Annotated in this window: 52 protein-coding genes, 1 tRNA gene and 1 riboswitch (2 of these 54 running past the window's edge); of the genes, 21 read left to right on the forward strand and 32 right to left on the reverse strand. The window is 45.4% G+C overall.

Annotated features, from left to right (window positions below; genetic code table 11):
• Both rne and KIT90_RS08760 read left to right on the forward strand, forming a co-directional pair.
• A protein-coding gene (gene rne, locus KIT90_RS08755; protein WP_285376295.1) for a ribonuclease E crosses the window boundary here: on the forward strand, window positions 1-54 show its 3' portion. Its footprint begins 3,036 nt before the window's first position; 54 of the gene's 3,090 nt are visible here — the last part of the coding sequence; its start codon lies beyond the left edge, outside the window; its stop codon occupies window positions 52-54.
• A gap of 325 nt (window positions 55-379) precedes the next feature.
• Complete coding sequence (locus tag KIT90_RS08760; RefSeq protein ID WP_285376296.1) at window positions 380-1,939, forward strand: SulP family inorganic anion transporter; 1,560 nt, start codon at window positions 380-382, stop codon at window positions 1,937-1,939.
• Between the two features lie 80 nt (window positions 1,940-2,019).
• Here the strand turns inward: KIT90_RS08760 and KIT90_RS08765 are convergent, their stop codons facing one another.
• Window positions 2,020-2,469 carry a low molecular weight protein-tyrosine-phosphatase gene (locus KIT90_RS08765; RefSeq protein WP_039987834.1) on the reverse strand — a complete coding sequence of 150 codons (450 nt, stop codon included), beginning with the start codon at window positions 2,467-2,469 and terminating at the stop codon, window positions 2,020-2,022.
• Window positions 2,470-2,586: 117 nt separating this feature from the next.
• Here KIT90_RS08765 and cobO point away from each other — a divergent pair, with 117 nt between their 5' ends.
• A complete protein-coding gene (cobO, locus tag KIT90_RS08770; protein WP_285376299.1) occupies window positions 2,587-3,192 on the forward strand; it encodes a cob(I)yrinic acid a,c-diamide adenosyltransferase in 606 nt (201 codons plus the stop codon).
• Between the two features lie 75 nt (window positions 3,193-3,267).
• Here cobO and KIT90_RS08775 read toward each other — a convergent pair whose 3' ends face one another.
• The 3 genes from KIT90_RS08775 to apbC form a co-directional block, all read right to left on the reverse strand.
• The gene (locus KIT90_RS08775; protein ID WP_285376301.1) at window positions 3,268-5,358 is read right to left on the reverse strand and encodes an AsmA family protein; all 2,091 of its coding nucleotides are present in this window, start codon (window positions 5,356-5,358) and stop codon (window positions 3,268-3,270) included.
• 189 nt (window positions 5,359-5,547) lie between these two features.
• Entirely contained in the window at window positions 5,548-6,189 is a 642-nt protein-coding gene (udk, locus tag KIT90_RS08780; protein ID WP_005439612.1) for a uridine kinase, read from the reverse strand.
• A gap of 181 nt (window positions 6,190-6,370) precedes the next feature.
• Entirely contained in the window at window positions 6,371-7,447 is a 1,077-nt protein-coding gene (gene apbC / locus KIT90_RS08785; RefSeq protein ID WP_285376302.1) for an iron-sulfur cluster carrier protein ApbC, read from the reverse strand.
• Window positions 7,448-7,604: 157 nt separating this feature from the next.
• Between apbC and metG the strand changes: the two genes are divergently transcribed.
• Window positions 7,605-9,665 (forward strand): methionine--tRNA ligase, encoded by a 2,061-nt coding sequence (gene metG, locus KIT90_RS08790; RefSeq protein WP_208444857.1) that lies wholly within the window; start codon window positions 7,605-7,607, stop codon window positions 9,663-9,665.
• Between the two features lie 67 nt (window positions 9,666-9,732).
• Here metG and KIT90_RS08795 read toward each other — a convergent pair whose 3' ends face one another.
• From KIT90_RS08795 to KIT90_RS08810, 4 genes are all read right to left on the reverse strand, one after another.
• Window positions 9,733-9,918: a hypothetical protein gene (locus KIT90_RS08795; RefSeq protein ID WP_240694500.1), complete on the reverse strand. Its 186-nt coding sequence runs from the start codon at window positions 9,916-9,918 to the stop codon at window positions 9,733-9,735.
• Between the two features lie 229 nt (window positions 9,919-10,147).
• Window positions 10,148-10,501 (reverse strand): hypothetical protein, encoded by a 354-nt coding sequence (locus KIT90_RS08800; RefSeq protein WP_285376308.1) that lies wholly within the window; start codon window positions 10,499-10,501, stop codon window positions 10,148-10,150.
• Window positions 10,502-10,511: 10 nt separating this feature from the next.
• Entirely contained in the window at window positions 10,512-10,739 is a 228-nt protein-coding gene (locus tag KIT90_RS08805; RefSeq protein WP_285376311.1) for a hypothetical protein, read from the reverse strand.
• A 21-nt stretch (window positions 10,740-10,760) separates the two neighbouring features.
• Window positions 10,761-11,585: a hypothetical protein gene (locus tag KIT90_RS08810; RefSeq protein ID WP_285376312.1), complete on the reverse strand. Its 825-nt coding sequence runs from the start codon at window positions 11,583-11,585 to the stop codon at window positions 10,761-10,763.
• 344 nt (window positions 11,586-11,929) lie between these two features.
• Here KIT90_RS08810 and KIT90_RS08815 point away from each other — a divergent pair, with 344 nt between their 5' ends.
• On the forward strand, window positions 11,930-12,736 hold the full coding sequence (locus tag KIT90_RS08815) for a hypothetical protein (RefSeq protein ID WP_285376313.1): 807 nt from the start codon (window positions 11,930-11,932) through the stop codon (window positions 12,734-12,736).
• Between the two features lie 85 nt (window positions 12,737-12,821).
• On the opposite strand, the gene fadR is transcribed toward KIT90_RS08815, so the two are convergent.
• Window positions 12,822-13,661 carry a fatty acid metabolism transcriptional regulator FadR gene (gene fadR / locus KIT90_RS08820; protein ID WP_005439619.1) on the reverse strand — a complete coding sequence of 280 codons (840 nt, stop codon included), beginning with the start codon at window positions 13,659-13,661 and terminating at the stop codon, window positions 12,822-12,824.
• Window positions 13,662-14,300: 639 nt separating this feature from the next.
• Between fadR and nhaB the strand changes: the two genes are divergently transcribed.
• Both nhaB and dsbB read left to right on the forward strand, forming a co-directional pair.
• Window positions 14,301-15,887, forward strand: coding sequence for a Na(+)/H(+) antiporter NhaB (gene nhaB, locus KIT90_RS08825; protein ID WP_005439621.1), 1,587 nt, complete (start codon window positions 14,301-14,303; stop codon window positions 15,885-15,887).
• Window positions 15,888-15,973: 86 nt separating this feature from the next.
• Window positions 15,974-16,510 (forward strand): disulfide bond formation protein DsbB, encoded by a 537-nt coding sequence (gene dsbB, locus KIT90_RS08830; protein WP_285376315.1) that lies wholly within the window; start codon window positions 15,974-15,976, stop codon window positions 16,508-16,510.
• A gap of 83 nt (window positions 16,511-16,593) precedes the next feature.
• On the opposite strand, the gene KIT90_RS08835 is transcribed toward dsbB, so the two are convergent.
• The gene (locus KIT90_RS08835; protein WP_285376317.1) at window positions 16,594-17,202 is read right to left on the reverse strand and encodes an SEC-C metal-binding domain-containing protein; all 609 of its coding nucleotides are present in this window, start codon (window positions 17,200-17,202) and stop codon (window positions 16,594-16,596) included.
• Between the two features lie 156 nt (window positions 17,203-17,358).
• On the opposite strand from KIT90_RS08835, the gene dusC reads away from it, so the two are divergent.
• The gene (dusC, locus tag KIT90_RS08840; RefSeq protein ID WP_285376318.1) at window positions 17,359-18,318 is read left to right on the forward strand and encodes a tRNA dihydrouridine(16) synthase DusC; all 960 of its coding nucleotides are present in this window, start codon (window positions 17,359-17,361) and stop codon (window positions 18,316-18,318) included.
• 67 nt (window positions 18,319-18,385) lie between these two features.
• On the opposite strand, the gene KIT90_RS08845 is transcribed toward dusC, so the two are convergent.
• From KIT90_RS08845 to yfbV, 6 genes are all read right to left on the reverse strand, one after another.
• The gene (locus KIT90_RS08845; protein WP_285376321.1) at window positions 18,386-19,846 is read right to left on the reverse strand and encodes a GGDEF domain-containing protein; all 1,461 of its coding nucleotides are present in this window, start codon (window positions 19,844-19,846) and stop codon (window positions 18,386-18,388) included.
• Window positions 19,847-19,960: 114 nt separating this feature from the next.
• Entirely contained in the window at window positions 19,961-21,787 is a 1,827-nt protein-coding gene (gene malZ, locus KIT90_RS08850) for a maltodextrin glucosidase (protein ID WP_285376322.1), read from the reverse strand.
• Window positions 21,788-21,928: 141 nt separating this feature from the next.
• Entirely contained in the window at window positions 21,929-22,723 is a 795-nt protein-coding gene (locus tag KIT90_RS08855) for an ABC transporter ATP-binding protein (RefSeq protein WP_285376324.1), read from the reverse strand.
• The gene (locus KIT90_RS08860) at window positions 22,720-23,655 is read right to left on the reverse strand and encodes an ABC transporter permease (RefSeq protein ID WP_285376325.1); all 936 of its coding nucleotides are present in this window, start codon (window positions 23,653-23,655) and stop codon (window positions 22,720-22,722) included. Before KIT90_RS08860 ends, KIT90_RS08855 begins: the two co-directional genes overlap by 4 nt.
• Window positions 23,656-23,710: 55 nt before the next feature.
• The gene (locus KIT90_RS08865; protein ID WP_285376479.1) at window positions 23,711-24,676 is read right to left on the reverse strand and encodes an ABC transporter substrate-binding protein; all 966 of its coding nucleotides are present in this window, start codon (window positions 24,674-24,676) and stop codon (window positions 23,711-23,713) included.
• 316 nt (window positions 24,677-24,992) lie between these two features.
• A complete protein-coding gene (gene yfbV / locus KIT90_RS08870) occupies window positions 24,993-25,445 on the reverse strand; it encodes a terminus macrodomain insulation protein YfbV (RefSeq protein ID WP_005439638.1) in 453 nt (150 codons plus the stop codon).
• A 345-nt stretch (window positions 25,446-25,790) separates the two neighbouring features.
• On the opposite strand from yfbV, the gene KIT90_RS08875 reads away from it, so the two are divergent.
• Together KIT90_RS08875 and pta are read left to right on the forward strand one after the other, a co-directional pair.
• Complete coding sequence (locus KIT90_RS08875; RefSeq protein WP_005439639.1) at window positions 25,791-26,987, forward strand: acetate kinase; 1,197 nt, start codon at window positions 25,791-25,793, stop codon at window positions 26,985-26,987.
• 138 nt (window positions 26,988-27,125) lie between these two features.
• A complete protein-coding gene (pta, locus tag KIT90_RS08880; RefSeq protein ID WP_005439640.1) occupies window positions 27,126-29,291 on the forward strand; it encodes a phosphate acetyltransferase in 2,166 nt (721 codons plus the stop codon).
• A gap of 60 nt (window positions 29,292-29,351) precedes the next feature.
• On the opposite strand, the gene KIT90_RS08885 is transcribed toward pta, so the two are convergent.
• From KIT90_RS08885 to moaA, 13 genes are all read right to left on the reverse strand, one after another.
• Window positions 29,352-29,972 (reverse strand): hypothetical protein, encoded by a 621-nt coding sequence (locus tag KIT90_RS08885; protein WP_005439641.1) that lies wholly within the window; start codon window positions 29,970-29,972, stop codon window positions 29,352-29,354.
• Between the two features lie 160 nt (window positions 29,973-30,132).
• The gene (locus KIT90_RS08890; protein WP_285376328.1) at window positions 30,133-31,404 is read right to left on the reverse strand and encodes an MgtC/SapB family protein; all 1,272 of its coding nucleotides are present in this window, start codon (window positions 31,402-31,404) and stop codon (window positions 30,133-30,135) included.
• Window positions 31,405-31,539: 135 nt separating this feature from the next.
• The gene (locus tag KIT90_RS08895; RefSeq protein ID WP_132698027.1) at window positions 31,540-32,484 is read right to left on the reverse strand and encodes a glutathione S-transferase family protein; all 945 of its coding nucleotides are present in this window, start codon (window positions 32,482-32,484) and stop codon (window positions 31,540-31,542) included.
• Window positions 32,485-32,668: 184 nt separating this feature from the next.
• Window positions 32,669-33,661, reverse strand: coding sequence for a murein tripeptide/oligopeptide ABC transporter ATP binding protein OppF (gene oppF / locus KIT90_RS08900; protein ID WP_005439644.1), 993 nt, complete (start codon window positions 33,659-33,661; stop codon window positions 32,669-32,671).
• Complete coding sequence (locus KIT90_RS08905; protein ID WP_005444728.1) at window positions 33,658-34,629, reverse strand: ABC transporter ATP-binding protein; 972 nt, start codon at window positions 34,627-34,629, stop codon at window positions 33,658-33,660. Before KIT90_RS08905 ends, oppF begins: the two co-directional genes overlap by 4 nt.
• 30 nt (window positions 34,630-34,659) lie before the next feature.
• Complete coding sequence (gene oppC / locus KIT90_RS08910) at window positions 34,660-35,562, reverse strand: oligopeptide ABC transporter permease OppC (protein ID WP_009707276.1); 903 nt, start codon at window positions 35,560-35,562, stop codon at window positions 34,660-34,662.
• A gap of 15 nt (window positions 35,563-35,577) precedes the next feature.
• Window positions 35,578-36,498 (reverse strand): oligopeptide ABC transporter permease OppB, encoded by a 921-nt coding sequence (gene oppB / locus KIT90_RS08915; protein WP_005433208.1) that lies wholly within the window; start codon window positions 36,496-36,498, stop codon window positions 35,578-35,580.
• A 108-nt stretch (window positions 36,499-36,606) separates the two neighbouring features.
• Window positions 36,607-38,238 carry an ABC transporter substrate-binding protein gene (locus KIT90_RS08920; protein WP_009707278.1) on the reverse strand — a complete coding sequence of 544 codons (1,632 nt, stop codon included), beginning with the start codon at window positions 38,236-38,238 and terminating at the stop codon, window positions 36,607-36,609.
• 561 nt (window positions 38,239-38,799) lie between these two features.
• On the reverse strand, window positions 38,800-39,255 hold the full coding sequence (gene moaE, locus KIT90_RS08925; protein ID WP_009707279.1) for a molybdopterin synthase catalytic subunit MoaE: 456 nt from the start codon (window positions 39,253-39,255) through the stop codon (window positions 38,800-38,802).
• Window position 39,256: 1 nt separating this feature from the next.
• A complete protein-coding gene (gene moaD / locus KIT90_RS08930) occupies window positions 39,257-39,514 on the reverse strand; it encodes a molybdopterin synthase sulfur carrier subunit (protein WP_009707280.1) in 258 nt (85 codons plus the stop codon).
• On the reverse strand, window positions 39,514-39,990 hold the full coding sequence (moaC, locus tag KIT90_RS08935) for a cyclic pyranopterin monophosphate synthase MoaC (protein ID WP_005439664.1): 477 nt from the start codon (window positions 39,988-39,990) through the stop codon (window positions 39,514-39,516). The genes moaD and moaC overlap by 1 nt, the downstream gene beginning before the upstream one ends.
• A gap of 26 nt (window positions 39,991-40,016) precedes the next feature.
• A complete protein-coding gene (gene moaB, locus KIT90_RS08940) occupies window positions 40,017-40,529 on the reverse strand; it encodes a molybdenum cofactor biosynthesis protein B (RefSeq protein ID WP_005433210.1) in 513 nt (170 codons plus the stop codon).
• Window positions 40,530-40,630: 101 nt separating this feature from the next.
• The gene (gene moaA / locus KIT90_RS08945; protein WP_005439665.1) at window positions 40,631-41,620 is read right to left on the reverse strand and encodes a GTP 3',8-cyclase MoaA; all 990 of its coding nucleotides are present in this window, start codon (window positions 41,618-41,620) and stop codon (window positions 40,631-40,633) included.
• Window positions 41,609-41,742, reverse strand: a riboswitch (molybdenum cofactor riboswitch). It overlaps the preceding gene by 12 nt.
• Window positions 41,743-41,917: 175 nt before the next feature.
• On the opposite strand from moaA, the gene KIT90_RS08950 reads away from it, so the two are divergent.
• Entirely contained in the window at window positions 41,918-42,811 is an 894-nt protein-coding gene (locus KIT90_RS08950; protein ID WP_005439666.1) for a YvcK family protein, read from the forward strand.
• Between the two features lie 97 nt (window positions 42,812-42,908).
• Here the strand turns inward: KIT90_RS08950 and luxU are convergent, their stop codons facing one another.
• From luxU to uvrB, 3 genes are all read right to left on the reverse strand, one after another.
• Window positions 42,909-43,253 (reverse strand): quorum-sensing phosphorelay protein LuxU, encoded by a 345-nt coding sequence (gene luxU / locus KIT90_RS08955; protein ID WP_285376334.1) that lies wholly within the window; start codon window positions 43,251-43,253, stop codon window positions 42,909-42,911.
• Window positions 43,250-44,653, reverse strand: a complete 1,404-nt coding sequence (gene luxO / locus KIT90_RS08960; RefSeq protein WP_005439670.1) for a quorum-sensing sigma-54 dependent transcriptional regulator LuxO — start codon at window positions 44,651-44,653, stop codon at window positions 43,250-43,252. Before luxO ends, luxU begins: the two co-directional genes overlap by 4 nt.
• A gap of 325 nt (window positions 44,654-44,978) precedes the next feature.
• Entirely contained in the window at window positions 44,979-47,009 is a 2,031-nt protein-coding gene (gene uvrB, locus KIT90_RS08965; RefSeq protein WP_005439672.1) for an excinuclease ABC subunit UvrB, read from the reverse strand.
• Between the two features lie 559 nt (window positions 47,010-47,568).
• On the opposite strand from uvrB, the gene KIT90_RS08970 reads away from it, so the two are divergent.
• The 10 genes from KIT90_RS08970 to gloA form a co-directional block, all read left to right on the forward strand.
• A tRNA-Asn gene (locus KIT90_RS08970) sits at window positions 47,569-47,644 on the forward strand.
• A gap of 374 nt (window positions 47,645-48,018) precedes the next feature.
• Complete coding sequence (gene pflB, locus KIT90_RS08975; protein WP_285376336.1) at window positions 48,019-50,316, forward strand: formate C-acetyltransferase; 2,298 nt, start codon at window positions 48,019-48,021, stop codon at window positions 50,314-50,316.
• A 312-nt stretch (window positions 50,317-50,628) separates the two neighbouring features.
• On the forward strand, window positions 50,629-51,207 hold the full coding sequence (rsxA, locus tag KIT90_RS08980; protein ID WP_005425202.1) for an electron transport complex subunit RsxA: 579 nt from the start codon (window positions 50,629-50,631) through the stop codon (window positions 51,205-51,207).
• A 3-nt stretch (window positions 51,208-51,210) separates the two neighbouring features.
• Window positions 51,211-51,804 carry an electron transport complex subunit RsxB gene (gene rsxB / locus KIT90_RS08985; RefSeq protein ID WP_005439677.1) on the forward strand — a complete coding sequence of 198 codons (594 nt, stop codon included), beginning with the start codon at window positions 51,211-51,213 and terminating at the stop codon, window positions 51,802-51,804.
• 8 nt (window positions 51,805-51,812) lie between these two features.
• Window positions 51,813-54,224: an electron transport complex subunit RsxC gene (gene rsxC, locus KIT90_RS08990; protein WP_285376337.1), complete on the forward strand. Its 2,412-nt coding sequence runs from the start codon at window positions 51,813-51,815 to the stop codon at window positions 54,222-54,224.
• Window positions 54,224-55,270, forward strand: a complete 1,047-nt coding sequence (gene rsxD / locus KIT90_RS08995; protein ID WP_009707287.1) for an electron transport complex subunit RsxD — start codon at window positions 54,224-54,226, stop codon at window positions 55,268-55,270. Before rsxC ends, rsxD begins: the two co-directional genes overlap by 1 nt.
• A gap of 7 nt (window positions 55,271-55,277) precedes the next feature.
• Entirely contained in the window at window positions 55,278-55,916 is a 639-nt protein-coding gene (gene rsxG / locus KIT90_RS09000) for an electron transport complex subunit RsxG (protein ID WP_005536427.1), read from the forward strand.
• Entirely contained in the window at window positions 55,909-56,601 is a 693-nt protein-coding gene (locus tag KIT90_RS09005; RefSeq protein WP_005439683.1) for an electron transport complex subunit E, read from the forward strand. The genes rsxG and KIT90_RS09005 overlap by 8 nt, the downstream gene beginning before the upstream one ends.
• Before the next feature lie 79 nt (window positions 56,602-56,680).
• Complete coding sequence (gene nth, locus KIT90_RS09010; RefSeq protein ID WP_005536424.1) at window positions 56,681-57,322, forward strand: endonuclease III; 642 nt, start codon at window positions 56,681-56,683, stop codon at window positions 57,320-57,322.
• A 31-nt stretch (window positions 57,323-57,353) separates the two neighbouring features.
• Window positions 57,354-57,671, forward strand: partial view of a lactoylglutathione lyase gene (gloA, locus tag KIT90_RS09015; RefSeq protein ID WP_020196364.1) — the 5' portion only. It continues 99 nt past the right edge of the window; the window shows 318 of its 417 coding nt (coding positions 1-318); its start codon is at window positions 57,354-57,356; its stop codon lies off the right edge, out of view.

The raw sequence follows: 57,671 nt of genomic DNA on the forward strand, positions 1-57,671 counted from the left end.
CAAGTTGCAACAAACCGTGCATCAGCACAGATGACAAAACCAAACTTTAGCTAAGCTAGAATTTGTCCTCGCAAACGCGAGAGTGAAACGAAAGGCTGCCAATTGGCAGCCTTTTTTGTTGCTGTGAGTGTTAACTATAATTGTTCATATTAATATCAACGACTGATCACATTTGTGCGTCAATATCCCCTTCATTGTTGAACTTAATCACACTTTTCGGTAGCATTCGCCGACTTAAGTTTTCGACACCATTCTGCTGCTGCTCTTTTTTTACTACTGTTTGTGCTGATAAAAGTGAAGACACTTTACCCATCAGCGCTCGTGCAAATACGAATATGTGTCGGGAGAAATTCATCGCCAAGAGAACTCAATACAAAACATGTTCGAATTTCCTCAATTTTCTAAGCACTCCGTAAAAAACGATGTGCTATCAGGTCTTACGGTTGCGCTAGCACTGGTTCCTGAAGCTGTAGCGTTTGCATTCGTTGCTGGTGTAGACCCTATGGTTGGTCTGTACGCAGCCTTTATCGTCGGTCTTATCACCTCTATCTTCGGTGGCCGTCCAGGTATGATTTCTGGAGCAACGGGCGCTATGGCTGTTGTAATGGTGTCGCTAGTTGCGACTCACGGCGTTCAGTACCTATTCGCGGCAATCATGTTAGCCGGTATTCTTCAGGTCTCAGCGGGGCTATTCAAGCTGGGTAAATTCATTCGAATCGTACCTCATCCAGTAATGATCGGTTTTGTAAACGGTCTGGCTATCGTTATCTTCCTAGCTCAGTTAGGTCAGTTTAAAGCGCCAGACATCAACGGCATGCTGACTTGGCTACCACAAGACCAAATGCTATTAATGCTTGGCCTAGTTGCGCTAACAATGGGTATCATTCACTTCTTACCAAAAATCACCACAGCTGTACCTTCTTCATTGGTTGCAATCGTAACAGTAACAGCTCTAGTGGTTGGTTTAGATCTAGAAACACGTACGGTAGTCGACTTCCTACGTACTATGTCTGGTGACGAAGCAGCGACTTTGGCGGGCTCTCTTCCGACCTTCTCAATTCCAGCGGTTCCTTTCACTCTTGAAACACTGCAGATCATCTTGCCTTACGCAATCATTCTTGCAGCTATCGGTCTGATTGAGTCTCTACTGACGCTAACGGTACTAGATGAAATGACCAACACTCGTGGTCAATCAAACCGTGAATGTATTGGTCAAGGTATGGCAAACATGACATGTTCAGTGTTTGGTGCAATGGGTGGTTGTGCGATGATTGGTCAGTCAATGATCAACGTAAACTCAGGTGGTCGTGGCCGTCTATCAGGTATCGTTGCAGCTATTGCACTTCTGATGTTCATCCTGTTTGCATCTTCTTTGATTGAGATGATTCCACTTGCTGCGCTTGTTGGTGTGATGTTCATGGTGGTTATCGGTACGTTCGAATGGGCAACGTTCAAACTTGCACGTCGTGTACCTAAACAAGATTTCTTCGTAATCGTTCTAGTTACGGTAGTGACGGTTCTGACTGACCTAGCGGTTGCTGTAGCGGTTGGTGTTATTGCCTCGGCACTTATGTTCGCATGGCAACACGCTAAACACATCTACGCTGACACACGCCTAAATGAAGAAGGCTCAAAAGAGTACAAGATCCACGGTCCTATCTTCTTTGGTTCTGCGGCTAACTTCTTAGAATTGTTCAACGCACACGACGATCCAAAAGACATTATCGTCGATTTCGCGGACTCTCGTGTAACAGACCACTCTGCAATCGAAGCGATCGAAACTCTGGCTGAACGTTACGCAGCACTAGGTAAAACGCTTCACCTACGTCACTTGAGCCCAGACTGCCGTAAGCTACTAGACAAAGCAGGCAGTTTGGTTGAAATCAACGTGAAAGAAGACCCAAGCTACAAGGTTGCGACGGACATACTTGCTGGCTAATAAAACTAAAAAGGGATGAGCATGACTCATCCCTTTTACTATCCAGCTTTCGGGCTCATCGCCCTACCCAAACTATTTGATCAAAGCTTCTTTAGAATCGTCTCTGACGCGTCTTCAATCAAATCCAATACCAATTCAAAACCTGCATCACCGCCATAGTATGGGTCTGGGATCTCGTCATAGTCGGAATCACCGTGACTTAAAAATAACGATACTTTATGGCGATGTTCTACCGGGCAAATATCCAATAGATCGGCAAGATTCGCTTTATCTGCCGCTAACACCATATCAAATTCATCGAAGTCCCCTATCGTTACCTTACGAGAGCGCATCCCTTTGAACGAATAACCTCGTTGCTTTCCTGCTTGCATGGAGCGTGCATCAGGCGGATTTCCGGCGTGGTAACCAATCGTTCCTGCCGAGTCCACTTCCACTGAAATACCCAACTCTTTAGCTTTTGCTCTTAATACCGCTTCACCAGTTGGCGAACGGCAAATATTTCCCATACAAACAACGAGTAGTTTCTTCATTTTATTCCCTGAATTATCGATGGTTTTTCTTCACGACATGTTGGTCTATCATAGCGAGATAATTCGATGAACCCAAGTTAGCACGGGCAAAGCACACAACGGAATTGAGGAAGTACTATGTCTATCGAGGAAAACAAAGAAGCACGCCATAAGGCTCGCCAACAAAAAGTAAAGGAACAGGTAGACGCAAAAATCGCGGCCGCCCAAGAAGAGAAGGGCCTACTGCTGATCATAACCGGCAATGGTAAAGGCAAATCGACTTCAGGTTTCGGCACGATTACTCGCGCAGTGGGTCATGGATTGAAGTGTTCCGTTGCTCAATTTATCAAAGGCACATGGGATAATGGTGAGCGCAACCTACTCGAAAAACTCGGCGTTGAGTTTCAAGTAATGGCAACAGGCTTTACTTGGGAAACGCAAAATAAAAGCGCAGATACCGAAGCAGCACAGTTGGTATGGCAGGAATGTAAACGCATGCTTGGCGATGAATCAATTGATGTCGTCTTGTTTGATGAACTGACGTACATGGTGAGCTATGGTTACATCGACTTGGATGAGGTCGTAGAAGCCCTAAACAACCGTCCTAAAATGCAGTCTGTTGTGATCACTGGCCGCGGAGCACATCGCACTCTGATTGAAATGGCCGATACCGTATCGGAAGTAAAGAACGTCAAACACGCTTTTGAATCTGGCGTAAAAGCGTTAAAAGGTGTGGATTGGTAATCTATTCATCGTGTAATAAGTAATAAAAAGGGTTGGCACATTGCCAACCCTTTCTCTTTTGCATTTAGACCGCTGTTAATTGAACAAGCCTTTCAATAGACCATCAACGGCCTCTTTGGTCTTCTCATCTTTGATCTTGTCCGTTAGCTTCTCTACGCCACGATCAATTTCTTTCTGTGCTTTTTGCTTCAACACATCGTCAAAGACCAACTTAAATTTAGGTTCCGCCCATTTGCCAGAAACGTTGATAGGAATAGTGATGTCTTTAAGCTCATCGATATTCTTACCGCCCTGACCTTCCAGTGAACCTACAATCGAGGTGCTGATGGTAAAGTCGACCGTTTCGTTTAGGTAGTTCGCTTGACCTTTACCACGAATGCGAAGAAGTGGAGACTGCGCTTTCATGTTATCGGTAGAAACCACACCTTTGTTCAACTTCAAGGTCGCTGTCATCGCGCTGAAGTCCGTTTTCTTGACTTCATCAGTGCCATCTACGCTCTGGCCTTTGAATCGCGCGTAGTTTTCACGGATAAGCTGAGCGACGTTAATGCCATTAACAGCGCCATCCGCAAAGTTAATCACAACCGTGCCTGTTAGATTTTTCTTGATGCCTGTTGGCGTTAGGCTCTTACCACTGATGTTCACATCAATGTTACCTGTGCCCTCTAGCATGTCGTTATTTGCTACATCAACAAGTAACGGTTGGACTTGCACGCCTTTGATAGATTTCTTCGCAGAGTAAGTGGCTGGCGATTTACGCGCATCCAGTTTGGCTGTTGCGGTGATCGTGCCTTGGTACAACTTAGAGCTGAATGAAGTAAGATCAAATATACCACGATTAACAGAGAAGCTTGCTTTTACCGCTTCCATTTTCGCGTTCGCTGCTTTGAACTTATCAATCGTAATATCACCCTTCACATCAAGCGTTTTTAGTGCCGATAAGTCTGGTTCAACTTCTGGCCCTGCTGCTGGTGCTTTGCTACCACCTGATGCTGGTTTATCACCCGCTTGAGCTTGCTTATTCAAGCCTAGGAATTCATCCAAATCGATATTAGGACTATGCACTACAAAACGTACTTTCGGAATATCACCTAAAGTCACATCCGCTTTACCGTCCAATGAAATAGCGTTCGCCGTTAGCTTCTCCAACACAAAGCTCAGGTGGCTCTTAGTTAGGTCGAACGAAAGGTCCGAAGCCATATCCACTTTCATTGGTGATTGAGGCAGCGCATCCCCCTCAAAAGTTGAGTTGAGCGTCAACTTGTTCAACTGCACTTTGCTGATGGCTTTATCGACCGTTAATTCGCCGCCACCCTGCATATCCAGCTTCATACCACCAGCTTCACCTTTCAATGCATAGCTTAGGTTGTTTACTTTATCGAATTCAAACGTTTCCAAACCAATCGTTGCTGATTCAATCTTGTTTGTCGCATCTGAATAGGTTGCATCGAAGTTGATGTTTTTCAAAGCGTAGCTTGCAAGGCCTTTTGCCAATTTAAACTCCGCTTTACCTTGCGCGGTGAAGGTTTGCTCATTCATCTCACCTTTCACGCCAAAGTCTGCGGTTGTCCAGTTATCGAAAGCAAACTGAGAAAGGTTTAGTGAGATATCAGAAAGCTTAGTGTAGCTTCCGGCTTGTTTATCTTGGATTTCAACATAGCCATTTGAGATGCTGACACCGGCAAGATTGATCGTCCAATCAGAAGCGGCGCTTTGTGAGTCTGCGGCTTGCTCTGGTGCTGCATCAGCCGTTTGTTCTGCTTGTTGAGTTTGTGCTTTGGTTAATGCATCAATATTCTTCGTGCCATCTTTCAGTGTTTCAAGATAGAACTCTGCACCATCAAGGGTAACGTTACCAATTTCTAGCTGTTTGCTTAATAGCGGGGTAACCGAGACATCAACACCGACCGTTTCAACTTTAAATAGATTTGGCTGACTAAAACCTTGTGGGTTTCTTAGCTCAGTGCGACCCAATTCGAAACCAATCGATGGGAAAAACTGCCAACTAATGTCCCCTTCAATGACTAATTCCAAACCGGTTTGCTTTTGCGCTTGCTCCACAATAAGTGGTTTAAACTGGTTTGGATTGACAAAAATCACTAACCCTAAAATAACAGCCAAAATTGCCACAATTGGGATGGCAATGATTAAGAGCAGTTTCTTCATTCGCTTTTTCCTTGCTCGAGTGTTTTTACAATTATAAGCGCAGACTTGTTTTATCGCCGACAGTTCCACAAAAGCGTGAAAAATGTCCGGTTTTCCGTTGCAACTGACTAATTTAAAAACAAAAAAAGAAGTGGCACCTAAGGTGCCACTTCTTCATACAAAAATAAAGCGATATAGCCGTCTAAAGGCTTAAGCTTTCAGAAGTTTTGCAATGTGCGCTTTAAGAACGTCGATTGCGATACGGTTTTTACCACCGCGAGGAACGATGATATCCGCGTATTGCTTAGAAGGTTCGATAAACTGCATAAACATCGGACGAACAGTCTGTTGGTATTGCTTAAGAACAGACTCCATAGTACGACCACGTTCTTCAACGTCACGTTTAACACGGCGTAGTAGACAGATATCAAGTGGCGTATCCATAAATACTGTCGCGTGCATTAGGTCACGTAGACGAGGGTCGGTTAACAGCAAGATACCTTCAAGAATGATTACCTTTTTAGGGGTCATTGGAGTGGTGTTGCTTGTACGAGTGTGCTCTGTGTAGCTGTATTCTGGAACTTCTACAGCTTCTCCACGCACCAATTTCTCTAGGTGTTCACAGAGTAGGTCGTGGTCCAACGCGCTCGGGTGATCGTAGTTAGTCTTTACACGCTCTTCCATGCTTAGGTTGCTTTGGTCGTTGTAGTAGCAATCTTCCGTGATGACACCGATTTGATGATCGCCCACTTTCTCGCGAAGCTCATTGTAAATTGTGCTCGCGATCAGACTTTTTCCCGAAGCAGAAGCGCCAGCAATACCGACGATGACGCATTGATTATTATCAGACATTAATTTGCACCCGATGATGATTTTCTAGTCACATAAAAAGATAAACTGCCTGATTATAGGGAGTTCACCCCCTCGTGACTAGCTGGAATTAGGGTTTCGTTATAAGTTTCTGTCAGCTCAGAGGATTAACCTCCGAGCAAACGTTTAAATGTGCAATATTCAACCAGCGTTGATATTAAACTCAGTTCACCATAGTAAAACTGATTGCATCCGGTTTGGCTTTACCCTGCCAATACATGGTGCCACAAACTCGGTCAGCAAGCTGTTTGTAGTAGCCCGCATGCTCACTATCAGGGCGTCTCGCCACTGTTGGGATACCGGCATCGATATCTTCTCGCATAGAGATATGAAGCGGAATTTGCCCAAGCAGCGCCAAGCCAAATTCTTGTGACATTTTCTCTGCACCACCAGTACCGAAAATATGCTCAACAGCCCCACACTGACTACAAATGTGGTAACTCATGTTCTCAACGACGCCAACAACTGGCACGTTGACTTTATGGAACATAGCCGCGCCTTTACGTGCATCCGCTAACGCAAGATCTTGTGGTGTAGTAACAAGGACCGTACCTGTTACTGGAATCTGCTGTGAAAGCGTTAACTGAATATCACCCGTACCCGGCGGCATATCGATAACAAGATAATCAAGCTTCGGCCAATCCGTTTCGGTTAGCAGTTGTGATAGCGCTTTGGAAGCCATAGGGCCACGCCAAATAGCCGCTTCCGATTTATCCACCAAGTAACCGATAGAATGAGTATAGATGCCATGAGCAAAAATTGGCTCCATCCATTTAGCGTCACGAACTTCAGGCTTTGCGTCTTCTTGACCTAACATCATAGGAACCGATGGGCCATAAATGTCAGCATCTAACAAGCCAACTTTTGCACCCGACTGTGCAATGGCTAAAGCAAGGTTAACCGCGGTTGTCGATTTACCCACACCTCCCTTTGCTGAGCTAACTGCGATAATGTTTTTCACGCCTTTGACAGCATTGGTAACTTGCGTCTCGAGCGCTTTGATATTCTGTTCGATGTGAAAATCAAACGCTGGAACATCACCCGATGACTGCTGCCCTTTAATCCAACTGCTCAACGCAACTTGGAGTTCGTTGCTCGCAAACGGTAAGGTAATTTGAATGCCACCTTGTGCGGGGATCGTAACCATACCATTAATATCTGCCCAGTTTTCCACCAACTGTGGATGTTGAAACTGGTTAAGCCAATGACAAAAATCTTGTTTTGAAGTGAACTGATGCATGAGGCCTCCTTTATGCATCTAATCGTAGCACCCAGCGGCGAGATTCAGAACCCCAAAAAAACTAAGGCAATCCATGGTTTGATGCCTTGGCGTTAGGGAACTCATGGGGTAGTATTAGTCTCTATTTTTTATACCTATCAAAAAGCGATTATTAAGTATGGCAAACGATCCAAGAAAACTGCTGGTAACTTGTGCCCTTCCGTACGCTAATGGTTCGATTCACCTAGGTCACATGCTTGAGCACATTCAAGCTGACATCTGGGTTCGCTACCAACGCCTACGTGGCAACACTGTAAACTTCATCTGTGCTGACGATGCTCACGGCACGCCAATCATGCTAAAAGCACAACAGATGGGTATTACGCCAGAAGAGATGATCGCTGCAGTGAGCGAAGAGCATCAAAAAGACTTCGCTGGCTTTGATATTAGCTTTGATAACTACCACAGCACACACTCAGAAGAGAACCGTGAACTGGCTTCTCACATCTACCTTGAGCTGAAGAAAAACGGTTTTATCTCTAGCCGCACGATTTCTCAACTGTTCGACCCTGAGAAAGAAATGTTCCTACCGGATCGTTTCGTAAAAGGTACTTGTCCTAAGTGTAAGTCGGAAGATCAATACGGCGACAACTGTGATAACTGTGGTGAGACGTACAGCCCAACTGAACTGATTAACCCGAAATCAGCAGTATCTGGCGCAACTCCAGTAATGAAAGACTCTGAGCACTTCTTCTTCGACCTACCTCAGTTCGAAAGCATGCTAAAAGAGTGGACTCGTTCAGGTTCTCTACAATCTGAAACGGCTAACAAGATGCAAGAGTGGTTCGAATCAGGTTTGCAACAGTGGGATATCTCACGCGATGCACCTTACTTCGGCTTCGAAATCCCAGGCGAGAAGAACAAATTCTTCTACGTATGGCTAGATGCACCGGTTGGCTACATGGCTTCTTTCAAGAACCTATGTGACAAGACTGAAGGTCTAGATTTCGACGAATACTGGAAGAAAGACAGCACAACTGAGCTTTACCACTTCATCGGTAAAGACATCGTTTACTTCCACTCTCTATTCTGGCCAGCAATGCTAGAAGGCAGCGGTTTCCGTAAGCCAAACAACGTATTCGTACACGGCTACGTAACGGTAAACGGCGCGAAGATGTCTAAGTCTAAAGGTACGTTTGTTAAAGCAAGCACTTACCTGAATCACCTAGATCCAGAGTGTCTGCGTTACTACTACGCGGCAAAACTAAACAGCCGTATCGACGACCTAGACCTTAACCTTGAAGACTTCACTCAACGTGTTAACGCTGACGTAGTAAACAAGATTGTTAACCTAGCTTCTCGTAACGCTGGCTTCATCTCTAAACGTTTTGAAGGCAAGCTTGCTGAAAATTTTGCAGAGCCTGAGCTATACAACGAATTCGTTGCAGCAGCAGACCGTATCGCAGAGCTTTACGAGACTCGTGAGTTCGGCCGTGCGATCCGTGAAATCACAGCACTAGCAGACAAAGCAAACCAATACGTTGACGAAAAAGCACCTTGGGTTGTTGCAAAAGAAGAAGGTAAAGATCAGGAACTACAAGAAATTTGTTCTGTAGGTATTAACCTGTTCCGCGTTCTAATGACTTACCTGAAACCAGTTATGCCTGCACTAGCAGCGCGTACTGAAGCATTCCTAAACGAAGAGCTAACTTGGGAAGGCATTGCTGCACCACTGACCGGTCACGAGATCACTAAGTTCAAAGCACTGTTCAACCGTATCGATCCTAAGAACATCGAAGCGATGATCGAAGCATCGAAAGAAGACGCAGCGGCAGAAATGGCAGCAAAAGAGAAAGCGGAAGCAGAAAAGAACAAAGCTAGCCAAACTGAGCTAGATAAAGATCCAATCGCTGAAGAGATTGAGTTCGATGCTTTCGCAGCGGTTGATATGCGTATTGCTCGCATCATCTCTTGTGAAGAAGTACCAAAAGCAAACAAACTGCTTAAGTTCCAACTAGACATCGGCGGTGAAACTCGTCAGGTGTTCTCTGGCATCAAGTCAGCGTACAAACCTGAAGAGCTAGAAGGCAAGCTAACTGTAATGGTAGCGAACCTAAAACCTCGTAAGATGAAGTTTGGTATGTCTGAAGGCATGATCCTAGCCGCTGGCCCTGGTGGTAGCGAACTATGGATTCTTGAGCCACACGAAGGTGCTCAACCAGGTATGCGTGTAATGTAATCCTCTTCGCATAATAGAAAGGCTTAACTAGTTCAGTTAAGCCTTTTTTACAACGAGAGAAAATTACTTAGTGCAACCTATACTCTTCCGGTCCCCAAGTAATGATCGCACCACACACAAGGAAAAGCACAAAGCTGATGCTTACAACATACGCAAGTACTCTATCAAACGTTGTTGCGTATTTTAGTATTAGTTGGTCATCCACAAGTGATACTTTAGCTGGCTTTCCTCGCATCAATACCGATGTGTACATGGGAAATCTAAACCCCCACCCATTTCTGTCCCAACCAATAGGGTCATGACCATCTCGCAACATTTTTTCTCAATCCGCTCTACCGATATACGAATAAAAAGCAAGGTACTCACTAGCCAAGTGCATCCAATAATCATGTTTACAATATCAAAATAAAACACTTTGCTCCCTAGAACAGGATTTGGCCTTTCAATTAGGCTTGTACTCACCGTTCTACAGAGCCCTGCGCTTAACTGGTTTTCACTCTGTACTCTTCAGGCCCCAACCCCATTACTGCTCCCAAAGCAAGTGCCATCACGAAGCTTACTGTGACAATATACGCAAGCACTCGGTCAAAGACTGTCGCATACTTTAGAATAAGTTTGTCTTCTACCAGCGACACTTTCGCTGGTTTACCTCGCATCAACACTGAGGCGTACATAGGAAATCTAAAACCCCACCCATTTCTGTCCCAGCCAATTGGATCGTGACCATCCTGCAATATTTTTGTCTCAATCCGCTTTGCTGATACACGAATAAAAACCAATGTGCTCAGTAACCATGTCCAACCAACAATCATCACTATAAGATCGAAATAAAACACAATTACTCCTTTAAAACCAATTTACTTTAGAGCTAGTTTCATAGGTTTTTTCTGCTAAACCTTGCCCAAACCAATCACCCATTTTTGCAGCCGCATAACCAACCCCTAACCCAACACCAATAAGTACTACAATACCCAGTGGCCCCGCTGCTAACGCAATCCCCATACCTGCCGTTACAACTTTTGCGGTCGTCCATGCCCCTGCAGCGTTACTCGCTCCGAAGCCTGCGACTTCCATCACCGCTTTTTTTTGCCAATCTTAACCATTACTCTTCGCATTGCGAACGTTGTTGAATCTAACACTTGCATCTATGGCAATAATCTTTTTTCCAATAACATCAGAGCCAACCTCTAGTGCTCTAACAGAACGTATATTGGCAAGAGATGTGAGTTGAAGCTTACTTGAGTTCCTGCCGCTTTTAGCTATGTTTATTCCTCGTTCAGGGTTACTCCAGATATTGCCTTTACTACTCTTAACTCGACCTGAGTAATGAGTCAGTTCTTTTAGAAACTGCTTGTTTAAAGAGTCATGTGCGTACTTAACTTTGTTACCTAGCTTCAGAAGTTCAGTTTTATTGGCTCCACTTTTAGCAGCAAATCGTACATTGATCAGCGCATTCTGATAGCTGAGCAACGCTTTACCAAAGTTACTCATCCTAGCCTGTTTTTCATTGATCGCGGTTGCCGCAGCTCCAGCGGCGGTGTATTCATCCAACTTTCCGCCCATAACGGTATTAGTTGCATCTAGGAACGGCTTAATTTCTTTTTCATAGATGTATGCTATTGCCTGTAAGTTTTCATCGCCAAATTCGCTAGAAAGGTGGGCCACATTTCTTTTCGTTTCTTGAGACCAACTCTTCACTGTGTCAAGAGCGCATGCAATATCTGGCCTATCATTCCTAATTTTCTCTACGGAATTAGACGAATTATTACTTAGAATGAACGGAGTCCCTGCAGGGATAAAGGTGCCGAGTATATGCGGATTATCTTTTCTGAACTGGCTGTAGGCTGTTTTGTTTTTGACATCTACAGGTAACTTTGACTTTGGTGTTGTACTAAAGCAAATTTCAAGCGCGTTGGACAAAGTAATTCCCTCTGTTATTCACATAAACAACCCATAGCATATACAAATAGAACATCATTTAGCCTATCGGCATTGTGACTTGAATCGAGGGTTCCTGAGCAATTAAATGCAAATAGAAAACTTTGCGACTTTAGAACTAGCACTAATTTCATCCAATCAGGAAAGGTATAAACAACTGCGATGTAATTTGACCAAATTCACACTTTTGGGGAGATTACGCACCAAGTTCGTACAGCTCCTTTTTCTAACCCAAAGTAAGTCATTGTTTTAATTTACTTTAATTATTGGCATCAAAACTGCTCCTTCATCGTTGCTAGGTCAAAAGCACTAACAAGGAGTTGGTTATGTTTGTTTTGATTTCTACTTTGATCTCAATTGCCATTCTGGCAGGGATCTATCACTTGGCTGCGAAGCGAGAAAAGCAACATGCTCGCAAATATCAATTACTCACCTTATTACGCGATGTGGTTCACCTACTGCGCCGTCACCGAGCGGTGACCCACTATTCTATCCAATACCAACAACATCATGAAAAAGAGATAGAGCAAATTCATCAGGAGTTAGGTCATAAACTGCATCAGCTCGTGGAAACTTCTCGCTTTGAGAACAAACCCATGTATCGCGTGCTGCAAATCAAAATCGATAAGTTGATGGAACAATGGCAGGGCAACACGGTAGCGCGGAATCAGATGGAGCATGGCAAACTGATCCGTCATAGTTTGTTCTTAATGGATGAAGTTACCATCGCATGGCTCGCTATTGCCCAGAGAGACGAGTTACATGACGAGTACCATATGAACTGGCAAACCGTGATTGATAGCTTAGAAACACTGACACAGCTCCGTATCAGCATTCAAGACATGCAAGATAGAGGTGGGCCTGAACGGATGAGAAATTACGCCTCGGTAATGATTAGAAGACTCAATCAATTGGCAGTAATTAGCCCCTTGAGCGTTGCCTCTCCGATGTCTGCTAGGTCGATTCAATCTCTGAATGAATATATAGAAGGTGAAGTATTGTCACTGAGTGAAGAGGAGTTATACGACATTACCTCTGACTTGTCCCTTACTGTGTTCAATACCTATGACCAGATGCTATCAGACATCATTGAGACCATTTACCTACCATTACCCAGACTGTCCTTAGCCTAAATCGAGCTTCGGAAAAGCAAACACAAAAAAACCGCAGGGTGATACCTGCGGTTTTTATATGAAATCGTTGGACTTCAACAATCGATTAGCTGTCGTCTTCTGTAAAGTTCGTTGGCAGCTGTTGTTTCATCTCATTCCAGATTTGCGCACTTTCCATACCGTAATGACGAATCACCACTGGAAGTTGCTCACGCTGGCCTGTTTCACAGGTTTCTAGAAGCTGGCGGTAGAAGCGCAGTGCTAAATCACGTGATGCAGGGTTTGAGAAGTAGTAACTACCTACACGGTCGTATAGTTTTCTCAAGCCATTAAAAATCAAACCGTAGATCTGGTTGCCTGAGTGGAACGCCAAGCGTTGGAACAGCATGTAGTCGTAGAAGTTAAACGTCTTAGCAATCAGAATTTCCTGACGCTTCGCTTCATCCTTCTCGTTGTCTTCTTTCACACTTTGCAGAATTTTGTCTGCGTATGGAGATGCTGCAATAAAGTCATCCCATGAAGGTGCTTTAACTAGCGCTTCACATGAGTCGATAACATTTTGAATAGTACGCTCAGACGCCTCTTTATTCGCTTTAAACGCGTAACGCATAAAGATTGGGCTGATGTTAGTACGTGCAGCAAGCAAATCTTCCACAATGTTCGTTGCGTTATCAACATCAAGTGTCATTAGTGTATCCAAAATATGCAGACCTGACGTCTCCATGAATTGGTTCACTTTAGTTGGCTTACCGTGCTGGATGGTCAACCAACCGTCGCGCGCAAGGCGCTGAAGCACTTCACGTAAAGTCGTACGGGTAACACCAATAAGTTCAGATAGCTCACGTTCAGCGGGTAATATTGAGCCAGGTGGAAAACGGCCGTTCCAAATGCTCTCGATTATGTATTTTTCTGCGAAACCCGCAGGGCTTTTAGCCTTAATGACCATTCTGTTTTTATCCAATATTGATTTCTAAGGGTCGATGCGACTCATCATACCACTACTTAACGATTTGCGAAAATTAACGATCAACAAATGAAACGAAATCTCAATATAGAGTTAATACTCTACATATATCCTTAATTTAAAACCCTAATCACTTGGAACCAAACGCGCAAAATTTATATTTTGCAAAAATTGGAACAGCCACAAACTCACGGAAAATAAAGCCTACCCCGTCACATTTTTCTGCTCAAAATATGCAAAATAAATTTGTGTTTTACGATTAATATTCTTTCTTAATTTATCTTTTCTCGTAATTGACTTTGTTTTAAATTCCAAGGTGATTTTTTTTAATCTTTTCATGGTATAGTAACGCCGTTTTGATCGCGTTATTACAAATAAAAAGCAGTTTTAGTCGGCAGCATCACGTTTTGTTATTGACTATAAAATGCCGAGGTGTAGAGTTGCGGTCGAAAGTGAGCGGTGCTTAAGTTCAGGGGAAGTAACTTGGCAAGACTACAGTAAAACAATGGATTGTTGTTTTTCTAAGTTATTGTTTTAAAAGACTAGATAATAAGTCTAACAAACAGATACTTAAGCACTATTGTAGTGTCTATTCATAATTTTGTTATAAAGAGAATTATCATGCCGATGTCGCTCGGAAATGCCTTTATCAAGAACTTCCTTGGTAAAGCGCCTGATTGGTACAAAGTTGCCATTATAGCCTTCCTAATTATTAACCCGATTGTATTCTTCCTAATTGACCCATTTGTTGCAGGTTGGTTGCTAGTAGCGGAATTTATTTTCACGCTAGCAATGGCGCTGAAGTGTTACCCACTTCAACCCGGCGGTTTGCTTGCAATTGAAGCGGTTGCTATCGGTATGACCAGCCCTGCACAGGTGAAGCACGAGCTGGTAGCGAATATCGAAGTACTTCTACTGTTGGTATTCATGGTTGCGGGTATCTACTTTATGAAACAGCTTCTGCTGTTCATTTTTACAAAGATCCTGCTTGGTATTCGTTCGAAAACGTTACTTTCACTCGCATTCTGTTTCGCAGCGGCGTTTTTGTCAGCATTCTTGGACGCGCTGACCGTTATTGCCGTTGTAATCAGTGTTGCAGTTGGTTTCTACTCGATTTACCACAAAGTGGCTTCTGGAAACCCTATCGGTGACCACGACCACACTCAAGATGACACCATCACCGAGCTAACGCGTGATGACCTGGAGAACTACCGCGCATTCCTACGTTCATTGTTAATGCACGCAGGTGTTGGTACAGCACTAGGTGGCGTTACTACCATGGTTGGTGAACCGCAGAACTTGATCATCGCTGACCAAGCGGGCTGGTTCTTTGGTGAGTTCTTGATTCGTATGTCTCCAGTAACGTTGCCAGTATTCATCTGTGGCTTGATCACGTGTGCGGTTGTAGAGAAGCTAAAAGTGTTTGGCTACGGTGCGCAACTGCCTGATAACGTTCGCCAAATCCTAGTCGATTTCGACCGTGAAGAACGCAAGACTCGTACTAACCAAGACGTAGCGAAACTTTGGGTTCAAAGCCTTATCGCTGTTTGGTTGATTGCCGCACTTGCACTTCACTTAGCAGCTGTTGGCCTGATTGGTCTTTCTGTAATTATCCTAGCGACTTCGTTTACTGGTGTTATCGAAGAGCACTCGATGGGTAAAGCGTTTGAAGAAGCTCTGCCATTTACAGCACTACTTGCAGTATTCTTTGCGGTGGTTGCCGTTATCATCGACCAAGAGCTATTCAAACCTGTTATCGATGCAGTACTTGCTGTTGAAGATAAGGGCGCTCAACTTGCTCTGTTCTATGTTGCTAACGGTCTGCTTTCGATGGTTTCGGATAACGTATTCGTGGGCACAGTTTACATTAACGAAGTGAAGACAGCGCTTATTGAAGGCCTTATCACTCGTGAACAGTTCGACCTGCTAGCCGTTGCAATCAACACAGGTACTAACCTACCTTCAGTTGCAACGCCAAACGGCCAAGCTGCGTTCCTATTCCTACTGACATCAGCACTAGCACCTTTGATTCGTCTATCATACGGTCGCATGGTTATCATGGCGCTTCCTTACACGGTTGTATTAGCGCTTGTTGGCTTGATGGGCATCATGTTCTTCCTAGAACCAGCAACAGCATTCTTCTACGATGCGGGCTGGATTGTGCCAAGTAGTGGTGATCTAACTCCAGTTGTGTCAGGTGGACACTAAAAATTTGAGTTGATTAGGAAACTTATCCAAGTTAAAAAGCTCTGAGTAATCAGAGCTTTTTTATATTTTCAGACAGGATTGTAACCGTGAGTATTTTTGCATCACTTAACCAGTTTTCGAAGGGACGCTTATCTTGGCTCCTGCTCCTTTTGGCCATCGTCTTTTTTGAAGCTTGCGCCCTATTCTTTCAACACGTCATGATGCTAGCACCGTGTGTTATGTGTATTTATGAACGTGTCGCTATGATGGGAATTGGTGTCGCGGCAATGATTGGTCTTGTTGCACCAAACAACCCTCTCGTGCGCTGGATAGCGTTAGCTGCATGGGGAGCAAGTGCTTATAAAGGTTTGATGCTGGCGATGCAGCACGTCGACTATCAGTTCAACCCATCACCGTTCGCAACATGTGATTTATTCGTGACTTTCCCGAGTTGGGCTCCGCTAAACCAATGGGCGCCTTGGATGTTCGAAGCGTATGGTGACTGTGCGAAGATTGTTTGGCAATTCTTTGGCCTTTCAATGCCTCAGTGGTTAGTTGTCATCTTCGCAGGTAACTTGGTTGCACTTGCATTCATCGTGATTGCTCAGTTCTTTAGTGCTAAGCGCAAAAATCCAATTCAGTAATCGGTAATAATCTTTCACGCTTAGTACCGAGCAAGCAGATCAAAAAAGCCGACTATCAAGTCGGCTTTTTATTTATATTGCAATTACTTACCGCAACACTGTTTGAACTTCTTACCACTTTCACAAGGACAAGGGTCGTTACGGCCAACGTCTTTAAACGGGTTCAAGCTCTTAGATTTTTTACCTACCATCAATTCATCAGCACCAAGCGCTACTTCGTTGATCATGAGATCAAGTTGATCCACCAAATCGGCTAACGCTGGCGGGTTCTCAATACCTGCATCACGCATTTGCTGTTGCGTTTGCTCTTCATCAATCGCCAACATCATGGTGGTCAATAATGCTTGCAGCATACGCTCTAGACCATCGTTGAGCACAACCTCGTGCCATTGCTCCTCAATCATTGGCCACACAGACATAAAGCCTTCAGCAAAGTCTGCGAGCTGCTCAGCATCACTATTGGTCAGCGTAAGAATCGAGTACTCATTACGCAGAATGTAGTTATGCTGTTTGTGAATCTGCTCTTCAACAGCTGGCTGAATGGCTTTAAAACCTTCACCAAGTAGTGGCTCTAGCCAGCTTTCTGGTGTTAGCGGTTTTGTCATCAGGTTTGCAGCAAATACTGCACCTTCCAAAAACAGTGAAGATTCGTCTAGCTGAACTTCACCTTTCTCAATTAATGTGTATTGCATGACATCTGGTTTCCCATGAATTTGGCGGCATTATACCCCAGAGCTAATAAGATGCTAGTTGATGCCGCTCGATGCTGATGAGTCTTTTAATGACAAACTTCACTCACATCGCTACAATCGCCCTCCTTTTTACCACCAAACTGTATTAGGCAAGCTATGCGAGTTGTATTAGGCCCGATGGAAGGCGTTTTGGACCATTTGATGCGCCAAATCCTGACCGAGATAAACGACTATGATCTGTGTGTGACAGAGTTTGTTCGAGTCATCGATCAGCTGTTACCTGATCACGTATTCCATCGTCTGTGTCCTGAGCTTCTTCAAGGCTCACAAACTGCATCTGGCGTACCTGTTCACGTACAGTTACTTGGTCAAGAACCAAATTGGATGGCAGAAAACGCAATCAAAGCCGCTGAGCTTGGTGCGCGCGGTATCGACCTTAACTTCGGCTGCCCTGCTCGCTTAGTGAACAAGAGTAAAGGTGGCGCGGCACTTCTTCAACATCCAGAACTGATTCATAACGTGGTAAAAGCATGTCGTGACGCTGTTCCAAGCAATATTCCTGTTAGCGCTAAAATTCGTCTCGGATGGGAAAACCCTGAAGACTGTTTTGAGATTGTTGATGCCATTCAATCTGCTGGGGCAAACGAGCTGACGGTTCATGCCCGTACGAAGCAAGGCGGCTACAAAGCCTCTGAAATCAAGTGGGAATACATCACCCAAATCCGTGAACGTTTTGACATTCCATTAATCGCGAATGGCGAAATTTGGAACTACGAAGATGGCCAACGTTGTATTGAAACCACAGGCGTTGATTCTCTAATGGTTTGTCGCGGTGCATTCAATATCCCAAATCTGGGTAATATGGTGAAATACAACCATAAACCAATGGTTTGGGCAGAAGTCGTCGAGCTACTGATTTACTACTCTCAGTTTGAAATGAAAGGTGACAAAGGTTTGTACTATCCGAACCGCGTAAAACAGTGGTTCTCTTACTTACGCCAAGCTTACCCAGAAGCAAATGATCTGTTCCGCGAGATCCGCACGTTCAACAAAGCGGCACCAATCGTTGAGCACATTCAGCGTTATCGTGACGAGTTGCAGTCTCGCGTCGCGTAAAGCAAGTTAAAGCAGTTTTTAAGATCAAAAAAGGGCGATGAATTCGCCCTTTTGTTTTATCTGCTACTTAGTAGCAAATCTTATTCTTGCCGGTGCTCTTTGCTTCATAGAGCTTTTCATCGGCTACTTTGAACAGTTCATCAAAGCTCTCTAATTGAGAGGAAGACTTGAACTCGACACCGCCTGATACTGTAAAACCACCAGCAACCACCCTTTTCGAGTTTTTACTAATCGCTTTTCTTACTCGCTCCAATATACGCAGCATGCTATCGAAATCTTCATCGTAGATGGCAAGAACAAACTCTTCACCACCAAAACGCGATGCCACATCCGAATGACGAATATTGTCACGAATACACTTAGCTACAAGACGAATTGCATCATCACCGACATCATGCCCATAGGTATCGTTAATCGCTTTAAAATCATCGATATCAAAAACGGCAAGCGCGACGTGCTTCTTGGTCATTTTGTTGCGCCATACCGCTTGCATGCCACGTCGATTGAGTAAACCCGTCATCGGGTCTTTCGCTGCCAACTCTTTGAAATAACGGCGCTCTGTTTGTGTATTGACCAAGAATAGAGCAACGGTACTCAACACATAGATAAAGAATGCAACCGCAACGCTGTATTTCTCGAACGCCAACAGATTCTTGAACTCGCTCCACAGTTTGTATTCGTAATAAATGCTGTGGTCAGCACTTAAACGGTCGTGCTCCACAGGTTGAATTCGCATTGCGTTTTGAGGTATCGGCGTGACGTTAGAAATGATATGCAGCTTACCCGCGAGATTCTCATTGGTCTTAAGTAGTTCATCGACATCAAAATCAATGGATAGAACCCCTTGATGAACAGCCTTCTCATAAATAGGTACTGTCAAGCTGATGACTTGACCATCACGACGAGCCAGCATTGGCGCAGGACCTGACATGGTGACTTTTACGGTTTCTTGAGCTGTCTTTTGCCAAAATGGCCGCGCTTTTAGCGTATTCCATAGCTCTTGGGAAAAGTTTTCAGCATAAGTATCTGGCGATGAGATAACGTAGCCACGCTGGTCGATATAGTGGATACCTATAATGTGCGATTCAATATCGTGCAAAAACGACAATGACGGAGCAAAACCCGCTTTCTTTTCTGCCAAATTAAACAGAGCGGAGCCTTGCTCACATAATTCTTTTTGACCAACAATCATGTAATCCAGTTCGACCGCAGGTAAACCTCCCGAATGTTTGTTTTCTAAGAGCAATACGTCAATGGGCCATACGTAACACATGCCATTTCTTATCATATGGTTGTGTTCTTGAAACAAAGGATGGGCTGGATTTGAATAATTAACAAAGCTGTAGTCTAAAGCGGTAAGCACTTTAATCGCTCGATTCAACGCACGATCAATCTGCGCATACTCCAACGTGATGTAACGATTCATCGCATCGTAATAGTTCTTCGCAGTCACGATCATGACAACAATGAATAAGAAGAGTGGGAAGAAGATGACAAACTTGAGGCTAAATCGCCTTTTATTACCCATTGAACACCATTGGCTTTTAATAATTTCAGCCCTTCGAAAGTACTGACTACCGAAGGGCTATTTATAGTTTTTCACTTATGTATTCATAAATTTTAATAAATAAGGCATCAGGTGTCACTTCACTTGCCATATTTTGCAGTTCAATGCTGGGATATTGACAGAAAAATGACGTTCAGCCATCTCGACTTCACCTTTGTCTAATATTTGATGCAAGTGTGTTGCATTTAAGCCAAGTTGCCATAAAGGCAAGTTAACATTTTGTTCGTATTTACTCAGGTTAAATGCCACAACTATTGTTTCTTCTTTCCATTGTCGAGCGTATACCATGACCTGCTCATCATAATGGAGCCATAGCAAGCTACCGGACTGTAGTGCCTTGTATTGCTTGCGAATTCTTATCCATTCACGATACAAAGGCAGCCACTCAGACTCGGCAACCTGGTCCCACGGGAAGCAGCGGCGGTTGTCAGGATCAAGCCCACCTTCTAATCCCACTTCGCTTCCGTAATACAGGCAAGGCGTACCAATGTAAGTCATGAGTAAAGCCAGTGCGATTCGCATTTTTTCTTTATCCCCGTCCAAAAGCGTCAGAAAACGGGCGGTATCATGACTATCTAACTGATTAAGTTGAGACAATTGGTTGGCAAAAGGGACTTTAGCTCGCGCCTCATCCATCCACTCTTTAAAATCTAACGCATCGATGTCAATTGGGTCATACATGATGTCTTGCTTAGCAATCAGGGCACGAACTGGATGAGCAAAGCCGTAGTAGTTCATAGCGCCATCTTCTTGCCCACCTTGTAACCATTGTGTTGCCTCAAAGAAATGCTCACCTAACACATAAGCATTAGGGTTGATCGCTTTGGTTGCTTTGCGGAACGCTTCCACATAATGCGCATTGTTCTTTGCGCCATCGCCTTCACCCAACATGTGAATAACGTCAAAGCGCCAACCATCGACAGAATATGGTGGTTTGAGCCAGTGTTTGATCACCGCCTCTTCACCTTGGTAGATGTGATCGCGAACTTGCTCGTTCTCAAAATTCAAAACCGGTAAATTGCCAATGCCTTTCCAGCCAATGTACTTGTTGGTTTGTCCCTCGAAGAAGTAATAGTCGCGAAAGTCCGAGTCCGGCTTACCATAAGCCCCCTGACCTTCTTGTTTAATATCGAACCATGGATGATGAACGGACGTGTGGTTAAATACGGCATCCAAGACAATCTTCATCTGCTTGCCACGAATTTGCTCACACAGCTGCGCAAACTGTTCGTTAGTGCCAAACATAGGATCAATATTAAGGTAGTCTTTCGTATCGTACTTATGGTTGCTTGGCGCCGTGAAGATAGGATTGAAATACAACGCCGTCACGCCTAAGTCATCTAAGTAATCGAGTTTCTCTTCAACGCCTTTTAAATCGCCGCCGAAGAATTCGCGCGCGCCCGTATTTTGATGAGAGCCGACCGCCTCTCCCCAAGATTTCACCATGGTATCTGGGTCGTATTGCGCGTAAGCATTTCGGATTGCTTGCTCATCTTGGCTTGCCGCAAAACGGTCTGGGAAGATTTGATAGAAGACTTGTTCTTGCACCCAGCTCGGTGGCTGAGACTGCGTGTTCAGCTTAAAGTGGAATTCTTTCGGTGGCATCCGTTTATGTACACCTCTGCCATCTAACCAAAGTTGCTGATTGCCTTTGATGAGTTTAAATACGTAATGAGTGACATCACGATCTCGGTTCGCTGCGAACTGTGCTTGCCATAGTTGAAGTTCACCAGCCTTGCCGCGAGGTAGCATCTCGATAAGATATTCTTCGTTGTCAGGCTCACAGCGTACATGCACGCTATCAAACTTAACGTTTTCAGTTTTCAGAGTGACGGTTAGCAGTTCACCATCAAATACAAGGCCATCTTCGGTCTGGCTATGGAAGATAAATGGAAGGGTCATGGTAAGTGCTCTTAGTATTGGAATATTCCACTATTTTAATAAAGAGTATTTACCGAAAAATCCTCCTTTCGACATTGCCTTAGATGCAATTTTCTCAAGGAGGATCACGTTTGGTAGGCGTAGTTTTGCTCTTTCTTTAAGTTAGCTCAGCAACAAGCTGTCATCTGCCAACTCTTCACCACGCACTTTAGAGAACATTTCGAGTAAGTCTGGGACTTGCATATTGGCACGTTGCTCACCTGCGACATCAAGAACAATCTCACCTTGGTGCAGCATGACCGTTCTGTCACCGCAAGCCAGCGCATCTTTCATTGAGTGCGTCACCATCATCACTGTGAGGTTGAACTCGCTGACGATACGTTTGGTTAAATCGATAACAAAAGCCGCCATGCGAGGATCTAACGCAGCGGTATGCTCATCTAGCAACAACAGCTTACTGTCTGATAGTGTTGCCATGACCAAACTGACCGCTTGTCGTTGCCCGCCAGAAAGCAATCCAATACTGTCCCCAAGGCGATCCTCAAGCCCTAAGCTAAGAATGCTAATGCGCTCTTGGAAAAGCTTGCGACGTTGAGAAGAAAGCGCCATTCCCCAACCTCGACGCTTACCTCGCATGTAAGCTAACGCCATGTTTTCTTCGATGGACAAATCCCCACAAGTACCCGCTAACGGGTCTTGGAATACACGAGCACATTGAGTCGCTCGTTGCGCCACGGTTTTCCGGGTTACGTCTTGCCCATCAATGATCACCTGACCGCCAATCATCGGCGTCTCCCCTGTCACCGCCCCGAGCAAGGTCGATTTCCCTGCCCCATTGGAGCCAATAACGGTGAGAAACTGATGTTCAGGTACTTTTAACGAGACACCTTTCAAGGCTCTGTTTTCCAAAATGGTTCCGGGATTAAAGGTCACTTGGATATTGTTCAATTCAATCATAGCGCCTCCCCTGAACCATTTTTTGATGCGGCTTGCTTTGCACTGGTCGCGCGTTGTTTCGCTTTCATGCTCTGTTTCAGTTTTGGCGCAATCAACGCCACTGCAACAAGCACAGCCGTCACTAAGTTTAGGTCCGATGCTTGTAGGCCAAACATGCCGGAGCTCAACGCAAAGGCAACAGCAAGTCGATATAAAACTGAGCCAATAATGACCGCACAAACCGCAACCCAGATTTTACGCCCTGGTATAAGAGTTTGACCGAGGATAACTGCAGCTAAGCCAACTACGATCGTACCCACACCAGAAGTAACATCGGCAAAGCTGTTGGTTTGAGCAAATAGAGCACCAGCAAAACCGACAAAACCATTAGAAAGCGCTAGGCCGAAGTAGGTGTAAAAAGAAGTACTTGCCCCTTGAGCGGCTACCATTCGAGCGTTCACCCCTGTCGCTCTTAACCCTAAACCAAAGTCACTGTTAAGAAGACGTACGACAAACAAAGCAGAGAGCAATACTAGTACGCCGACAACCAACGGCCGGATGTACATAGAATCTCCCATGGCTTCAAACGGAGTAAGAATGGTGTCTTCCCCTAGAAGGGCCATATTGGGCTTACCCATGATGCGAATATTGATAGAGAACGCCGCAATCATGGTAAGAATAGAAGCCAATAGGTGAAGAATGCCGCATCGAACGGCAAGAAAAGCGGTTACCCACCCAGTCATCCCACCCGCAATAACAGCCATTCCGGTTGCGATCCAAGGGTTGATGCCGGCGACGATTGCAGTGGCAGCAACGGCGGCCCCCATCGGGAAACTGCCGTCGACACTTAAATCAGGAAAATCAAGAACACGAAACGTAAGGTAAACGCCCAAAGCCACTAAGCCGTAAATAAGGCCAATTTCGAGCGCACCAAAAAAAGCAAATGCAGACATAACTGCTCCTTTCTGCACAAATCAGGTCGGCATTACACCGACCTGAACGTCACTCTTACTGCATGCTGGTCGCACGTTTTACAACTGAACTTGGTAACTGGATACCAAGCTTGGTTGCCGCTCCTTCATTGACAACAAGGTCTGAACCCGTTGCGACTTTTACGTCTAGCTTGCCCGGTTCTTGTCCTTCCAAAATAGCTGCAACATACTCAGCGGTTTGAACACCGACTTGATAGTAGTCAAAGCCCAAGCTTGCGATCGCGCCTTTTTCTACATAAGACGTCGCTCCCCCAAACACTGGTTTTTTAGCTTGGTTTGCAGCCACGATCATGCCCTCTATCGCACTGGCTACCGTGTTGTCTGTCGGTGCATAAATCACATCTGATTTAGCTGCAATGGCTTGGGTCGCGGATTGAACATCTGCGCTTTTCAGAGCCGTCGCTTCAACCACTTTTAGTCCATTTGTTTCTGCACTCTCTTTTAACAGTTGCACCAAAGTCACTGCATTGGCTTCACCCGGGTTGTAGACCACGCCAATGGATTTCGCTTCAGGCAAGATCTCTTGAATCAAAGCAACATGTTGAGCAACCGGAGACAAATCAGAAAGACCCGTTACGTTTTTGCCCGGTTGATGCATAGATTTCACAAGCTTTGCGCCCACCGGATCCGTTACCGCAGTAAACACCACTGGAATAGAACGCGTAGCTGACACCAAAGCTTGAGCCGATGGTGTAGCAATACCCACGAGCACATCAGGACTCTCACCCACATACTGACGCGCAATCTGTACCGCTATCGCTGGGTTACCTTGTGCGGTTTTGTAGTCAAATTCTAGGTTCTTCCCTTGCTCATACCCTTTCGCTTTCAAGCCATCTAATAAGCCTTGGCGAGTCGCGTCGAGCGCTGGGTGCTCCACGATTTGTGAAACAGCAACCGTCGCAGTGTTAGCAAGCACATTAGCTGAAGAAAAAACCGTGGTCGCGGCAAGAATAGCAGTGGCGAGTAAACGTTTCGTTTTCATCATGACTCCTTGATGTCTCTTCGTCCTTGAACTGAAAGCCTCATCGAAAATGAATGCTCAACAGAAATAATGAGGAAGATGGGATGTTGTGTTTATTGCTGCGCACTTTTTGTGCATCTAATTGTCATTATTAACGCTAAGTGTTGGGAAAGAAAAGCAAGATTTAACAACAAAGTAACATTTGTGATCTCGCAATCGGTACGAGAGGCGGTTATTGCAAACTAAGATAAGGGCGAAAAGTCATGTTGCGGGCATAAAAAATGGAGTGGCTAGAAAGCACACTCCATTTCAATGAGTTGATTGTAGATTTGAAGAGTTAGAACCAACGCTCTAATGCAGTCTTATCCAACTGGCGGAACGCTCGGTTTAGGATCACCGCAAGTTCTTTGTATCTTGGACGAGCTTTTGCTGGCTCTAGTGCGAATCCTGATTCCGTAATTTTTTGGTGCAGCTCGCGATACCAAGAGGCCAACGCTGGCGGCAATTTGGTGTTGGAACGACTGCCTAACCACCACATACCTTGCAGCGGCATGCTGATTGCGAACAGCGCAACTACGATCGCTTGAGGAAGTGCGTCATAGTTATTAAATGCCATTTGAGTGAGCACACCGATCGCGGCGACCGCTGGCATCACTTTAATGCCAAAGCGCGTTGCTTTAATAATGCGTTGTTCGGGAAAAATGGCGTTCAGCTCTTTACGAACCGGCCAGATCTCCATGTAACTTTGGCCGTCTTTCAGGCTATGGATCAATCCGACTTGTTTGCTCATACCGCTCTCTCACTAAAAAATAGTTGAACATTTCAACTGAAGGCGCAAAAAATTGATGAAAGTTAATATTCTTTCAAAATTTTTTTGTTATCATTGCCTATTATCGCTATCCTTTGCAGACCCTCAATCTCATTGTTGCTGTTATTTACAATTTAAGCAACTCCGAGATTTTATTCTGCACGGATCGCTTCATAGTGGTGGATGGGTTCATCACTATTCATTTATACGGAATTAGAACAATTTTTGACCAAGATTAGTACGCACCCTTGGCGGTATCGTCTATTCTTGTGATTAATTTTTCATCCTTTAACTGATTTTGATCAGACGAATAACAGGTAGTCACACATGTCTAAGCTAGTTTTAGTTTTAAACTGCGGTAGTTCTTCTCTTAAATTTGCTGTTGTTGATGCAGAAACAGGTGCAGAGCACCTATCAGGTCTTGCTGAATGTCTTCACCTTCCTGAAGCACGTATCAAGTGGAAACTTGACGGTAAACACGAAGCTCAACTAGGTAACGGTGCAGCACACGAAGAAGCACTAGCGTTCATGGTTGAAACTATTCTTGCTTCTAAGCCAGAGCTTAAAGCTAACCTAGGCGCTATCGGTCACCGTATCGTACACGGTGGTGAGCAGTTCACTCAATCTGCACTAATCACTGATGACGTACTAAAAGGTATTCAAGACGCTGCGACTTTCGCACCGCTTCACAACCCAGCGCACATCATCGGTATCGAAGCTGCTAAGCACAACTTCCCAGAGCTTCAAAACGTTGCTGTATTCGACACTGCGTTCCACCAAACTATGCCTGAAGAGTCTTTCCTATACGCTCTTCCATACAAACTATACAAAGAGCACGGTATCCGTCGTTACGGCATGCACGGTACTTCACACCTATTCATCACTCGTGAAGTTGCTGGCCTACTAAACAAGCCAGTTGAAGAAGTAAACATCATCAACTGTCACCTAGGTAACGGTGCTTCTGTTTGTGCAATCAAGAACGGTAAATCTGTAGACACTTCTATGGGTCTTACTCCTCTTGAAGGTCTAGTAATGGGTACTCGTTGTGGTGATATCGACCCAGCTATCGTATTCCACCTACACGACGCTCTAGGTTACTCTGTTGAAGAAATCAACAACATGCTAACTAAAGAGTCTGGTCTTGCTGGTCTAACTGAAGTGACTTCTGACTGTCGTTTCGTTGAAGACAACTATGGTGAGAAAGAAGAAGCAACTCGTGCAATGGACGTGTTCTGTCACCGTCTAGCTAAGTACGTAGCTGGTTACACTGCTTCTATGGAAGGTCGTCTAGACGCAATCACTTTCACTGGCGGTATCGGCGAAAACTCTGGTCCTATCCGTGAAATGGTTCTAAACCGTCTAGGTATCTTCGGTATCGAAGTTGATGGTGAAGCTAACCTTAAAGCACGTTTCGGCGGCGAAGGTACTATCACTACAGCTAACAGCCGTATCCCAGCAATGGTTATCTCTACTAACGAAGAGCTAGTAATTGCTGAAGACACTGCACGCCTAGCAGGTCTTTAATAGATTTAACTGGCTAGCCACTCGGCTAGCCAGTTTTTCTTCCAAAAGAATTTCTTAGGGGCTTAACTCCTATTCTCTGAATTATTCATGGAATAAGAGTTGAGCTTTTATCCCCCAATAGCTAAAGGTACTCTACGAATGTCTCGTACTATTATGCTTATCCCTGCAAGTGCTGGTGTTGGTCTAACTAGCGTAAGCATGGGTGTTCTTCGCGCAATGGAGCGCAAAGGCGTTAAGGTTTCTTTCTACAAACCAATTTCACAGCCACGTTCTGGCGGTGATCAACCTGATCTAACTTCAACTATCGTTGGTTACAACAGCGATATGAAGATCGGTCAACCACTAGCGATGTCTGTTGCTGAAAGCCTAATCGGTAACGACAACATGGACGAGCTGCTAGAAACTGTTGTTGAGCGTTACAACCAAATCAACAAAGATGCAGACGTAACGCTTATCGAAGGTCTAGTACCAACTCGTAAGCACCCATTCGCTAACCAAGTGAACGCGGAAATCGCAGCAACTCTAGGTGCGGAAATCGTTCTTGTTGCAACTCCTGGTACAGATAACCCAGCTCAACTTAAAGAGCGCATCGAAGTAGCATGTTCTAACTTCGGTGGTACTAAGAACAAGAACATCTCTGGCGTAATCATCAACAAGCTAAACGCACCTGTTGACGAAGCTGGCCGTACTCGCCCTGACCTATCTGAAATCTTTGACGATGCAGACAGCGCGAAGCAAAACGAAATGAAAGTGATGGAAATCTTCAACACTTCTCCAATTCGTGTACTAGGTTGCGTGCCATGGAGCATCGACCTGATCGCTACTCGTGCAATCGATATGGCTCAGCACCTAAACGCTGACATCATCAACGAAGGTGACATTGCGACTCGTCGTATCAAGAGCATCACTTTCTGTGCACGTTCTCTGCCAAACATGATTGAGCACTTCAAACCAGGTTCTCTACTTGTTACTTCAGCAGACCGTCCAGACGTAATCGTTGCAGCAGCACTTGCAGCAATGAACGGTGTTGATATCGGTGCAGTTCTATTGACTGGCGGTTACGACATCCCTGAAGAGATCACTGGTCTTTGTAAGCCAGCGTTCGAAACTGGTCTACCGATCTTCAAAGCACAAGGTAACACTTGGCAGACTTCTCTAAACCTACAGAGCTTCTCTATCGAAGTACCTGCAGACGATAAAGAGCGTATCGAGTTCATCAACGAGCACGTTGCTGGTCACATCGACGGTAACTGGATCGAGTCTATGACTGAAGGCACTCAGAAGTCTCGTCGTCTAAGCCCACCAGCATTCCGTTACCAGCTAACTGAGTTCGCTCGTAAAGCTGGCAAGCGTATCGTTCTTCCTGAAGGTGATGAGCCACGTACAGTTAAAGCTGCGGCTATCTGTGCTGAGCGCGGTATCGCTGAATGTGTGCTTCTAGGTAACCCAGACGAAATCCGTCGCGTTGCTGCACAACAAGGCGTTGAGCTAGGTGCTGGCGTAACTATCATCAACTCTGATGAAGTTCGTGAAAACTACGTTGCTCGTCTAGTTGAACTACGTGGCGCGAAAGGTATGACTGAAGTTGTTGCTCGTGAGAAGCTACAAGATTCAGTATTCCTAGGCACAATGATGCTTGAGAACGACGAAGTAGACGGTCTAGTTTCTGGTGCGGTTCATACCACAGCAAACACTATCGTTCCTCCGTTCCAAATCATCAAGACTGCACCTGATGCGTCTATCGTATCTTCTGTATTCTTCATGCTACTACCTGACCAAGTATTGGTTTACGGTGACTGTGCGATTAACCCAGATCCAACAGCGGAACAGCTTGCTGAAATCGCTATCCAATCTGCTGATTCTGCAGCGGCATTCGGTATCGACCCTCGCGTTGCTATGATCTCTTACTCTACTGGTGAATCTGGTAAGGGTGCAGACGTAGATAAAGTACGTGAAGCAACTAAGATTGCTCAAGAGAAACGTCCAGATCTAGTGATCGACGGTCCTCTACAGTACGATGCAGCGATCATGGAAAACGTGGCAGCTTCTAAAGCGCCTAACTCTCCAGTAGCAGGTAAAGCAACAGTATTCGTATTCCCAGACCTAAACACTGGTAACACGACTTACAAAGCGGTACAACGTTCAGCAGACCTAGTATCTATCGGTCCAATGCTGCAAGGTATGCGCAAGCCTGTAAACGATCTATCTCGCGGTGCACTAGTAGACGATATCGTGTACACAGTTGCTCTAACTGCGATTCAGGCAGATCAAGCTGACCAAGCAAAAGAAAAAGCTGTTAACTAATTAACCGCATCTTTCTGAATGAAAAAACCTCGCCACGGCGAGGTTTTTTATTTCTTGTTGCTAGACAAGAATCGGGTCCATTGGACGGTTTAATTGATACTGCACGTTCAAATTCGTATTACTCGATCCGATGTCCCTATACTTCCAACGAACACCTTCATTGAGCTGGCGAGCAACAACGGACTCTACGGTAAGCAAGTTATCATTTTCTATGATGAGCCTATCGCTATCACTACCACTTGAGGCAGCGCGATAGTGCGTCATGAACCAATCTCGTTTCAACATGTATTGACGCGCGTGACCAAACTCATGAATAAGTCCAACTGCTGGTGACTGCGTCCCTCTAGATACATTGTTATTTGGCACACGACTGCGCCCGACGGGTTTGTTGCGCTTAATGTCGTTTACATTCAAGCTATCAAAAGGATTCCAAGTCACTAAACTGCCGCGAACATTGCAGCCTGCTTGTTTTACGATTTCTGCAGGAAAAAAGCTGCTAGTTGTGTCAGTTGTACAAAGTAACGTGACCTCTTCACCTCCCGAGAGGAAATCTAATAGTGCTGCGGCCGCACTAGATTGGCGTAAATAGGCCACAGCGTCGTTATATTTAGTAATAGGTTGTTCCACGGTTTTCCATTTAAAGCCCGTACCTTCGACCACTCCTGGAAATACAGTAATCATATCGTTTCTTCCTTGTTCAGATTCCTAGCGCTTAGCACGAAAGCTCAGCACTTGGTGAATCAGTATAGAAAAAGGAATGAGTTTTACTTGATTGATAATTACAGATTGGAACCTAGCTCGCGACCTAATAAATTGTTTTTGCATCAGACGGTTATTTGTTCTAAAGCGCCAAATAGACAAGCCCACCCAAACAAACCGCACTCAACATGGGTGGAACAACCTTAGCCCACAGTTGACGAGCGCCTATCATAAGTACCATCCCCATCTTAACAATGGTATTCACTGAAGCCGCGATAAATATCCCGAGCACAGCAACATCTATCGCCAAAGACTGAGTACTTTGACGCCCTAAAGTCAGTGAAATAGCATCAACATCCGTAATCCCCGACACCGCAGATAGAACTAAGATACCTGCACTGCCAAACCAATCTGAGAGGGCATGAGATAACAACATAATGATCGCTAATACAACACCAAAGAACAGTGCTGATTGAAGCGCCAACGGGTTAGTCTGTTTGTTCGATTGCTCTATTTTCTCGACTTCACTGCGACGCCATATCCACCAAGCCGGCAAGTAGAGCGCAATCATCATGACTAAAACAATCGGCCATAACAAACTCACTAATTGAGGATTGAGAACAGATAGGACAATCAACAAACGAGGAAACATAGTCCCGCAACTCAATAAGATTCCACTGGCGAGCAGAGGGCTGATACCTTCCTGCTCACGTGAAAGATGAGAGAACTGCAACGTCAGTGCGGTAGAAGAACTTAAGCCAGCGAAGACAGACGTAAACAATATGCCCCGCTTCGCTCCGCCGATCTTAATCGCGAAATAACCGACAAATGAAATACTGGCGATCAGTACCACCATCCACCAAATCTCATAAGGATTCAAAGCTTTCCAAGGACCGTAAGCTTGGTTGGGTAAAAGAGGCAATAAAACGATGGAAATAAGCAGAAGACGCAAAGCTGCATCAAGTTCGTACTCTTGAAGGCGCTGCAAAGCCTGATGAAGCTCTTTCTTGTTATCCAGCACGACTGCTGTGATGACTGCCGCCGCCGCAGCGAGCACCGCTTCACCTGAAACAGCCAGACTGCCAAGTACAAAGGTGATCACCAAACTGACCACGCCGGTGATGCTGATGTCCTCGCTCTTTTTTTGCTGAATAACAAACGCAATGCAAGCGAGAATCACCAAAGCAATAAGAGCAAAGCCGAGTAGCAAAGGCGTATACAGATGGGCAAGAATCCCAACCAAGCCACCAAGCAAACCGACTAAAGAAAAGGTGCGGATACCTGCAACGCGACTGCCTTCGACGCTGTTACGCATCACCCAGCCACGTTGGGTTCCCACAATCGCTCCCAAAAGCAGAGCAACAAACAGATTCCAAATTAGATGCTCGCCACTGACAAACTCATTGATATCCATACCCCACCTCAGTCAAAGATCGGTTGTTATATCATCAGTTTATGTGATCGGTAGGAAGAAGCTGTGATGGTGAGAAGATATTGAGAAAAAAGAAAAGCGCCACATCAAGTAGCACTTTTCTTAGCAGTTTGAAACTTAGATAGATTCTCGACCATGAGGCGAATCCAAATCTAATTCAGGGCCTTTGGGTACAACTTGTGTTGGGTTGATACCAGTGTGACTGAAATAGTAGTGGCGCTTAATGTGGTAGAAGTCTGTGGTTTCTGCCACGCCTTCTACTTGGTATAGCTCTTTCAAATAGCCTTGAATGTTTACGTAATCCGCAATGCGTTGTTTATTACATTTGAAATGACCTACGTATACCGCATCAAAGCGAACAAGGGTCGTAAACAAGCGCCAATCTGCTTCGGTGATTTTATTGCCCGCTAGATAACGATGCGTTGCAAGGTGAGCGTCGATTTTATCCAGTGCAGCAAACAGTGAGTCAAACGCTTCTTCATAAGCTTCTTGCGTTGTCGCAAAACCACAACGGTATACGCCATTGTTCACGTTCGGATAAATGTAGTCATTCCACTCATCAATCACGCTTTGAAGTTGCTCTGGGTAATAATCATCGTTGTTACCAGTGAGTTCGTTAAACTCAGAGTTAAACATACGGATGATTTCAGACGATTCATTCGACACGATGGTGTTGGTCTTTTTGTCCCACAAAACCGGAACAGTAACGCGACCAGTGTAATCGGGCTTAGCTTGAGTGTAGATTTGGTGCATACGAGTATGGCCAAACAGTGGCTCAGGTAAGCCCATCTGCCAACCTTCGCTGAGCATGTCTGGGCAAACGACCGTGACATCGATGTGCTTTTCCAAACCTTTTAGTCTGCGGAAGATCAGCGTGCGGTGCGCCCACGGACAAGCAAGAGAAACGTAAAGGTGGTAACGACCCGTTTCAGGTTGGAATGTCGCATCGGGTTTGTTCTTTATCCAATTACGAAAGCCCGCATCTTCACGAACGAACTTACCGCCATTAGATTTAGTCTCGTACCATACATCGTGCCAAACGCCCTCAACTAACTTACCCATGACTGCTCTCCTCTTAATTTGTTTTCCACTATATTAGCGAATCACACAAAGCTTATAATCCGGCCACTTAGTCCATCTTGTTCAAGAATTTCGAATGAACTAGTTCCGGCCAATATCGTAGGCATAAAAAAAGCGCGACCCTATAAAAGGAGCCGCGCTTAAGCCCGTCACAGGCTGAATTTAATTACACTGCTACGTGTAGACAAGATACTGCGTGAACGTCTGAACCTTCGATGTGTGGTCTGGTCTTCGCACACTCATCCGTCGCTTGAGGACAACGAGTACGGAACACACAACCAGAAGGAGGATTAATTGGTGATGGTAGATCACCTTCTAGCATCTGAATCTTCTTGCTGCGTTCAATTTCCGGATCCGGAATTGGAACCGCTGACATCAACGCACGTGTGTATGGGTGTTTTGGATCGGCAAACAATGCTTCCGCTTCACCCAGTTCAACAGCGTTACCTAGGTACATAACCAATACGCGGTCAGAGATGTGTTTCACCACTGACAAATCGTGCGCGATGAATACCAATGAAAGACCAAGCTCTTTTTGCAGCTCTTTCAATAGGTTAACAACCTGAGCTTGAATCGATACGTCCAGTGCTGATACCGGTTCGTCACAGATGATCATCTTTGGCTTTAGAATAAGGGCACGAGCGATACCAATACGTTGACACTGACCACCTGAGAACTCGTGTGGGTAACGGTTGATAACGTTTGGCAGTAGACCTACCTTCGCCATCATTTCTTTAACGCGGTCTTTCACTTCTTGCTTCGTCAGTTCTGGGTAGAACGTCTCTAGCGGCTCAGCGATGATGTCGCCCACAGTCATACGCGGGTTCAAAGAAGCCAAAGGATCTTGGAAAATCATTTGAATTTCTTTGCGCGTTTCACGGCGTTGGACGTCTTTCATCTTCGTTAGGTCTTGGCCTAACCAAACTACTTCGCCATCTGTTGCTTCAACCAAACCAATGATCGCGCGAGCAAACGTCGATTTACCACAACCAGACTCACCTACTACCCCAAGAGTCTCACCTTCGTATAGACGAACGTTTACGCCGTCTACCGCTTTTAGGCTTGATGGTTTTGCCCAAGGCCATGCAGATTTTGATGCAATGCTGAAGTGAACTTTCAGATCAGATACATCCAGAATTAGTTTTTTGTCTGTACTCATTTGCTCCAAGCCTCCCATTCAGAAAAACATGCACGCTGACGGCCATCACCAAACGGTGTCAGAATCGGTGCTTCACGCTTACAACGATCCATCACACGGTGGCAGCGATCTTGGTAAGGACAGCCAGGTGGTAGACGAAGCAAGTTAGGCGGGTTACCTGGAATTGTTGGCAGGATCTCGCCTTCTGTATCCAAACGAGGAATCGCCTTCAATAGACCTTCCGCGTAAGGGTGGCTTGGGTTGTAGAAGATTTCGTTCACTGTGCCGTACTCCATGGTACGACCTGCGTACATCACCAGTACTTTGTCACAAGAACCCGCTACGACACCAAGGTCGTGCGTGATCATGATGATTGCAGTATTGAACTCAGATTTCAGTTCGTTCAGCAGATCCATGATCTGTGCTTGAACCGTAACGTCCAATGCCGTGGTTGGCTCATCCGCAATAAGCAGTTTTGGACGACACAGTAGTGCCATTGCGATCATTACACGCTGACGCATACCGCCAGAGAACTCGTGTGGGTACATGGTGATACGCTTACGAGCTTCTGGGATTTTTACTGCTTCAAGCATGCGAACAGACTCTTCGAACGCTTCTGCCTTGCCCATACCTTTGTGCAGCATCAGAACTTCCATCAGCTGATCACTGACTTTCATGTATGGGTTAAGAGAGGTCATCGGGTCTTGGAAGATCATAGCGATCTGTTCCGCTCGAACCTTGTTAAGCTCTTTTTCTGGAAGGTTAAGGATTTCTCGACCTTCAAATTTCGCGCTACCAGAGATAATACCGTTCTTAGCCAGTAGACCCATGATTGCGAATACAGTTTGTGACTTACCTGAACCAGACTCACCTACGATACCTAGGGTTTCACCTTGATTCAGAGAGAAGTTCAAATCGTTTACTGCGGTTACGATACCATCTTGCGTGGTAAATTCGACGCGCAGATCTTTGACATCTAATAAACTCATCATTGCTTCCTTTATTCTTTCTATTTTTAATTATCTGTCTTTTGGATCCAACGCATCGCGCAGACCGTCACCAACGTAGTTGAAGCAGAATAGAGTCACAACCATGAATACTGCTGGGAACGCCAGCTGCCAGATTGCTACTTCCATTGTTTGCGAACCTTCTTGTAGAAGTGCGCCCCAACTTGTCATTGGTTCCTGTACACCAAGACCAAGGAATGAAAGGAATGATTCAGTCAGAATCATGCTTGGGATAAGTAGAGTTGAGTAAACCGCTACGATACCCAGTACGTTTGGTACGATATGGCGAGTGATGATCTTCCACTTGCTCACACCACAAACGTGTGCCGCTTCAATAAACTCTTTACTACGTAGACTTAGCGTTTGACCACGTACGATACGAGCCATATCTAGCCACGCAATAGCACCGATAGCGACGAAGATAAGAACGATGTTACGGCCGAAGAATGTTACTAGTACGATAACTAGGAACATGAACGGAACCGCGTATAGGATTTCAAGAATACGCATCATGATACGGTCAACTTTACCGCCGATGAAGCCAGAAGCCGCACCGTAAAGCGTACCAATCACAACCGCAACCAATGCACCAAGAACACCAACCATTAGAGAGATACGACCGCCAATCAGCGTACGTACGTAAAGGTCACGACCTAAGCTGTCAGTACCGAACCAGTGCTCAGCACTTGGACCAACGTGCATTGCGTACCAGTCTGTATCGTCAAATGTGTAAGGTGCCAGCATTGGCAGGAAGATTACCGCAAGGGTCATCAATGCAAGAATGAACAAGCTCACCATCGCCGCTTTGTTACGCATAAAGCGGATGCGGGCGTCTTGCCACAAACTACGGCCTTCAACTTCCAGGTTCTCTGCAAATTTCTCGACCGCTTCAAGATTCTCTTTTTTCGTTAACATAACCATACTTCCCTGTTAGTAGCGAATTTTCGGGTCAATCATTGCTAGCAGAATATCAACGATAGCGTTGAACAAGATGAATAGGAAACCAATCAAAATGGTTACACCCATTACTAGCGAGTAGTCACGGTTAAAGGCTGCGTTTACAAACAGCTTACCAATACCTGGCAGACCAAAGATGGTCTCAACAACTACCGAGCCGGTGATAATGCCGACAAACGCAGGTCCCATGTAAGACACTACAGGAAGCAGGGCTGGTTTTAATGCGTGTTTCAAGATGATGTAACGGTAGCTTAGACCTTTCGCACGGGCAGTTCGGATAAAGTTACTGTTCAATGTCTCGATCATTGAACCACGAGTGATACGAGCAAACGTGGCGACATAAAGCAGTGACATTGCAATCACTGGCAGCACCAAATATTGCCATGAGCCATCATGCCAACCGCCTGCAGGGAATAAATTCCAGTGGAGCGAGAACAAGTAAATCAAAGCTGGCGCCAACACGAAGGATGGCATTACTACCCCAAGCATCGCCGTAGACATAATGGTGTAGTCAAGCCACGAGTTTTGTTTGAGCGCTGCTATGGTCCCGATCGTCACCCCCAGAATGACCGTGAAGATAAAGGCAATGAAACCCACCTTCGCCGATACTGGTAGTGCTACCGAAATTAGCTCGTTTACTGTGTAATCTAAGTATTTGAATGAAGGACCAAAGTCACCTTGGACAACGTTAGTCAAGTACGTGGTGTACTGCTCAAATACTGGCTTATCTAGGCCGTATTTGGCTTCAATGTTCGCCATAACTTCTGGCGGTAATGGACGCTCGCTCGAGAATGGGTTACCCGGTGCGAAACGCATAAGAAAGAAAGATACGGTGATCAAAACCAACATTGTTGGGATCGCCTCAAATATCCTTTTTGCGATGAATTTAAGCATAAACTCACTCTTTCAGTCTGTGACAGTTAAAAAAATTGATGATAGGCACCGCACGTCCCGCTGTTGGGACGTGTGGGCCTTATTCTTATAGTCTTGAAGCGACTTTAATTAGTCTGCTTTGATGTAAAGATCTTTGGTGTAGATCTTTTCTTCCGCGTTGTTAGCAGGGAAACCACCAACGTGCGGGTTTAATAGACGAGAACGAACGTACTGGTAGATAGGCGCGATAGGCATATCTTGAGCCATCAGTTGCTCAGCTTCTAGGTAGATCTTGGTACGCTCTTCTTCTGAAGTCGACTTAATCGCTTTGTCGATCAGAGCATCGTACTCTTTGTTACCCCAGTGCTGACCACCAGTTGTGTTCGAGCTAACCATAAGGGTTAGGAATGAAGATGCTTCGTTGTAGTCGCCACACCAACCAGCGCGTGCTACTTCGAAATCACCTTGGTCTTTCGTAGATAGGTAAGTTTTCCACTCTTGGTTTTCTAGTGTTACATCTAGACCTAGAGTTTTCTTCCACATAGAACCAAGCGCTACTGCTAGTTTCTTGTGGTTCTCATCTGTGTTGTATAGAAGAGAGAACTTAAGAGGGTTGTCTTTGCCGTAACCCGCTTCTGCCAATAGGCGTGCCGCTTCTTCGTTACGCTCTTTTTGCGTCATCTTGCCGTAAGCTGGAAGCTCAGGGTTGAAGTGCGCAGTGATTTCAGGCGTTAGGAAGTAAGCAGGTTTCTGACCTTGGCCAAGAATCGCGTTTGCTACGATGTTACGGTCAATTGCATAAGAAATCGCTTTACGAACGCGAACGTCATTGAAAGGCTCTTTCTTAGTGTTGAATGAGTAGTAGTAAGTACACAGGCTGCCCTCAACCGATACTGACTCTGGGTGCTCTTTCTTCAGACGCTTAAAGTGCTCAGTCGGCAGTTTAGACGTGAAGTCGATTTCACCAGATAGGAAACGGTTCATTTCAGCAACGCCGTTTTCGATTGGAAGGTACGTTACTTTGTTGATAACAGTTTTGTCGTTATCCCAGTACTGTTCGTTACGAACAAGCTCTAGACGCTCGTTCACAACCCAGTTGTTTACTACATAAGCGCCGTTACCTACGAAGTTTTCTGGTTTCGTCCATTGATCACCAAACTTCTCAACTGTCGCTTTGTGTACTGGTTTCATTGTTGTGTGACCAGCCATCATTACAAAGTAAGGAACCGCTGTGTCTAGCTCAACCACAAGTGTGTGGTCATCTGTCGCTTTAACACCTAGCTCGCTCTTGTCTTTTTTGCCCGCAACGATGTCTTTCGCGTTTTTCATCTTGGTGTATTCCATGTACCAAGAGTATGGCGAAGCGGTTGCAGGATCGACTGCACGCTGCCAGCTGTAAACGAAATCTTGTGCTGTTACAGGATCGCCGTTAGACCATTTAGCGTCTTTACGTAGGTGGAAAGTGAAAGTTTTGTTGTCTGAGGTTTCCCAGCTCTCAGCTACACCAGGGATAGTGTCGCCGTCTGCATTTTGGTTCACTAAGCCTTCAAGGAGATCACGAATCACATGCGACTCTGGAACACCTTGAGATTTGTGCGGGTCAATTGTTGCAACTTCGGTACCGTTACCGCGAACGATTTCTTGTTTCTCAGCAAGTTTAGTGCCTGCTGGAACGTCAGCAGCGAAAGCGGTAGTAGAAGAGGCAGCCACTGCCAGACCAGCACCTAGAAGAAGGGCTTGGGTGATTTTGTTCTTATACATGCGTAAAACTCCAAGTTTTTCATTAGCATCCATGACTTCTCTGCAAGGGACTGGAACGGTCAGAATTTTAGAATTTTTTAGCGCACTTTTTGAGCACAAAACACTAAAACCTTACAAAGACTGCGGCACACATTAGCAACCATTGAAGTAATTTGCCATAAAAATGTAGCAAAAAAACTAATAATTCTGTAAATAGTGCCCTTATTTAGCAATAAATACCGCACAAAAAGTATTGAGTAGAGAAATACAGATTCGCATGGTCATTTGACAGGCAAAACTTTCGATAAATCTAAATTCAAACTCTTTGATAGCATCTTATGCTAGATATATGTACAAAAATTAACATTTATGACACATTGAGTCTAATTAATAATTGCATATATCTCGTTCGATATTTTTTATTGTGAACAAGGTCACCGAGAGGAGAAAGAGAGGAAAAATGGTGGTTTTGACGGCAAGTGAGAGTAGAAAATGAGCTCGCTTTTTACGCTAAAAAAACAAAAAGCCAGACGCTATTAACATCTGGCTTTGAACGATTTGCTAGCAGAATAAAAAACTGCCCTACTTTTCCCAACGCTGTGCAGCTTGATGATCGGTATCGCGAGACTCAATCCAGCGGTTTTCACTGGTGGTGCGCTCTTTTTTCCAGAATGGTGCTTTAGTCTTTAGAAAGTCCATAATGAACTCGCAAGCATCAAATGCCGCACCACGATGTGCACTAGACACACCAACAAAAACGATTTGGTCACCAGTATCGAGATCACCAATACGGTGAATAACGCGAACGCCTAACAAAGGCCAACGTGATTCCGCCTCATCACAGATGTCGATCAGGCTTTTCTCCGTCATACCCGGATAATGCTCTAGGTGAAGACCAATCACGTTGTCGCCAAGGTTCATATCACGAACTTTACCGATGAAGGTCACTACCGCACCAGAAGACGTGCCTTCTGATAGACGTTGGTATTCTTGATCGACCGAAAAGTCTTCAGCTTGTACAGAAACGCGAGGATCCATATTAGCCCCCTGTTACCGGTGGGAAGAAGGCAACTTCATCACCCGCTTTCACTGCTGTATCTAGAGGTACGATGGACTGGTTTACCGCTGCCAGTAACTTACCTGGTTCTAGCGCTAAATCCCACTTGCCTTCTTTGTCAGCACCTGACTCAACAAGGTGAGCTCGAATGGCTTCTACATTATCAAACTGGCCTTCAAGTTCTAGACCATCCATACCAACTAGCTCTCGCGTTTGAGCAAAGAAAAGTACTTTAATCATTATTCCGCCTTGAAGTGTCCAGATTTACCGCCCGTCTTCTCTAGGAGACGAACTTGTTCAATAACCATGTCTTTCTGCACCGCTTTACACATATCGTAAATCGTTAACGCCGCCACTGAAGCCGCCGTCAGCGCTTCCATTTCTACGCCTGTTTTACCCGCTAGCTTACATACAGATTCGATACGTACTTTGTTTTCTGCTTCGATAGCTTCCAATTGAACTTCAACCTTAGAAAGCAACAGAGGGTGACAAAGAGGAATCAAATCCCATGTTTTCTTAGCAGCTTGAATACCAGCAATACGAGCCGTCGCAAACACATCACCTTTGTGGTGTTGGCCTGAAACAATAAGTTGCAGTGTTTCTGGAGCCATGTGCACGAACGCTTCAGCACGTGCTTCACGAACGGTTTCCGCTTTTGCTGATACGTCCACCATGTTAGCTTCGCCAGACGCGTTGATATGTGTAAATTGGGTCATTGTTTTTCCTTCGCTTTTAGGAAAGGTTATACAGATAGGTGTGGCATAAAGTTACAAGGACGATGGCTTGCATCTAGCTGTTGCTTGATGATCTTCGTCCAACCAGTACGGCACGCACCAGTAGAACCTGGCATTGCAAAGATAACAGTGTGGTTAGCGAAACCAGCGATCGCACGAGACTGAATGGTTGAAGTACCAATCTCTTCGTAAGAAACCAAACGGAATAGTTCACCAAAACCTTCGACTTCTTTATCAAATAGTGGCTTAAGTGCTTCTGGTGTGCTGTCACGTGAAGTGAAACCCGTACCGCCAGTGATCATGATTGCTTGTACATTTTCGTCTGCAATCCATTGAGATACGATCGCGCGGATCTTGTACATGTCATCGATAACGATCTGCTTATCGACTACGTTGTGACCCGCTTCTTTTGCGTGTTCAACTAGGTAACCACCAGAAGTGTCGTTTTCTTCAGTACGAGTGTCAGATACCGTCAGAACGGCAATGTTTGCAGGTTGAAATTTGCTTTCAGCGTGACCCATTTGTTCACCTATTCTCTATTTTTGCTTTGATACGCAGAGTATCGATTCTGGAAAAAATCATCGAAAGCCACGTCAGCTCCCGATGTGAAATCTGATTGGAATTAACCGCCGATAGACGCGAGATGTGGCGTCATACCTGTGTTGCCATCGTGCAAGAAGTGACTCACGGATTTCGTTTGCAGCTGCGCTTGAATACGTTCAATCAATTCATTTTCTTGCTCGTCACGCTCTAGTAGGTCACGCAGTTCCACGCCATGATCACCGAACAGACACAGATGCAGTTTACCCAAAGCGGAGACACGAAGTCGGTTACAGCTCTCACAGAAGTCTTTTTCGTATGGCATGATCAGGCCAATTTCACCCTTGTAATCTGGATGAACAAATACCTGTGCAGGACCATCATTATGAGAACGTACTTTGAGTAACCAACCATTGGCAATTAATTGATTGCGGATAGCGACACCAGAAACATGGTGCTTAGCAAACAGATCATCCATTTCTCCCGTCTGCATCAGTTCGATAAAACGCAGTTGGATAGGACGGTCTTTAATCCAGTTGAGGAAAGCAGGTAGCTCGTTGTGGTTGAGGTCTTTCATTAGTACCACATTGACTTTGACTTGCTCATAACCCACTTCAAATGCACGTTCGATACCATTCATCACTTCAGTGAATTTATTTTCACCTGTGATTTGATGGAACATACGCGGGTCAAGGCTATCCACACTCACGTTGATGTTAGTCAAGCCAGCTTCACGCCAGTCAGCAACTTGTTTCGCCATGCGGTAACCATTAGTCGTTGTCGCGACCTTTTTGATACCCGGCGTGGTTGCTACTGAGTGGATAATGTCAGTAAAGTCTTTGCGTAAACTCGGCTCTCCACCTGTGATACGTACCTTTGAGGTACCACAATCTGCAAACGCTTTTACAACACGTTTGATCTCTGGGAGAGAAAGAAATGACGAGTTTTTATTGCCCGATGGCTTGTAGCCGTCAGGAAGGCAATAGGTACATTTAAAATTACAAACGTCAGTCACTGACAGACGCAAGTAATAGAACTTACGATGAAATTTGTCTTCGAATTGTTGCGCCACGGAACACCTTTCCAAACACGGGAGGCATAATCATTTCCAAGTATGCCCTTGTGACAGTATGTCACTGGCTCAAGACGCTTATCCTAGGACTTAGCATAGTGAGCTCGGAGTTATGGCAACCAGAGGAGGTAAACCCCTGATAGCTTTGCCGTGTAAAATACTTAATATTTGTAATGGAATCCAGACTTGAGTGATAAAAAACTCTCTAGAAACACAATTTACCGCTTAGTGAGTACCCCTTTGGCACTCGTTAAGTTAAATTGTAGTCGTTTTTTACAAGATTATTAGAAGAACGTAATGAATATCTACACCGATAAGAAAGTGGTCGCAGTTGGCGGTGGTCACGGTTTGGGCCGTATGTTGGCGGCGTTAAAAGATTTTGGCAGCAATGCAACAGGCATTGTTGCGACAACTGATAACGGTGGTTCAACTGGCCGTATCCGTCATTGTCAGGGTGGTATTGCTTGGGGTGACACGCGCAACTGTATCAACCAGTTGATCACCGAGCCATCGATCAGTTCAATGATGTTCGAGTACCGCTTTAAAGGTACTGGTGAACTCGACGGACACAACCTCGGTAACCTAATGCTGACCGCACTGGATAATCTATCGGTACGCCCTCTCGATGCGATCAATCTTATCCGTAACATGCTCAAAGTGGACGTTCACATTCTTCCTATGTCTGAGCATCCTTCCGATCTCACTGCGTTATCAGTGGATGGGCAGTGGGTGACGGGTGAAACTAACGTCGATGAGATGGACACCGATCTGCGTCGTCTCGATCTGTCACCAGAAGTTCCTGCAACGAAAGAAGCCGTGACTGCACTGGCAGAAGCAGACGTAATTATTCTTGGCCCTGGCAGCTTCTTAACAAGCATCATGCCGCCATTACTATTGCCAGAACTTGGTAAAGCGATTGCCGCTAACCAAAAAGCAAAAGTGATTTTTGTGGCGAACTTAAGCCCAGAATATGGTCCTGCAGGTCGAATGACGATGAAGCAAAAGCTTGAATGGTGTGAGCGAGCTTGCCAAGGCAGAAAAATAGATGTTGTATTAGCAGAAGAGACCGAACAAGAAGTTCTAGATAACTGGAACGTTGTCACTGAATCATTAGCGTCGACTAACCGCGATTGGCGTCACGACCGTGAAAAGCTGAAGCTTGCAATTGAGAGCCAACTGCTCACTGATTAACCTTCATTAAGCAAAGTTCATAAAAAAGCCCTTCCACATCGGAAGGGCTTCTTGTTTATAAACAGCTGTTATTGCTTTATTTGGTTATCTGAGTTGGTTACTTTGTCCAAGAGCGGTAAGTCTCGCGAGTCTCATGCAGTAAATCGAGCATCTCACCAACTTCACTCCCATGCTCTGCCAACTGATTTGCTTTGGCTTGCTTATCAATGGCAATAGCCAGTTCACACAGTCGATCAGCACCAAAACTCGCTGCACTGCTCTTCAACGCGTGGCTTATCTCTTTTAAGTAAACCAACTGCTCAGTACCTACAAGAGTGGATAGGTTGCTGATGTAGGTATCCATTTCCCCAAGAAAAATATCAAGCAAAACAGGAACATTATCACGGCCAATTTCGGCAGAGAGTTCTTCAATTTTTTGCTGATTTAATACGTCCGTACTCATACGTTCTGTTTTTCGTCCTTGCTATTCCAAGCTTGCAACTTGCGATAAATCGTTGATGGGCTGACATCTAGGTAGCCCGCGGCGCGTGGAATGTTGCCGTCACACGCCTGAATCGCCTGCTCGATGGCCATTTTTTCAGTCATCCACAGTGGCATAATGTCTGACACCGTCATAATTTCAGGTTCAATAAATTTTGAAATTGATTGACGAACCACCGGTTGATTCAGTGGTGGTGGCAGCATGTCCAAAGTAATTTCTTTGCCGTTGTTCAGTACAACGATATTACGCAGTACGTTTTGCAACTGACGGACGTTACCCGGCCATTCGTAACTGTTGAAACGTTCAATCACATCTTGTGCAAAACGGATAAAACTCTTGCCTTCCTCGTGAGACATATAGCCCAGTAGCGAATACGCAATTTCAATCACGTCTTCGCCGCGCTCACGTAACGGTGGAAGATGCAAAGGAATCACGTACAAACGGTAGTACAAGTCTTCACGGAAACGGCCTTCTTGCACTTCTTTCCAAGGATCGCGGTTGGTCGCACACACGAATCGCACGTCGACACTCTTCATCTTTGAAGAGCCCACTTTTTGGAAAGTACCCGTTTGGATAAAGCGCAATAACTTAGTTTGAAGATCTAAGTCCATTTCACACAATTCATCAAGGAACAACGTGCCACCATCGGCAAGCTCAGCCGCACCTTGGCGATCATTCGCAGCACCGGTAAACGCGCCTTTTACGTGACCAAACAATTCACTTTCAATTAGATCTTTTGGGATCGCAGCACAGTTAATAGCGATAAACGGCTTATCACCACGTTTGCTTGCTGCGTGAATGGCTTCGGCACACACCTCTTTACCAGTACCACTTTCACCCGTGATGAAAATACTCGCTTTACTACTCGCTGCGGAGTCAATGGTTCGGTAAACCTGCTGCATGGTTTGGCTACTGCCGATAAAGCCTTGGTAATTTTGGTTACCCGGGTTATCCGCTTCATTCTTAAGCTTGGTTGCTTTGCGAATTGCGTTGTTCACCGTGACACGAAGACGGTCGGCTTCACATGGCTTGATTAAGAAGTCTTGAGAACCATGACGCATCGCTTCTACCGCAGTGTCGATAGAGCCATGAGCAGTCATAAAGATGATTGGCACGTCTGGGTGGCTTTTCTTCACCGCGTGCAATACGTCCATCCCCGTCATATCAGGTAAGCGGAGATCGAGCAGAATCAGATCGGGAATTCGATGGTTCAGGCTTTCGATGGCGTCTCTGCCTGTTCCAACAATATTAATATCGATGCCGAGAGGCGTCAGGTAAGAACGGTACAATGCCGCAACGGATGCGGTGTCTTCTACCATTAGTAGATAACGAGACTTTTGACCTTCTGTTATTTGTTGCATAGCCTAGCCGATTTTTTGTTGTGTTTTAAATAATAATCGCATTACGCTTTGCATTTTGCAAATAATCATTTGTTGGATTGTGGGTATTCTAACCAAATTAAACCGAATATCAACAGGTTAAATAGTGGCACAAACCATGCTGTATAAATAACGACCCCTCGGGTCACCTAGCCAACTGACGTTGTTAGTGAACGACATGTTCACAAAACGAGCCAATAGACCCGACTGCCTATTGGCTTCTTTTTTGTCTGTTGAACAGGGAATAATAAAATGCCCAAGCACCGTCTGTAGACACAAGCACTTGGGCATTCTAGGGCGCGTTGAATTAGCTATTGGCAATGAACTGAGCGCGCAACTTCTCTATCTCATCACGTTTTTGGGCTGCCAACTCAAACTCAAGGTCTTGGGCGTGTTGGTACATCGCCGCTTCCAAACGACTGATCTCTTTCTCCAACTGCTGCGGAGACATAATCTCGTAGGTTTGCGAAGGTTCTGCCACTTTCGATAGCGGTACTTGCTTAGTATTGCGCTGACGCTTCGACTTAGTGATATCACCCAATTCCATGATGTCTTTAATATTGCGCTTCAAGGCCTGAGGCTCAATACCCATCTCTGCGTTATACGCTTTTTGCTTCTCACGGCGACGATCCGTTTCGTCCATCGCTTTCTTCATCGACTTAGTGATCGAATCCGCGTACAGAATTGCTTTGCCCTCGATGTTACGAGCAGCACGACCAATGGTCTGGATCAGTGAACGTTCGGAGCGCAAGAAGCCTTCTTTATCCGCATCTAGAATTGCCACCAGCGACACTTCAGGCATGTCCAAACCTTCTCGTAACAAGTTGATGCCTACCAACACATCGAACTCGCCTAAACGAAGGTCGCGAATGATTTCAACACGTTCTACCGTATCAATATCTGAGTGAAGATAACGAACTCTCACATCGTGCTCATGTAGGTATTCGGTCAAGTCTTCTGCCATACGCTTGGTTAACGTCGTCACCAGAACGCGCTCATCTTTCGCCGCTCGAATTCGAATTTCAGACAACAAGTCATCAACCTGAGTCGCTACCGGACGTACTTCCAACTCTGGGTCAAGCAGACCTGTCGGACGTACCACCTGATCAGCAATTTCATCGGCTGATTTTTCAAGCTCGTAGTTACCCGGTGTCGCCGAGACAAATATCGTCTGCGGAGAAATTGCTTCAAACTCTTCGAACTTCATCGGACGGTTATCCAATGCAGAAGGTAGGCGGAAACCAAACTCCACCAGCGTCTCTTTACGTGAACGGTCACCTTTATACATGGCACCAATCTGCGGAACCGTCACGTGGGACTCATCGATGATCAGCAAACCATCGTGAGGCAAATAATCAAACAGTGTCGGTGGCGGCTCACCCTCCGCTCGTCCACTCAAGTAACGAGAGTAGTTTTCGATACCTGAACAGAAGCCAAGCTCGTTCATCATCTCAATATCGAACTGAGTTCGTTGGCTGATGCGTTGTTCTTCTAGAAGCTTGTTGTTATCCAGAAGCTGCTTCTTACGTACTTCAAGCTCGTCTTTAATGCTTTCAATGGCATCGAGAATACGCTCACGTGGCGTAACATAGTGCGTCTTTGGATAAATAGTATAACGTGGCAAGTCGCGCTGCTTTACCACACCAGTCAATGGGTCGAAAACGCTGATGCAATCAACTTCATCGTCAAACATCTCTACGCGTACCGCATCTTGGTCTGATTCGGCTGGAAAGATGTCAATCACTTCACCTCGAACACGGAACTGGCCACGTTCAAATGCGACGTCATTGCGTGAGTATTGCAGTTCTGCAAGGCGACGTAGCATATCGCGCTGATCAATCACATCACCGCGACGTAAGTGCAACATCATTTGTAGATACGATTCAGGGTCACCCAAACCATAGATAGCCGATACCGATGCGACAATAATGGCATCTTTACGTTCTAGTAGTGCTTTTGTAGCGGACAAACGCATTTGTTCAATATGCGCGTTAACTGAAGCGTCTTTCTCTATAAAGGTATCCGTGGTCGGAACGTACGCTTCTGGTTGGTAGTAGTCGTAGTACGACACAAAGTATTCCACCGCGTTATTGGGGAAGAAAGACTTCATTTCGCCGTACAATTGAGCAGCTAAGGTTTTGTTAGGGGCAAGAAGAATCGCTGGTCGCTGTGCTTCTGCGATAACATTTGCCAGTGTGAATGTTTTACCAGAGCCAGTTACGCCCAATAATGTCTGATGAGCAAGACCTGCATCTAACCCTTCTAACAACTGCTTAATCGCGGTTGGCTGATCACCGGATGGTTGATATTCAGAGACCAGTTCATAAACTTTACTCATACCCTTCCTTAAATTTACTGCACTTTGGCTGTATATATATACACCTTGTTAGATGAAATCTACGTCTATTTTAGATTTATAGCTCATTGTAATTAATTTTTGCGCTTTCTTTACTTTGATCTAGCCTTACTCAGGCGACTCTGTTATAGTCTTTCGCCCTAGTTGATGAACGTCCCCAAATCATCACAATTTAGTTTCCACAACTTTTCCCCAGAAACACCCAATATTATCCTTTATCCCCAAAAGACCAAATCTTATCCACTTTAAGCAATTTTGCGTCGAATTAAATAAATCACTGTTTTATATGATTATTCAGTGCATATTTCTGATTAAAAATTCAAAACAAATCAGCACTGTTGCATATAAAAGATCTTTACTCAGATCTCATCAACATACTTATCCACAATTTTGGTGGATAACTAACTCCAGCCCTTTACTGATAAGGCATACAAAAAAGTAAAGAAAAAAAAGCACTATTTTTTGCTAGAAATGTGTATTTTTGGTGTTGACAGAAATATAGGTGCTCGGTAAGATTCGACCCGCTTTCAAGCAAAGCAATTCCTCCTTAGCTCAGTCGGTAGAGCGACGGACTGTTAATCCGCAGGTCGCTGGTTCGAATCCAGCAGGAGGAGCCAAATTCCCGAAAAGCCCAGTTGAAAAACTGGGCTTTTTTCGTATCTGCCCTTCTTGAATGTTAACATCAAGATAGGCGCTGTATCGTTTCATCAATACGTCTCTTTGTAAGTCCGGCTAACTTAAGCTCTTTCGTCAGCAGCTTGTACTATCAATTCGCCCACAAGTTCACTGTATCAACAATAAATTTGCATATCTCAAGGCAATTTAAATACATAAGCCATTGAATTTCAGATTAATGCAAATTAATCATTCAAAAAATGAAAAGCATTCATTTTACTCATAGATAGTAAATCCATACGATTGACAGGGTTAAGAATGGTTCCGTCCTACTCGTCGCCTCCATTCTATTTATCAATAACTTAGGGATTTACTAATGACTATTCCGACGACTGATATGCTAGAAGCATGGGCTGGATTCACTGCTGGTGAATGGCAAAACTCTGTCAACACTCGTGACTTCATCCAAAAAAACTACACACCATATGAGGGAGACGAGTCCTTCTTAGCCGAGGTTAGCGCATCTACTTCAGCATTATGGAACCAAGTGCTTGAAGGCATTAAACAAGAAAGCCGCACACACGCTCCTGTTGATTTCGATACCGATCTGCCATCAACGATTACTTCTCACGATGCGGGTTACATCAACAAAGATCTAGAAAAGATCGTTGGCTTACAAACCGATCAGCCTCTAAAACGTGCAATCATCGCTAATGGTGGTATTCGCATGGTGAAAAACTCGTGCGAAGTTTATGGCCGCGAATTGGATCCAACGGTTGAAAAGATCTTCACTGAATACCGTAAAACTCACAACAAAGCGTGTTTCGACCTTTACACCAAAGAAATCCTAGCGTGTCGTAAATCAGGCATCATCACTGGTCTTCCTGATGCCTATGGCCGTGGTCGTATTATTGGTGACTACCGTCGTATCGCCCTTTACGGTATCGACTACTTAAAAGCGGACAAAAAAGAGCAATACAACTCGACACAAACTTTCTTAGAGCGCGGTGGCGATCTTGAGAAAACGCTTCGTCTACGTGAAGAAATTGCAGACCAAGTTCAAGCGCTTGAAGACATTCGTCAAATGGGTTTGAAATACGGTATTGATATGTCGCTACCTGCAAAAACAGCGCAAGAAGCGATTCAATTTACCTACTTTGGTTACTTGGCGGCAGTTAAATCACAAAATGGCGCAGCAATGTCATTAGGTCGTACATCGACTTTCCTAGACGTATACCTAGAACGTGATATCGCAAATGGCTTGATTGATGAATCACAAGCGCAAGAGATGATCGACCACTTCATCATGAAACTGCGCATGGTTCGCTTCCTTCGTACACCGGAATACGATTCATTGTTCTCTGGCGACCCAATCTGGGCAACAGAAGCGATGGCAGGTATGGGTGTTGATGGCCGTACGCTAGTATCTAAAACGACATTCCGATACTTACATACGCTACATACGATGGGCCCTGCTCCTGAACCAAACATGACGATTCTTTGGTCAGAGCAATTGCCAGAAGCATTCAAGCAATACGCTGCAAAAGTGTCGATTGATACCTCTTCTGTTCAATACGAAAACGACGATCTAATGCGTCCTGATTTCGACAATGACGACTACGCGATTGCATGTTGTGTGAGCCCACAGATTGTTGGTCAGCACATGCAGTTCTTTGGTGCACGTGCCAACCTTGCAAAAGCGCTTCTGTACACCATCAACGGTGGTATCGATGAAAAATCGAAAGCGCAAGTGGGTCCGGTAGTGGACAAAGTTCAAGATGAAATTCTCGACTTTGACGCTTTGATGCCACGCTTCGACAACATGTTGGAATGGCTAGCAACACAATACGTCACAGCGTTGAACATCATCCACTACTCGCATGACCGTTACAGCTACGAAGCATCACTGATGGCATTGATGGATCGCGACGTGCACCGCACCATGGCGTGTGGTATTGCTGGTCTGTCTGTTGTCGCTGACTCTTTGGCAGCAATTAAATACGCGACAGTGAAACCTGTTCGTGATGAAGATGGCATCGCCTTTGATTTTGAAATCGAAGGTGATTATCCAAAATTTGGTAACAACGATGCCCGTGTTGATGACATCGCTTGTGATCTGGTTGAGCGCTTCATGAAGAAAATTCAGAAGATGCACACCTACCGCGAAGCATTGCCAACTCAATCGATCCTAACGATCACATCTAACGTGGTTTACGGCAAAAAAACGGGTAATACACCAGATGGCCGTCGCGCAGGTATGCCTTTTGGCCCGGGTGCAAACCCAATGCACGGTCGTGATGAAAAAGGGGCGGTTGCGTCTTTGGCATCGGTATCTAAACTGCCGTTTGCTTACGCGAAAGATGGTATTTCTTACACCTTCTCAATTGTGCCTAACGCGTTAGGTAAAGATGAACTAAGTCAGAAGAAAAACCTAGCCGCGCTAATGGATGGTTACTTCCATCACGAAGCAAGCAACGAGGGCATTGCGATTGAAGGTGGCCAACACCTTAACGTCAACGTTCTTAACCGAGAGATGTTATTGGATGCGGTTGAACATCCAGAGAAATACCCTCAGTTGACGATTCGAGTGTCTGGTTACGCGGTACGTTTTAACTCGCTAACTCGAGAGCAACAACAAGACGTGATCAGCCGAACTTTTACAGAAAAACTGTAATCGCGAGATTGTAAATTAATCAAAGCTCATACCTCTAACTCATTAGGGGTATGAGCTTTTATCGTTTCTGGCGAACCATACGAAGTGATACCAAAACCATCAACAACGCGTGCGTTAAATCAGTGGCGGTAATTGCGTTTTTCTTTGTTAACAACCATTCACCAAACTTTTCAATTTCTTATTAATTCATCCGCTCACATCACATACACGTATAATTTTCCATCGGGTGCATAAAACCACACCGTTCTCTGGTTGTTATTGGTGTCACAAAACACGATAATATTGGGATCGGATTTTAAGAACGTAATAACTATGACCGAATATATTTTGTTGTTGGTCGGCACTGTGCTGGTGAACAACTTTGTACTGGTGAAGTTTTTAGGCTTGTGTCCTTTTATGGGCGTGTCTAAAAAACTGGAAACAGCAATTGGCATGGGCTTAGCTACAACTTTTGTACTAACGCTCGCGTCTGTGTGTGCATACTTGGTGGAAAGCTATGTTTTGCGTCCACTGGGCATCGAATATTTACGAACCATGAGCTTTATTTTGGTGATCGCTGTTGTTGTACAGTTCACCGAAATGGTCGTGCACAAAACCAGCCCGACGCTGTATCGTCTGTTGGGTATCTTCCTACCTCTGATCACAACGAACTGTGCGGTTCTGGGTGTTGCTCTACTTAACATCAACGAGAACCACAACTTTATCGAATCGATCATTTACGGTTTTGGCGCAGCGGTTGGCTTCTCTTTGGTACTGATCCTATTTGCGTCAATGCGTGAACGTATTGCTGCAGCTGATGTACCTGTGCCATTTAAAGGCGCATCGATTGCGATGATCACCGCAGGCCTTATGTCTCTTGCCTTTATGGGCTTTACAGGTTTGGTGAAGTAAACGATGAGTACGATTTTAATTGCGATCATCGCTCTTGCTGCCCTCGCTGCTGTTTTCGGAGCGATACTCGGTTTTGCATCGATTCGCTTCAAAGTCGAAGCGGATCCAATTGTCGATCAAATCGACTCTATTCTCCCGCAAACTCAGTGTGGTCAGTGTGGCTACCCTGGTTGTCGTCCATACGCCGAAGCGATCGCTAACGGCGACAAAATCAATAAGTGTCCTCCAGGCGGTCAAGCGACCATTGAAAAACTGGCGGATCTGATGGGCGTTGAAGCGGAAGAGTCGGCACACGATCTCGACAGCAAAGTCAAAACCGTTGCTTTCATCCATGAAGACATGTGTATCGGTTGTACCAAATGTATTCAAGCGTGCCCTGTCGATGCGATTGTTGGTGGTACTAAAGCCCTTCATACCGTGATCAAAGACGAATGTACGGGTTGTGACTTGTGCGTTGCGCCTTGTCCAACTGACTGTATTGAAATGATTCCTGTGGAAACTACCACAGAGAGCTGGAAGTGGAAGCTTAACGCTATTCCAGTAGTTAACATTACGGATGCTGCCAATGCAGCGAACGTGACTGATTCAATTAAATAAGGTTTCGTATGTTGTCTTTGATTGAACAAATTCGTACTGGTTCGCTATGGGATTTCCCAGGCGGCGTGCATCCGGCAGAAAACAAAAAGCAATCCAACAAAACTGAATTGGTTCATGCCGCCATTCCGTCGGAAATCGTCCTACCTTTAAAACAACACATCGGTAAAGCAGGTAATCTGTTGATTGCTGTTGGTGACACAGTGTTGAAAGGTCAACAGCTAACGGCGTCAGACAGTGGTTTCACCGTTCCTGTTCATGCTCCAACTTCTGGGCAAGTAACAGCTATTGAGCCACGCACTGTTGCGCACCCATCAGGTTTAAGCGAACTGTGCGCAGTGATTACGCCAGATGGTAACGATACTTGGTGTGAGAAAACGCCAGTTGCCGATTACACCCAAGAATCTGCAGATGCGTTGATCGATGTGATTCGCCTTGCTGGTATCTCGGGCATGGGTGGCGCAGGCTTCCCAACGGCTAAGAAGATCCAATCGGGTATTGCACGTACCGAAATTCTTATCGTTAACGCGGCTGAATGTGAGCCTTACATCACCGCCGATGACAAACTCATGCAGGAACATGCAGACGAACTGATCCAAGGTATCGAGATCGTCGAGCATATCCTTAAGCCAAAACTGACCATCATTGGTATTGAAGATAACAAGCCAGCAGCAATCAAAGCGCTGGAACAAGCGGCGATGAACAAAGACATCGTGATCCGCGTTATCCCAACCAAATACCCTTCTGGTGGTGAGAAGCAGCTCATCAAGATTTTGACCAACAAAGAAGTTCCTAGCGGCGCTATCCCTGCAGATATTGGCATCCTGGTTCAAAACGTTGGTTCTCTCTACTCAATTAAACGTGCAGTGATCGATGGCGAACCTGTAGTCAATCGCATCGTGACTCTGACGGGTAAAACCTTCAAGCAACCACGTAACGTTTGGACACTTCTTGGTACGCCAGTACAAGCACTGTTAGACGAGTTTGGCTATAAAGCAGATAAGAAACTGCAGCGCCTAATCATGGGTGGTCCAATGATGGGCTTTACCCTACCCCACGCTCAGGTTCCTATCACTAAAACAGCAAACTGTATTCTGGCACCAAAGCGTCGAGAGATCGCTTCTGACCAATACGAAATGGAATGTATCCGTTGCAGCCAATGTGCGGAAGCGTGCCCTGCATCGCTATTGCCACAGCAGCTTCAGTGGTATGCGAAAAGCCAAGAATACGAAAAGCTCGAAGAGCTGAACTTAAAAGACTGTATTGAATGTGGCGCGTGCGCGTTTGTGTGCCCAAGTGAAATTCCACTGGTTCAATACTATCGTCAAGCGAAAGCTGAAATCCGTACACGCGCTCAAGAAGCGGCAGCAGCTGAACGAGCTAAGCTGCGCTTTGAAGAGAAGAAAGCGCGTATGGAACGCGAGAAAGCAGAACGTGAAAATCGCTTTAAGAAAGCCGCGGATGATCGTCGTAAAGACATGAAAGCCTCTGGCGGTGACGATGCGATTGCCGCAGCCATCGCTCGCGTGAAAGCACAAAAAGAGAATACCGAAGCGAAAGCCGAGCCAGCAGTGAAACCAGCGGTTGCAGCCGCGATTGCCAAAGCAAAAGCGAAACAAGCTGCAGCGGCTCAATCTGGCGCAGCCGAGCCTGATAACTCAGAAATGGCGAAGCTACGCGAAGAACGCAAACGTCTTGCTCGCGAACGCAAAGCGCAAAAAGAACAAGGCGACGCAGCTACAGATAATGCTGACGACAAGAAGTCAGCGGTTGCAGCAGCGATCGCCAGAGCTAAAGCGAAAAAGGCACAACAAGAGGATTCAACCGAATCTGTAGAAACGGAAACTCCTGCTGAACAAGCTGAAGATCCAAAGAAAGCCGCAGTTGCTGCAGCGATTGCTCGTGCAAAAGCGCGCAAAGCTCAGCAAGAAGAATCAACTGAATCTGTAGAAACGGAAACTCCTGCTGAACAAGCTGAAGATCCGAAGAAAGCCGCAGTTGCCGCTGCCATTGCTCGCGCTAAGGCACGTAAAGCTCAGCAAGAAGGCTCGACTGAACCTGCAGAAACAGAAGCACCTGCTGAACAAGCTGAAGATCCAAAGAAAGCCGCCGTTGCCGCAGCCATTGCTCGTGCCAAAGCACGTAAAGCTCAGCAAGAAGAGCAAACAGAACCTGTAGAAGCAGAGGCTCCTTCTGAAGAACCAGAAGTCGATCCAAAGAAAGCTGCGGTTGCCGCAGCCATTGCTCGTGCCAAAGCACGTAAAGCTCAGCAAGAAGCACAAACAGAATCTGTTGAAGAAACGCCTTCTGAAGAGCCGGAAGTGGATCCAAAGAAAGCTGCTGTTGCCGCAGCCATTGCGCGCGCCAAAGCACGTAAAGCTCAGCAAGAAGCGAATAAGAACAATACTGAGGAGAACGAGTAATGTCGTTTTTTATTGCCAGTTCACCACACGCTCACAGCCGTCGCAGCACGCCTGATTTGATGAAATGGGTAGCGCTGTGCGCTATTCCTGGCTTAGTAGCTCAAACCTACTTCTTTGGTTGGGGCACCATCATTCAACTCGTGTTCGCTATCGCGGTCGCAGTGTCACTTGAAGCATTAGTCATGCTTGTGCGTAAGCGTTCTCCAATGCGTGCGCTGCGTGATAACAGTGCCATCGTGACAGCATGGTTATTGGCTGTGGCAATCCCACCATGGTCCCCTTGGTGGATCATGGTTATCGGTTTGATTTTTGCCATCGTTATTGCAAAGCACTTATACGGTGGTATTGGTCAAAACCTATTTAACCCAGCGATGGTCGCTTACGTTGTGTTGCTCATCTCCTTCCCTGTCCAAATGACAAGTTGGAGCGCGCCTGTTTCATTGATGTCTGAGCACGTGACTTTTGCAGATGCGTTGTCTCTGATCTTCACTGGCTATGACTTTGATGGTTTGTCGCTGCAACAAGTTCGTGCCGGCGTGGATGGCGTAACAATGGCAACTCCATTAGATGCATTTAAAACTGGTATTCATACTGGTGCAACGCCAAGTGAGGTGCTATCACAACCAATGTTTGGCGGACTTGCGGGTATCGGTTGGCAATGGGTAAACCTAGCTTACTTGGTTGGTGGTCTAGTGATGATCAAAAAGCGCATCATCCAATGGTACATTCCAGTTGGTTTCCTAGGCAGCTTGGCACTGTTTAGTACCGTGTTTAGCTTGATCATGCCGGGAGAAACCGCGTCACCAATCTTCCACCTACTTTCAGGTGCAACGATGTTAGGCGCATTCTTTATCGCAACCGATCCTGTTTCGGCATCAACGACCGTGAAAGGTCGCTTAATTTTCGGTGCTCTGATCGGCGCGTTGGTATTCATTATTCGTAGTTGGGGTGGCTTCCCAGATGGCGTTGCGTTCGCCGTTCTGCTTGCCAATATGTGTGTACCGTTGATCGACTACTACACCAAACCAAGAACTTACGGTCACTGAGGTAAACATGTTAACCGCTATTAGAAAAAATGGTCTGACATTGGCGATCTTCGCCTGTGCAACAACCGGTCTTGTGGCACTGACTCAGTACCTAACAAAAGATCAAATTAAGCTTCAGGAACAAAAGCAATTGCTGTCGGTTCTTAACCAAGTGATTCCGGAAGAAATGCATGACAACAATCTTGTTGCGGCATGTACTATGGTCTCTGCGCCCGATCTAGGTACGGTTCGCTCGATGCCAACTTACATTGCCACCAAAGATGGTCAACCAACGGCAATGGCGATTGAGTCCATCGCACCAGATGGCTACAACGGTGAAATCAAAATCATCACCGGCATCGATAACCAAGGCAAAATCCTTGGTACTCGTATCCTAAGCCATCAAGAAACGCCGGGATTGGGTGATAAAATTGATTTACGCGTTACGGATTGGATCTTGAGCTTCACTGGTAAGCAAGTGACAGAAAGTAACTGGAATTCTTGGCGAGTTCGTAAAGATGGCGGCGATTTCGATCAGTTTACTGGCGCAACTATTACCCCTCGTGCGGTAGTGAAAGCGGTGAGAAACACAGTAAACTACGTAAATAAGTCTCGTGATGAGATTCTGAATCAGCCCCTAGACTGCGCAGGAGGCAACCATGAGTGAAAATAAACTGCTAATGAAAAACGGCATGTGGAGCAACAACCCTGCCCTAGTACAACTTCTGGGTTTGTGTCCTCTACTTGCGGTTTCTTCTACCATTACCAACGCCCTTGGTTTGGGTATTGCGACTTTGTTGGTGCTTGTCGGTTCTAACCTGACAGTTTCACTGATTCGTAACTACGTACCAAAAGAAATCCGTATTCCGGTTTTCGTTATGATCATCGCAGCCTTGGTAACTTGTGTTCAACTCTTGATGAACGCTTATGCCTACGGATTGTATCTATCTCTGGGCATCTTCATCCCACTGATCGTGACCAACTGTATTATTATTGGCCGTGCAGAAGCTTATGCCTCGAAGAATGATCCATTGCCAGCAGCATTGGATGGTTTCTGGATGGGGCTTGGTATGACAACCGTATTGGTTGTACTTGGCGCTATGCGTGAACTTATCGGTAACGGCACCTTGTTCGATGGTGCAGACCTATTATTGGGTGACTGGGCTGCGGCACTGCGTATTCAAGTTTTCCACTTCGATAGCAGCTTCTTACTGGCATTGTTGCCGCCAGGTGCGTTTATCGGCGTAGGACTTTTGATTGCGTTGAAAAACGTTATCGACAGCTCAATTCAGGAACGTCAGCCGAAAGAAGAAAAACCAGCCATTGAGCGCGCCCGCGTAACTAACGCATAATACAAGAATTCTAAAATCAAGGCTCTACCACTCGTAGGGCCTTTTTCATAAACCGCAAAGACGGGTTTGGAAGTCAGCAATGAACAAAGTCAAAAGAATTGAAATTCTCGAACGACTCCGAGAAAACAATCCCAATCCTCAGACGGAGCTCAACTGGAGCACACCGTTTGAGTTGCTTATCGCCGTACTGCTTTCTGCGCAGGCGACGGACGTAAGCGTAAACAAAGCAACAGACAAGCTCTACCCTGTTGCGAACACGCCACAAGGCATTCTTGATTTGGGTGTCGATGGTTTAAAGGAATACATCAAAACCATCGGACTGTTTAATTCAAAAGCCGAAAACACCATCAAAACTTGTAAGATCTTGCTAGAGAAGCACAACGGCGAAGTGCCAGAAGATCGTGCAGCGCTTGAAGCTTTGCCGGGTGTAGGTCGTAAAACCGCTAACGTAGTACTGAATACCGCCTTCGGTTGGCCAACTATTGCAGTGGACACGCACATCTATCGTGTTTCTAACCGTACAAAGTTTGCGATGGGTAAAACCGTCGACGACGTAGAAGAAAAACTGCTTAAAGTGGTGCCAAAAGAGTTTAAGCTTGATGTACACCACTGGCTGATCCTTCATGGTCGCTATACCTGTGTGGCGAGAAAGCCTCGCTGTGGCAGTTGTATCATCGAAGATCTGTGTGAATTCAAAGAAAAAGTGTACCCAGACGAATAACCCCGTCTGAAACAATCGCTAGGAGCAAATAATGTCAAACGGTCGAATTCTTCACACCATGCTACGCGTGGGTGATCTAGACAAATCTATCAAGTTCTACACTGAAGTAATGGGCATGCAGCTACTTCGTACCAATGAAAACAAAGAGTACGAGTACACGCTGGCATTCCTAGGCTACGGTGATGAGTCTCAAGGTGCCGTCATCGAGCTTACTTACAACTGGGGTACAACCGAGTACGACTTAGGCTCTGCATTTGGCCATATCGCAATTGGCGTAGACGATATCTACTCAACTTGCGACGCAATCAAAGCAGCTGGTGGCAATGTCACTCGTGAAGCCGGCCCAGTA

This window comes from Vibrio sp. B172a, assembly GCF_030248355.1.
GTDB lineage: Bacteria > Pseudomonadota > Gammaproteobacteria > Enterobacterales > Vibrionaceae > Vibrio > Vibrio owensii.

Excerpts from the sequence above, each read along its gene's own strand:
- KIT90_RS08905 (WP_005444728.1), bottom strand. The coding sequence starts at position 34,629 with ATGAGTTTATTAGATGTCAAAGATCTGCGCGTCGAATTTACCACGCAA.
- KIT90_RS08885 (WP_005439641.1), bottom strand. The coding sequence starts at position 29,972 with ATGATTACTGTATTTCCAGGAGTGGTCGAAGGTACGGGCTTTAAATGG.
- KIT90_RS08950 (WP_005439666.1), top strand. The coding sequence starts at position 41,918 with ATGAATATCTACACCGATAAGAAAGTGGTCGCAGTTGGCGGTGGTCAC.
- yfbV (WP_005439638.1), bottom strand. The coding sequence starts at position 25,445 with ATGAGCAAACAAGTCGGATTGATCCATAGCCTGAAAGACGGCCAAAGT.
- KIT90_RS08760 (WP_285376296.1), top strand. The coding sequence starts at position 380 with ATGTTCGAATTTCCTCAATTTTCTAAGCACTCCGTAAAAAACGATGTG.
- KIT90_RS08835 (WP_285376317.1), bottom strand. The coding sequence starts at position 17,202 with ATGCAATACACATTAATTGAGAAAGGTGAAGTTCAGCTAGACGAATCT.
- KIT90_RS09005 (WP_005439683.1), top strand. The coding sequence starts at position 55,909 with ATGAGTGAAAATAAACTGCTAATGAAAAACGGCATGTGGAGCAACAAC.
- malZ (WP_285376322.1), bottom strand. The coding sequence starts at position 21,787 with ATGACCCTTCCATTTATCTTCCATAGCCAGACCGAAGATGGCCTTGTA.
- KIT90_RS08875 (WP_005439639.1), top strand. The coding sequence starts at position 25,791 with ATGTCTAAGCTAGTTTTAGTTTTAAACTGCGGTAGTTCTTCTCTTAAA.
- nth (WP_005536424.1), top strand. The coding sequence starts at position 56,681 with ATGAACAAAGTCAAAAGAATTGAAATTCTCGAACGACTCCGAGAAAAC.
- fadR (WP_005439619.1), bottom strand. The coding sequence starts at position 13,661 with ATGGTCATTAAGGCTAAAAGCCCTGCGGGTTTCGCAGAAAAATACATA.
- KIT90_RS08795 (WP_240694500.1), bottom strand. The coding sequence starts at position 9,918 with ATGTACACATCGGTATTGATGCGAGGAAAGCCAGCTAAAGTATCACTT.
- moaC (WP_005439664.1), bottom strand. The coding sequence starts at position 39,990 with ATGACCCAATTTACACATATCAACGCGTCTGGCGAAGCTAACATGGTG.
- moaB (WP_005433210.1), bottom strand. The coding sequence starts at position 40,529 with ATGGGTCACGCTGAAAGCAAATTTCAACCTGCAAACATTGCCGTTCTG.
- KIT90_RS08775 (WP_285376301.1), bottom strand. The coding sequence starts at position 5,358 with ATGAAGAAACTGCTCTTAATCATTGCCATCCCAATTGTGGCAATTTTG.
- rsxC (WP_285376337.1), top strand. The coding sequence starts at position 51,813 with ATGTTGTCTTTGATTGAACAAATTCGTACTGGTTCGCTATGGGATTTC.
- KIT90_RS08895 (WP_132698027.1), bottom strand. The coding sequence starts at position 32,484 with ATGGGTAAGTTAGTTGAGGGCGTTTGGCACGATGTATGGTACGAGACT.
- oppC (WP_009707276.1), bottom strand. The coding sequence starts at position 35,562 with ATGTTAACGAAAAAAGAGAATCTTGAAGCGGTCGAGAAATTTGCAGAG.
- moaE (WP_009707279.1), bottom strand. The coding sequence starts at position 39,255 with ATGGATCCTCGCGTTTCTGTACAAGCTGAAGACTTTTCGGTCGATCAA.
- udk (WP_005439612.1), bottom strand. The coding sequence starts at position 6,189 with ATGTCTGATAATAATCAATGCGTCATCGTCGGTATTGCTGGCGCTTCT.
- apbC (WP_285376302.1), bottom strand. The coding sequence starts at position 7,447 with ATGCATCAGTTCACTTCAAAACAAGATTTTTGTCATTGGCTTAACCAG.
- luxO (WP_005439670.1), bottom strand. The coding sequence starts at position 44,653 with ATGCAACAAATAACAGAAGGTCAAAAGTCTCGTTATCTACTAATGGTA.
- KIT90_RS08765 (WP_039987834.1), bottom strand. The coding sequence starts at position 2,469 with ATGAAGAAACTACTCGTTGTTTGTATGGGAAATATTTGCCGTTCGCCA.
- dusC (WP_285376318.1), top strand. The coding sequence starts at position 17,359 with ATGCGAGTTGTATTAGGCCCGATGGAAGGCGTTTTGGACCATTTGATG.
- pflB (WP_285376336.1), top strand. The coding sequence starts at position 48,019 with ATGACTATTCCGACGACTGATATGCTAGAAGCATGGGCTGGATTCACT.
- uvrB (WP_005439672.1), bottom strand. The coding sequence starts at position 47,009 with ATGAGTAAAGTTTATGAACTGGTCTCTGAATATCAACCATCCGGTGAT.
- KIT90_RS08815 (WP_285376313.1), top strand. The coding sequence starts at position 11,930 with ATGTTTGTTTTGATTTCTACTTTGATCTCAATTGCCATTCTGGCAGGG.
- KIT90_RS08860 (WP_285376325.1), bottom strand. The coding sequence starts at position 23,655 with ATGTCTGCATTTGCTTTTTTTGGTGCGCTCGAAATTGGCCTTATTTAC.
- rsxD (WP_009707287.1), top strand. The coding sequence starts at position 54,224 with ATGTCGTTTTTTATTGCCAGTTCACCACACGCTCACAGCCGTCGCAGC.
- oppB (WP_005433208.1), bottom strand. The coding sequence starts at position 36,498 with ATGCTTAAATTCATCGCAAAAAGGATATTTGAGGCGATCCCAACAATG.
- KIT90_RS08920 (WP_009707278.1), bottom strand. The coding sequence starts at position 38,238 with ATGTATAAGAACAAAATCACCCAAGCCCTTCTTCTAGGTGCTGGTCTG.
- oppF (WP_005439644.1), bottom strand. The coding sequence starts at position 33,661 with ATGAGTACAGACAAAAAACTAATTCTGGATGTATCTGATCTGAAAGTT.
- rsxA (WP_005425202.1), top strand. The coding sequence starts at position 50,629 with ATGACCGAATATATTTTGTTGTTGGTCGGCACTGTGCTGGTGAACAAC.
- cobO (WP_285376299.1), top strand. The coding sequence starts at position 2,587 with ATGTCTATCGAGGAAAACAAAGAAGCACGCCATAAGGCTCGCCAACAA.
- nhaB (WP_005439621.1), top strand. The coding sequence starts at position 14,301 with ATGCCGATGTCGCTCGGAAATGCCTTTATCAAGAACTTCCTTGGTAAA.
- KIT90_RS08845 (WP_285376321.1), bottom strand. The coding sequence starts at position 19,846 with ATGGGTAATAAAAGGCGATTTAGCCTCAAGTTTGTCATCTTCTTCCCA.
- luxU (WP_285376334.1), bottom strand. The coding sequence starts at position 43,253 with ATGAGTACGGACGTATTAAATCAGCAAAAAATTGAAGAACTCTCTGCC.
- pta (WP_005439640.1), top strand. The coding sequence starts at position 27,126 with ATGTCTCGTACTATTATGCTTATCCCTGCAAGTGCTGGTGTTGGTCTA.
- KIT90_RS08805 (WP_285376311.1), bottom strand. The coding sequence starts at position 10,739 with ATGGAAGTCGCAGGCTTCGGAGCGAGTAACGCTGCAGGGGCATGGACG.
- metG (WP_208444857.1), top strand. The coding sequence starts at position 7,605 with ATGGCAAACGATCCAAGAAAACTGCTGGTAACTTGTGCCCTTCCGTAC.
- rsxG (WP_005536427.1), top strand. The coding sequence starts at position 55,278 with ATGTTAACCGCTATTAGAAAAAATGGTCTGACATTGGCGATCTTCGCC.
- KIT90_RS08890 (WP_285376328.1), bottom strand. The coding sequence starts at position 31,404 with ATGGATATCAATGAGTTTGTCAGTGGCGAGCATCTAATTTGGAATCTG.
- moaD (WP_009707280.1), bottom strand. The coding sequence starts at position 39,514 with ATGATTAAAGTACTTTTCTTTGCTCAAACGCGAGAGCTAGTTGGTATG.
- KIT90_RS08855 (WP_285376324.1), bottom strand. The coding sequence starts at position 22,723 with ATGATTGAATTGAACAATATCCAAGTGACCTTTAATCCCGGAACCATT.
- rsxB (WP_005439677.1), top strand. The coding sequence starts at position 51,211 with ATGAGTACGATTTTAATTGCGATCATCGCTCTTGCTGCCCTCGCTGCT.
- KIT90_RS08865 (WP_285376479.1), bottom strand. The coding sequence starts at position 24,676 with ATGAAAACGAAACGTTTACTCGCCACTGCTATTCTTGCCGCGACCACG.